General features: G+C 72.4%; 47 protein-coding genes, 1 tRNA gene and 2 pseudogenes (2 of these 50 running past the window's edge). 28 read left to right on the forward strand and 22 right to left on the reverse strand.

The genetic code is table 11. From position 1 onward, the window contains the following. A protein-coding gene (locus IE264_RS27975) for a LuxR C-terminal-related transcriptional regulator (RefSeq protein ID WP_015609064.1) crosses the window boundary here: on the forward strand, window positions 1-352 show its end. Its footprint begins 431 nt before the window's first position; only the last 352 of its 783 coding nucleotides appear in the window; its start codon lies off the left edge, out of view; its stop codon occupies window positions 350-352. Here IE264_RS27975 and IE264_RS27980 read toward each other — a convergent pair. After that, entirely contained in the window at window positions 311-808 is a 498-nt protein-coding gene (locus IE264_RS27980) for a MarR family winged helix-turn-helix transcriptional regulator (RefSeq protein ID WP_015609063.1), read from the reverse strand. The genes IE264_RS27975 and IE264_RS27980 overlap by 42 nt on opposite strands. Before the next feature lie 89 nt (window positions 809-897). Here IE264_RS27980 and IE264_RS27985 point away from each other — a divergent pair, with 89 nt between their 5' ends. Then, complete coding sequence (locus IE264_RS27985; protein WP_032757339.1) at window positions 898-1713, forward strand: trans-aconitate 2-methyltransferase; 816 nt, start codon at window positions 898-900, stop codon at window positions 1711-1713. Continuing rightward, window positions 1710-2087: a VOC family protein gene (locus IE264_RS27990; RefSeq protein ID WP_032757225.1), complete on the forward strand. Its 378-nt coding sequence runs from the start codon at window positions 1710-1712 to the stop codon at window positions 2085-2087. Before IE264_RS27985 ends, IE264_RS27990 begins: the two co-directional genes overlap by 4 nt. 21 nt (window positions 2088-2108) lie before the next feature. Here the strand turns inward: IE264_RS27990 and IE264_RS27995 are convergent. From IE264_RS27995 to IE264_RS28005, 3 genes and pseudogenes are all read right to left on the reverse strand, one after another. Then, window positions 2109-2719: pseudogene (locus IE264_RS27995) on the reverse strand (Uma2 family endonuclease). A gap of 91 nt (window positions 2720-2810) precedes the next feature. After that, on the reverse strand, window positions 2811-3491 hold the full coding sequence (locus IE264_RS28000; RefSeq protein WP_015609059.1) for a TetR/AcrR family transcriptional regulator: 681 nt from the start codon (window positions 3489-3491) through the stop codon (window positions 2811-2813). Beyond that, window positions 3488-4489: an acyl-CoA desaturase gene (locus IE264_RS28005; protein WP_015609058.1), complete on the reverse strand. Its 1002-nt coding sequence runs from the start codon at window positions 4487-4489 to the stop codon at window positions 3488-3490. Before IE264_RS28005 ends, IE264_RS28000 begins: the two co-directional genes overlap by 4 nt. Window positions 4490-4883: 394 nt before the next feature. Between IE264_RS28005 and ppc the strand changes: the two genes are divergently transcribed. Further along, window positions 4884-7613: a phosphoenolpyruvate carboxylase gene (ppc, locus tag IE264_RS28010; protein WP_032757226.1), complete on the forward strand. Its 2730-nt coding sequence runs from the start codon at window positions 4884-4886 to the stop codon at window positions 7611-7613. A 38-nt stretch (window positions 7614-7651) separates the two neighbouring features. On the opposite strand, the gene IE264_RS28015 is transcribed toward ppc, so the two are convergent. From IE264_RS28015 to IE264_RS28045, 7 genes are all read right to left on the reverse strand, one after another. Then, complete coding sequence (locus IE264_RS28015; protein ID WP_032757227.1) at window positions 7652-8122, reverse strand: hypothetical protein; 471 nt, start codon at window positions 8120-8122, stop codon at window positions 7652-7654. Window positions 8123-8238: 116 nt separating this feature from the next. Further along, the gene (gene pth, locus IE264_RS28020) at window positions 8239-8832 is read right to left on the reverse strand and encodes an aminoacyl-tRNA hydrolase (protein ID WP_015609055.1); all 594 of its coding nucleotides are present in this window, start codon (window positions 8830-8832) and stop codon (window positions 8239-8241) included. A 150-nt stretch (window positions 8833-8982) separates the two neighbouring features. Beyond that, complete coding sequence (locus IE264_RS28025; RefSeq protein ID WP_015609054.1) at window positions 8983-9567, reverse strand: 50S ribosomal protein L25/general stress protein Ctc; 585 nt, start codon at window positions 9565-9567, stop codon at window positions 8983-8985. A gap of 208 nt (window positions 9568-9775) precedes the next feature. After that, the gene (locus tag IE264_RS28030) at window positions 9776-10753 is read right to left on the reverse strand and encodes a ribose-phosphate diphosphokinase (RefSeq protein WP_015609053.1); all 978 of its coding nucleotides are present in this window, start codon (window positions 10751-10753) and stop codon (window positions 9776-9778) included. A gap of 119 nt (window positions 10754-10872) precedes the next feature. After that, entirely contained in the window at window positions 10873-12321 is a 1449-nt protein-coding gene (gene glmU / locus IE264_RS28035; protein ID WP_015609052.1) for a bifunctional UDP-N-acetylglucosamine diphosphorylase/glucosamine-1-phosphate N-acetyltransferase GlmU, read from the reverse strand. A 107-nt stretch (window positions 12322-12428) separates the two neighbouring features. Then, window positions 12429-12501: transfer RNA gene (locus IE264_RS28040), tRNA-Gln, on the reverse strand. A 7-nt stretch (window positions 12502-12508) separates the two neighbouring features. Next, window positions 12509-13381, reverse strand: coding sequence for a hypothetical protein (locus tag IE264_RS28045; protein WP_032757229.1), 873 nt, complete (start codon window positions 13379-13381; stop codon window positions 12509-12511). Between the two features lie 156 nt (window positions 13382-13537). On the opposite strand from IE264_RS28045, the gene IE264_RS28050 reads away from it, so the two are divergent. After that, window positions 13538-14890 carry a sensor histidine kinase gene (locus tag IE264_RS28050; RefSeq protein ID WP_015609050.1) on the forward strand — a complete coding sequence of 451 codons (1353 nt, stop codon included), beginning with the start codon at window positions 13538-13540 and terminating at the stop codon, window positions 14888-14890. A 239-nt stretch (window positions 14891-15129) separates the two neighbouring features. On the opposite strand, the gene IE264_RS28055 is transcribed toward IE264_RS28050, so the two are convergent. Both IE264_RS28055 and IE264_RS28060 read right to left on the reverse strand, forming a co-directional pair. Further along, complete coding sequence (locus IE264_RS28055) at window positions 15130-15624, reverse strand: SUKH-3 domain-containing protein (RefSeq protein ID WP_032757231.1); 495 nt, start codon at window positions 15622-15624, stop codon at window positions 15130-15132. Between the two features lie 10 nt (window positions 15625-15634). Next, window positions 15635-16204, reverse strand: coding sequence for a YwqJ-related putative deaminase (locus IE264_RS28060; protein WP_032757232.1), 570 nt, complete (start codon window positions 16202-16204; stop codon window positions 15635-15637). Window positions 16205-16440: 236 nt separating this feature from the next. Here IE264_RS28060 and IE264_RS28065 point away from each other — a divergent pair, with 236 nt between their 5' ends. From IE264_RS28065 to IE264_RS38145, 3 genes are all read left to right on the forward strand, one after another. After that, window positions 16441-17418, forward strand: a complete 978-nt coding sequence (locus IE264_RS28065; protein WP_031124212.1) for an SMI1/KNR4 family protein — start codon at window positions 16441-16443, stop codon at window positions 17416-17418. A 5-nt stretch (window positions 17419-17423) separates the two neighbouring features. After that, window positions 17424-20066, forward strand: a complete 2643-nt coding sequence (locus tag IE264_RS28070; protein WP_373301941.1) for an SUKH-4 family immunity protein — start codon at window positions 17424-17426, stop codon at window positions 20064-20066. Between the two features lie 258 nt (window positions 20067-20324). Next, on the forward strand, window positions 20325-21224 hold the full coding sequence (locus tag IE264_RS38145; RefSeq protein ID WP_078657466.1) for a cellulose-binding protein: 900 nt from the start codon (window positions 20325-20327) through the stop codon (window positions 21222-21224). Between the two features lie 311 nt (window positions 21225-21535). Here the strand turns inward: IE264_RS38145 and IE264_RS38150 are convergent. The 4 genes and pseudogenes from IE264_RS38150 to IE264_RS28085 form a co-directional block, all read right to left on the reverse strand. After that, window positions 21536-22303, reverse strand: a pseudogene (locus IE264_RS38150) (aminotransferase-like domain-containing protein); the annotation flags it as partial. Window positions 22304-22465: 162 nt separating this feature from the next. Next, entirely contained in the window at window positions 22466-23299 is an 834-nt protein-coding gene (locus IE264_RS28080; RefSeq protein WP_015609043.1) for a hypothetical protein, read from the reverse strand. Between the two features lie 127 nt (window positions 23300-23426). Then, entirely contained in the window at window positions 23427-23555 is a 129-nt protein-coding gene (locus IE264_RS38155; RefSeq protein ID WP_308428530.1) for a DUF397 domain-containing protein, read from the reverse strand. Next, window positions 23512-24426, reverse strand: coding sequence for a helix-turn-helix domain-containing protein (locus tag IE264_RS28085; RefSeq protein ID WP_032757240.1), 915 nt, complete (start codon window positions 24424-24426; stop codon window positions 23512-23514). Before IE264_RS28085 ends, IE264_RS38155 begins: the two co-directional genes overlap by 44 nt. Window positions 24427-24593: 167 nt before the next feature. Here IE264_RS28085 and IE264_RS28090 point away from each other — a divergent pair, with 167 nt between their 5' ends. From IE264_RS28090 to IE264_RS28100, 3 genes are read left to right on the forward strand one after another with little or no spacing between them, the layout of a single operon-like run. Then, window positions 24594-25145, forward strand: coding sequence for an ATP-binding protein (locus tag IE264_RS28090; RefSeq protein ID WP_032757243.1), 552 nt, complete (start codon window positions 24594-24596; stop codon window positions 25143-25145). Window positions 25146-25191: 46 nt separating this feature from the next. Next, window positions 25192-25566 (forward strand): PadR family transcriptional regulator, encoded by a 375-nt coding sequence (locus tag IE264_RS28095; protein ID WP_015609040.1) that lies wholly within the window; start codon window positions 25192-25194, stop codon window positions 25564-25566. Then, the gene (locus IE264_RS28100) at window positions 25563-26159 is read left to right on the forward strand and encodes an HAAS signaling domain-containing protein (RefSeq protein WP_032757244.1); all 597 of its coding nucleotides are present in this window, start codon (window positions 25563-25565) and stop codon (window positions 26157-26159) included. Before IE264_RS28095 ends, IE264_RS28100 begins: the two co-directional genes overlap by 4 nt. 30 nt (window positions 26160-26189) lie before the next feature. Here IE264_RS28100 and IE264_RS28105 read toward each other — a convergent pair whose 3' ends face one another. Both IE264_RS28105 and IE264_RS28110 read right to left on the reverse strand, forming a co-directional pair. Continuing rightward, complete coding sequence (locus tag IE264_RS28105; protein WP_032757246.1) at window positions 26190-27863, reverse strand: MFS transporter; 1674 nt, start codon at window positions 27861-27863, stop codon at window positions 26190-26192. Window positions 27864-28010: 147 nt separating this feature from the next. Continuing rightward, window positions 28011-28634, reverse strand: coding sequence for a histidine phosphatase family protein (locus tag IE264_RS28110; protein WP_032757344.1), 624 nt, complete (start codon window positions 28632-28634; stop codon window positions 28011-28013). Window positions 28635-29057: 423 nt separating this feature from the next. Here IE264_RS28110 and IE264_RS28115 point away from each other — a divergent pair, with 423 nt between their 5' ends. The 13 genes from IE264_RS28115 to IE264_RS28175 all read left to right on the forward strand — a co-directional run bounded on the left by IE264_RS28115 (window position 29058) and on the right by IE264_RS28175 (window position 49602). Next, on the forward strand, window positions 29058-29846 hold the full coding sequence (locus tag IE264_RS28115; protein WP_015609036.1) for an ABC transporter ATP-binding protein: 789 nt from the start codon (window positions 29058-29060) through the stop codon (window positions 29844-29846). Next, complete coding sequence (locus IE264_RS28120) at window positions 29843-32428, forward strand: ABC transporter permease (protein ID WP_032757247.1); 2586 nt, start codon at window positions 29843-29845, stop codon at window positions 32426-32428. The genes IE264_RS28115 and IE264_RS28120 overlap by 4 nt, the downstream gene beginning before the upstream one ends. Window positions 32429-32783: 355 nt before the next feature. Beyond that, complete coding sequence (locus IE264_RS28125; protein ID WP_032757248.1) at window positions 32784-33065, forward strand: hypothetical protein; 282 nt, start codon at window positions 32784-32786, stop codon at window positions 33063-33065. Window positions 33066-33080: 15 nt separating this feature from the next. After that, window positions 33081-34970: an AfsR/SARP family transcriptional regulator gene (locus IE264_RS28130; RefSeq protein WP_032757249.1), complete on the forward strand. Its 1890-nt coding sequence runs from the start codon at window positions 33081-33083 to the stop codon at window positions 34968-34970. Window positions 34971-34975: 5 nt separating this feature from the next. After that, window positions 34976-37246: a TOMM precursor leader peptide-binding protein gene (locus IE264_RS28135; RefSeq protein ID WP_032757250.1), complete on the forward strand. Its 2271-nt coding sequence runs from the start codon at window positions 34976-34978 to the stop codon at window positions 37244-37246. Next, a complete protein-coding gene (locus IE264_RS28140; RefSeq protein WP_032757252.1) occupies window positions 37236-39215 on the forward strand; it encodes a TOMM precursor leader peptide-binding protein in 1980 nt (659 codons plus the stop codon). The genes IE264_RS28135 and IE264_RS28140 overlap by 11 nt, the downstream gene beginning before the upstream one ends. Before the next feature lie 53 nt (window positions 39216-39268). Further along, on the forward strand, window positions 39269-40900 hold the full coding sequence (locus IE264_RS28145; RefSeq protein ID WP_032757254.1) for a nitroreductase family protein: 1632 nt from the start codon (window positions 39269-39271) through the stop codon (window positions 40898-40900). A gap of 15 nt (window positions 40901-40915) precedes the next feature. Continuing rightward, window positions 40916-43630, forward strand: coding sequence for a lantibiotic dehydratase (locus tag IE264_RS28150; RefSeq protein WP_032757256.1), 2715 nt, complete (start codon window positions 40916-40918; stop codon window positions 43628-43630). Then, the gene (locus IE264_RS28155) at window positions 43627-44676 is read left to right on the forward strand and encodes a lantibiotic dehydratase C-terminal domain-containing protein (RefSeq protein ID WP_032757258.1); all 1050 of its coding nucleotides are present in this window, start codon (window positions 43627-43629) and stop codon (window positions 44674-44676) included. Before IE264_RS28150 ends, IE264_RS28155 begins: the two co-directional genes overlap by 4 nt. Beyond that, window positions 44673-45782 carry a M50 family metallopeptidase gene (locus IE264_RS28160; protein ID WP_032757260.1) on the forward strand — a complete coding sequence of 370 codons (1110 nt, stop codon included), beginning with the start codon at window positions 44673-44675 and terminating at the stop codon, window positions 45780-45782. The genes IE264_RS28155 and IE264_RS28160 overlap by 4 nt, the downstream gene beginning before the upstream one ends. Window positions 45783-45830: 48 nt before the next feature. Next, complete coding sequence (locus tag IE264_RS28165) at window positions 45831-46787, forward strand: ABC transporter ATP-binding protein (protein WP_032757262.1); 957 nt, start codon at window positions 45831-45833, stop codon at window positions 46785-46787. A gap of 53 nt (window positions 46788-46840) precedes the next feature. Continuing rightward, window positions 46841-47596 carry an ABC transporter permease gene (locus IE264_RS28170; RefSeq protein ID WP_015609025.1) on the forward strand — a complete coding sequence of 252 codons (756 nt, stop codon included), beginning with the start codon at window positions 46841-46843 and terminating at the stop codon, window positions 47594-47596. Continuing rightward, the gene (locus IE264_RS28175; protein ID WP_032757264.1) at window positions 47593-49602 is read left to right on the forward strand and encodes a TOMM precursor leader peptide-binding protein; all 2010 of its coding nucleotides are present in this window, start codon (window positions 47593-47595) and stop codon (window positions 49600-49602) included. Before IE264_RS28170 ends, IE264_RS28175 begins: the two co-directional genes overlap by 4 nt. 77 nt (window positions 49603-49679) lie before the next feature. Here the strand turns inward: IE264_RS28175 and IE264_RS28180 are convergent, their stop codons facing one another. Then, window positions 49680-49856, reverse strand: a complete 177-nt coding sequence (locus IE264_RS28180) for a thiazolylpeptide-type bacteriocin (RefSeq protein ID WP_015609023.1) — start codon at window positions 49854-49856, stop codon at window positions 49680-49682. Between the two features lie 372 nt (window positions 49857-50228). Between IE264_RS28180 and IE264_RS28185 the strand changes: the two genes are divergently transcribed. Next, window positions 50229-51512: an amidohydrolase gene (locus tag IE264_RS28185; protein WP_051821830.1), complete on the forward strand. Its 1284-nt coding sequence runs from the start codon at window positions 50229-50231 to the stop codon at window positions 51510-51512. Then, a complete protein-coding gene (locus tag IE264_RS28190) occupies window positions 51509-51763 on the forward strand; it encodes a hypothetical protein (RefSeq protein ID WP_032757266.1) in 255 nt (84 codons plus the stop codon). Before IE264_RS28185 ends, IE264_RS28190 begins: the two co-directional genes overlap by 4 nt. An 83-nt stretch (window positions 51764-51846) precedes the next feature. Here the strand turns inward: IE264_RS28190 and IE264_RS28195 are convergent, their stop codons facing one another. After that, window positions 51847-52842, reverse strand: a complete 996-nt coding sequence (locus tag IE264_RS28195; RefSeq protein WP_078657463.1) for a helix-turn-helix transcriptional regulator — start codon at window positions 52840-52842, stop codon at window positions 51847-51849. A 531-nt stretch (window positions 52843-53373) separates the two neighbouring features. On the opposite strand from IE264_RS28195, the gene mfd reads away from it, so the two are divergent. Together mfd and IE264_RS28205 are read left to right on the forward strand one after the other, a co-directional pair. After that, on the forward strand, window positions 53374-56907 hold the full coding sequence (gene mfd, locus IE264_RS28200) for a transcription-repair coupling factor (protein WP_015609019.1): 3534 nt from the start codon (window positions 53374-53376) through the stop codon (window positions 56905-56907). Window positions 56908-56983: 76 nt separating this feature from the next. Beyond that, window positions 56984-57526, forward strand: a complete 543-nt coding sequence (locus tag IE264_RS28205) for a GntR family transcriptional regulator (protein WP_190167724.1) — start codon at window positions 56984-56986, stop codon at window positions 57524-57526. Here IE264_RS28205 and IE264_RS28210 read toward each other — a convergent pair. Beyond that, a protein-coding gene (locus IE264_RS28210; RefSeq protein WP_158706528.1) for a hypothetical protein crosses the window boundary here: on the reverse strand, window positions 57513-57671 show its 3' portion. 12 nt of this gene lie beyond the right edge of the window; 159 of the gene's 171 nt are visible here — the last part of the coding sequence; the start codon falls outside the window, past its right edge; the stop codon is at window positions 57513-57515. The two genes, IE264_RS28205 and IE264_RS28210, sit on opposite strands and share 14 nt — an antisense overlap.

Consider the following 57671-nt stretch of genomic DNA (forward strand, 5'->3'; position numbering starts at 1 on the left):
GCGCGACGAGACGCATCTGCCGCCCGCCCTGCTGACCGGGGTCCTGCGCGAGCTGACGGCGACCCGTAAGCACCGCACGGAGAGCGAGCAGCTGGTGGAGTCCCTGACGCCCCGCGAGCGCGAGGTGCTGCGCTGCATGGTGGCGGGGCTGGGGAGGAAGGCGGTCGCGGAGCGGCTCTTCCTCTCCCCGCACACGGTCCGCACGCACATGCAGAACGTGCTGGGCAAGCTCGGGGTGCACTCCACGCTCGCGGCGGTGGCGCTCGCCCGGCGTGCGGGGGTCGGCCCGGCGGAGCCCGTAACGGTCCGGCTAGCCGGGGACGTTGTCGAACGGGGCAGTCAACTGGCGTAGCAGCCCGGCCAGTTCGCCGCGCTGGCGGCGGGAGAGCTCGCCGAGGATGGCCCGCTCCTGGTCGAGCAGCCCGGCCAGTGACTGATCGGCCTTGTCGCGGCCCTCAGCGGTCAGCCGGACGAGGACACCGCGCCGGTCGCTGGGGTCGGGGAGCCGCTCCACCAAGTTCTTCTTGGTGAGCCGGTCGATACGGTTGGTCATCGTGCCCGAGGTGACCAGGGTCTGGGTCAGCAGCTGCCCGGGGGAGAGCTGGTACGGGGGGCCTGCCCGGCGCAGCGAGGTGAGCACGTCGAACTCCCACGGCTCCAGGTGGTGCTCGGCGAACGCTATGCGGCGGGCCCGGTCGAGGTGGCGTGCCAGGCGGGAGACGCGACTGAGCACCTCGAGTGGTTCCACGTCGAGGTCGGGGCGCTCTCGGCGCCATGCAGCGACCAGTCGGTCGACCTCGTCCTCCATGTGGATCAGTGTAGAGGGTCTGTCGACATGAAGTCTCTTGAATTCAAGTGTCTTGACATCAAGATATTGCGGGCGTGATCCTGTTTCCCATGACACCGTCCACGAACGACCCCACCTGGGATCCCCAGCAGTACCTGCGCCACGCGGACCACCGCACCCGCCCCTTCCAGGACCTCCTGGCCCGGATCGGCGACCTCCCCGGCCACCCCGCGCCCCGCATCGCCGACCTCGGCTGCGGCGCCGGAAACGTCACCGCCCTCCTCGCCGACCGTTGGCCGCAGGCGCGCATCACCGGCTACGACACCTCCCCGCAGATGCTCGCCGAAGCCGCCGCCCACGCCCGCCCGCCCCTCCTCGACTTCGCGGAGGCCGACGCCGCCACCTGGACGCCCACCGAGACGTACGGCCTGATCGTCTCCACCTCCGCGCTCCAGTGGATCCCCGGCCACACCGCGTACTTCCCCCGCTGGCTCGACGCCCTCGCCCCCGGCGGCACCCTCGCCTTCCAGGTCCCCGGCAACTTCACCGCCCCCAGCCACACCCTCCTCGCCCGGCTCCGCGAGTCCGACCGCTGGCGCCCCCGGCTCCACGGCACCGGCGATCGCACCGCCGCCGTCCTGGACCCCACCGACTACCTCACCCGCCTGCGGGACCTGGGCTGCACCGCGGACGTCTGGGAGACCACCTACCTCCAGACCCTCCAGGGCGAGGACGCCGTCCTCGACTGGGTCAAGGGCACCGCCCTGCGCCCCGTCCTCACCGCCCTGGCCGACGACCCCGAGGCCCGCGACGCGTTCCTCACCGAATACCGCGACCTGCTCCGCGAGGCGTACCCGCCCGGCCCGTACGGCACGGTCTTCCCGTTCCGCCGCATCTTCGCCGTAGCCCGAAAGGGGGAGCAGTGACCGCTTCCGTGGGCCTCGCCGCCGTCGACCACGTACAGCTGGCCGCCCCACCCGGCTCCGAGGACGCCCTGCGCGCCTTCTACACCGGTGCCCTGGGCATGACGGAGATCCCGAAACCCCCGGTACTGGCCGCCCGCGGCGGCTGCTGGTTCGCCGCCGGCCCCGTCCAGCTCCACCTGGGCATCGAGCAGGACTTCCGCCCCGCGAAGAAGGCCCACCCGGGCCTGCGCGTCACCGGGATCGTGGAGTACGCGGCCCGCCTGGAGGCCCACGGCGTGGAGATCACCTGGGACGGAGACCTCCCCGGCCACCGCCGCTTCTACGCCCACGACCCGGCGGGCAACCGACTGGAGTTCCTGGAGCCGGACGCGTAAGCCCGACCGGCCCCACAGCGCCTACAGCGCCTTCAGTGCCTCCGCCGAGATGTCGATGTCGACGGGGAACGGCACTCCCGTCTTCAGCCGGTCGTGGTGGATCCCGGTCAGCGCGTACGCCTTCGTCACCGGGTCCAGCTCGTAGACCCGCACGACGGGGTGCTGGTCGGTCCCGGTCATTTCCACCAGCCAGAAGTGCGGGATGCCGGCGGTCGCGTACCTGTGCGGCTTGGTCCCGTGATCGCGGGCCTCCGAGTCGGGGGAGACGACTTCCACGGCGAGGAGGATGTCTGCGGCCTGGTACCGGTTCACGTCCGGCCCGGTGACCGCCTCGGCCCGTACGACGGAGACATCGGGTTCCGACCCGTTCCGCCGGTCCAGCACCACGGTCATCTGGCGGCGGACCTTCATCTCCGCCGGTGCCGTACTGCGCAGTCCCGTCACCAGCAGATCGATCACCGTGCTGTGAAACAGCCGCTGCGGACTCACGAAAACCAGGCTCCCGTCGATCAGCTGCGCAGCTGCGTGTGCGGCGGGAGATCGGGCAGCGTGAACAGATCGTCCACGGTGTAGCCGTCCAGCGGGGGCCGCGGCCAGCGTGAGCTGAGCGCGGTGGTCATGGTTTCTCCCATGGACGGGATTCTGTGCCCTGCCGACCACACCACGGCGGGAAATCCGCAGCCGTCATCACAACGGGTCACGCGCCGGGGAAGGGTGACGGGATCAGCTCTTCCGGTGCCCTATCAGCCGCGGCTTCGACTCCAGGTTCTCCAGCCCGTGCCAGCACAGGTTCACCAGGTGGGCCGCGACCTCCGCCTTCTTCGGCTTGCGGACGTCCAGCCACCACTGGCCGGTCAGCGCCACCATCCCCACCAGCGCCTGGGCGTACAGCGGGGCCAGCTTCGGGTCGAAGCCGCGGGCCTTGAACTCCAGGCCCAGGATGTCCTCCACCTGCGTGGCGATATCGCTGATCAGCGACGCGAACGTGCCCGTCGACTGCGCCACCGGGGAGTCCCGCACCAGGATCCGGAAACCGTCCGTGTACGACTCGATGTAGTCCAGCAGCGCGAACGCCGCCTGCTCCAGCAGCTCCCGCGGATGCCCCGCCGTGAGCGCCCCCTGCACCATGTCCAGCAACCGGCGCATCTCGCGGTCGACGACCACCGCGTACAGGCCCTCCTTGCCGCCGAAGTGCTCGTACACCACCGGCTTCGAGACCCCGGCGCGGGCCGCGATCTCCTCCACCGACGTGCCCTCGAACCCCTTGTCGGCGAAGAGGGCCCGGCCGATGTCCAGCAGCTGCTCGCGGCGCTCCTTGCCCGTCATCCGGACCCGCCGGGCCCGCCGGGAGGCGGTGGGTCTGCTCTTCTCGCTGCTGCCGTCGGTCGCCACGTCGTCAATCATGCCGGGTCGGCCGGTACGGGCGTGCGCCGGGCATCGATACGGGCAGCGTCCGGCCACCGCACGTCGGACGCCCACCCCAGCTGCTCGAACCAGCGGATCAGCCGGGCACTGGAGTCGATCTGCCCCCGCATCACCCCGTGCCGCGCACTCGTCGGGTCCGCGTGGTGCAGGTTGTGCCACGACTCGCCGCACGACAGCACCGCCAGCCACCACACGTTCCCCGAACGGTCACGGGACTTGAAGGGACGCTTGCCGACCGCGTGGCAGATCGAGTTGATCGACCACGTCACGTGGTGCAGCAGCGCGACCCGCACCAGCGAACCCCAGAAGAAGGCCGTCGCCGCACCCCACCACGACATCGTCACCAGACCGCCCACCAGCGGCGGAATCGCCAGCGAGACGATCGTGAAGGAGAGGAAGTGGCGCGAGATACCCCGGATCGCCGGGTCCCTGATCAGATCGGGGGCGTACTTCTGCTGCGGAGTCTGCTCCTCGTCGAACATCCACGCGATGTGCGCCCACCACAGGCCCTTCATCAGCGCCGGCAGGGTCTCCCCGAACCGCCACGGCGAATGCGGGTCACCCTCCGCGTCCGAGAACCTGTGGTGCTTGCGGTGATCGGCCACCCACCGCACCAGGGGCCCCTCCACCGCCAGCGAACCCATCACGGCCAGCGCGATCCGCAGCGGACGCTTCGCCTTGAACGAACCGTGCGTGAAGTACCGGTGGAAGCCGATCGTGATGCCGTGGCAGCCGATGAAGTACATCGCCACCATCAGCCCCACGTCCAGCCAGCTCACCCCCCACCCCCACACCAGCGGCACCGCCGCCAGCAGGGCCACGAACGGCACCACGATGAACGCCAGCAGCGCGAACTGCTCGATCGACCTCTTCTTTTCCCCGCCGAGCGTCGCGGGCGGAAGAGTGGCGGTGGCGGTAGGGGTCGCGCCGGCGGCGGATGGGCCGGACTCGTCGATCACGTCGGGCGTGGACGGCATAGGGGAGTCCCCCGGAGGGTGAGGAAGCGGTACGCGGACGGCCCTGGCTACGGTTCCGTAACCTACGGCTTGGTAAGTATGGCAGTGACGGGCCCCACAACACGAGAACCCGGTCCAGCCCGTCACCCGCGGTACCCCACACCCTCCGCGGGGTAGGGCACCAGTGCCGACGGCAAACGTCCGCCCCCCCCCACCAGGGCTGCGGACACGCCGAAGGCGACGACACCTATCCTGGAAGGGTCGGACAGCGCGGTCCGCACCCGCTCGTCGGGGCGTGGCAACAGCACCGCTGCATGCCGCAGGGCCCCGGACCCCGCCCACGCGCCTCCCACCACCGTCAACGGGAGACGCCGAAGCGACGCACCTCCTCATTCACTGCAAGGAGCCGCACACTGTGAGCAGTGCCGACCAGACCCCCGCCGCCAGCCCCGAGCTGCGCGCCGACATCCGCCGCCTCGGTGACCTCCTCGGCGAGACCCTCGTACGCCAGGAAGGCCAGGAACTCCTCGACCTCGTCGAGCGGGTACGCGCCCTGACCCGCACCGACGGCGAAGCGGCGGCCGCACTCCTCGGCGACACGGACCTGGAGACCGCCGCACAGCTCGTGCGCGCCTTCTCCACCTACTTCCACCTCGCCAACGTCACCGAGCAGGTCCACCGCGCCCACGAGATGCGCGACCGCCGCGCCGCCGAGGGCGGCCTCCTGGCCCGCACCGCCGACCGGCTCAAGGACGCCGACCCCGAGCACCTGCGCGCCACCGTCAAGAACCTGAACGTCCGGCCCGTCTTCACCGCCCACCCCACCGAAGCCGCCCGCCGCTCGGTCCTCAACAAGCTCCGCCGCATCGCCGAGCTCCTGGAGACCCCGGTCATCGAGGCCGACCGCCGCCGCCACGACCTCCGGCTCGCCGAGAACATCGACCTCATCTGGCAGACCGACGAACTCCGCGTCGTCCGCCCGGAGCCCGCCGACGAGGCCCGCAACGCCATCTACTACCTGGACGAACTCCACGCCAACGCGGTCGGCGACGTCCTCGAAGACCTCGCCGCAGAGCTGGAGCGCGTCGGCGTCGAACTCCCCGCCGGCACCCGCCCCCTCACCTTCGGCACCTGGATCGGCGGCGACCGCGACGGCAACCCCAACGTGACCCCCGCCGTCACCTGGGACGTCCTGATCCTCCAGCACGAGCACGGCATCACCGACGCACTCGAACTCATCGACTACCTGCGCGGCCTGCTCTCCAACTCCATCCGCTACACCGGAGCCACCGACGAGCTCCTCACCTCCCTCCAGGCCGACCTGGAACGCCTCCCCGAGATCAGCCCCCGCTACAAGCGGCTGAACGCCGAGGAGCCCTACCGCCTCAAGGCCACCTGCATCCGGCAGAAGCTCGTCAACACCCGCGAGCGCCTCGCCAAGGGCACCCCGCACCGCCCCGGCTGCGACTACCTCGGCACCTCCCAGCTCATCGCCGACCTGGAGCTCATCCAGACCTCCCTGCGCGAGCACAAGGGCGGCCTCTTCGCCGACGGCCGCATGGACCGCACCATCCGCACGCTCGCCGCGTTCGGCCTCCAGCTCGCCACCATGGACGTACGCGAACACGCCGACGCCCACCACCACGCACTCGGCCAGCTCTTCGACCGCCTCGGCGAGGAGTCCTGGCGCTACGCCGACATGCCCCGCGACTACCGGCAGAAGCTCCTCGCCAAGGAGCTCCGCTCCCGCCGGCCGCTCGCCCCCACCCCCGCCCCGCTCGACGCGGCCGGCGAGAAGACCCTCGGCGTCTTCCACACCATCAAGGAAGCCTTCGAGCGCTTCGGCCCCGAAGTCATCGAGTCCTACATCATCTCGATGTGCCAGGGCGCCGACGACGTCTTCGCCGCCGCCGTCCTCGCCCGCGAGGCCGGACTCGTCGACCTCCACGCCGGCTGGGCCAAGATCGGCATCGTCCCGCTCCTGGAGACCACCGACGAGCTCAAGGCCGCCGACGTCATCCTCGACGAGATGCTCGCCGACCCCTCCTACCGACGCCTCGTCTCACTCCGCGGCGACGTCCAGGAGGTCATGCTCGGCTACAGCGACTCCTCCAAGTTCGGCGGCATCACCACCTCCCAGTGGGAGATCCACCGCGCCCAGCGCCGCCTCCGCGACGTCGCCCACCGCTACGGCGTACGCCTGCGCCTCTTCCACGGCCGCGGCGGCACCGTCGGCCGCGGCGGCGGCCCCTCCCACGACGCGATCCTCGCCCAGCCCTGGGGCACGCTGGAGGGCGAGATCAAGGTCACCGAGCAGGGCGAGGTCATCTCCGACAAGTACCTCATCCCCGCGCTCGCCCGCGAGAACCTGGAACTGACCGTCGCGGCCACCCTCCAGGCCTCCGCCCTGCACACCGCACCCCGCCAGTCCGACGAGGCCCTCGCCCGCTGGGACGCGGCCATGGACACCGTCTCCGACGCGGCCCACGGCGCCTACCGCAAGCTCGTCGAGGACCCCGACCTGCCCGCCTACTTCCTCGCCTCCACCCCGGTGGACCAGCTCGCCGACCTGCACCTGGGCTCACGGCCCTCCCGCCGCCCCGGCTCCGGAGTCTCGCTCGACGGCCTCCGCGCCATCCCGTGGGTCTTCGGCTGGACCCAGTCCCGCCAGATCGTCCCCGGCTGGTACGGAGTCGGCTCCGGCCTCAAGGCCCTGCGCGAAGCCGGACTCGACACCGTCCTCGACGAGATGCACGAGCAGTGGCACTTCTTCCGCAACTTCCTCTCCAACGTGGAGATGACGCTCGCCAAGACCGACCTGCGCATCGCCCGGCACTACGTCGACACACTCGTCCCCGACGAGCTGAAGCACGTCTTCGACGCCATCGAGGCCGAGCACGCGCTGACCGTCCAGGAAGTCCTCAAGGTCACCGGCTCCACCCAACTGCTCGGCACCAGCCCGGTGCTCCAGCAGACCTTCGCCATCCGTGACGCCTACCTGGACCCGATCTCCTACCTCCAGGTCTCGCTGCTGGCCCGCCAGCGCCAGGCCGTCGAGCGCGGCGAGGAAGCCGACCCGCTGCTCGCCCGCGCCCTGCTGCTCACCGTCAACGGTGTCGCGGCGGGCCTGCGCAACACCGGCTGACGCCCGTACGTACACCGCACGGAAAAGGGGCGGTCCTGCTACAGCGCGACGAACGTCGCCACCAGCAGGACCGCCCCCGCCGTTCCCACACCCCACGCCGTACGCGTCATCCGCAGCCCGCCGCCGATCACGAACCCGGCCAGCACCATCGCCCCGCCCAACGGCGTCCAGGCATGCAGAAAGCCCGGCATCCCCGTGCGGACCACCACATCGGAACCGGGCTTCACCACCACCGGGAAACGGTCTCCCTTCTCCGCGGCGACCGACCTCTCCACCACCACCCGCGGCCGTGCCGACGACGTCGCGTCCGGCTCGTACCGGCCCGTGCAGGTCTCCTCACCGCACTCCGTCACCGTCAGCGTGCCGTGCTCACGCCCCTGCGCCAGGACCACATGGTGCGCGGCATCCCACGACGACCACACCCCCGCGACCAGCAGCACCAGGGCGACCAGCCCCATGGCGGTCCGACGGCCCACGAGCGCCGCACGCTGGGAAGAGCTCCGCTTCATGGGGGCAGATCCTTGGCCAGAGCACAGCCCCCGGTCAACCTGCGGCCGGAAAACGCCCCAGCAGCGGCAGGAATGTCAGGAGTTGTACGCAGCGCTCCGTCACCGCGCGAAGGGCCTCAGGAGTTGTACGCGCTCTGCGCCCGCTCCAGCCCCTCCGCCAGCAGACACTCCACCGCATCCGCCGCCCGGTCCACCAGGAACGCCAGCTCCTTGCGCTCCACCGAACCGAAATCCTTCAGCACGAAATCCGCGACCTGCATCCGCCCCGGCGGCCGCCCGATCCCGAACCGCACCCGGTGATAATCCGGACCCATCGACTTCGTCATCGACTTCAGCCCGTTGTGCCCGTTGTCCCCGCCGCCCAGCTTCAGCCGCAGCATCCCGTAATCGATGTCCAACTCGTCATGGACCGCCACGACGTGGTCCAGCGGCACCTTGTAGAAGTCCCGCAGCGCCGTCACCGGACCGCCCGACAGATTCATGTACGACATCGGCTTCGCCAGCACCACCCGCCGGCTCCCCGGACCCGGCGGACCGATCCGCCCCTCCACCACCTGCGCCTGCGCCTTCTGCGCCCGCTTGAACTTCCCGCCGATCCGTGTCGCCAGCAGATCGGCCACCATGAACCCGACGTTGTGCCGGTTCGCCGCGTACTCGGGGCCGGGGTTGCCGAGGCCCACGATGAGCCAGGGGTCGGTGGCGTCGGACATCAGCGCTCGGTCTCCTCGTATGCGGGGTCACGGGTCGTACGCGGGGGCAGGGGTCACAGGAAACGGGGCGGCGGCTCCCCCGGAAGGGAACCACCACCCCGTCAGTCAAGCAGGCAAGCAGTCAAGCAGGTGGAACGGGAGCGGCGAGGATCAGGCCTCGACGGTCTCGGTCTCGGCGTCCGCGGACGGCTCCTCGGCCTGCGCGGCGACGACCTGGATCACGATGGCGTCCTCGTCACCGGCGAGCACGGAGCCCTTCGGCAGCGGGATGTCCTTCGCGACGATCGAGTCACCGGCGTCCAGACCCGCGACGGAGACCGTCACGGACTCGGGGATGTGGGTGGCCTCGGCCTCGACGAGCAGCGTGTTCAGCACGAACTCCAGCAGGTTGGCGCCCGGCGCCAGGTCGCCCTCGGCGTGCACCGCGATCTCGACGTTGACCTTCTCGCCGCGCTTCACGGTCAGCAGGTCGACGTGCTCGATGGTGCCCTTGAGGGGGTGACGCTGCACGGCCTTCGGGATGACCAGCGCGTCCTTGCCGTCGATCTCCAGACCGATCAGCACGTTCGCCGTACGGAGCGCCAGCTGCAGCTCGTGACCCGGCAGCGTGATGTGGACCGACTCGGCACCGTGGCCGTAGATGACCGCGGGGACCTGGTTGGCACGACGGGTACGGCGGGCAGCGCCCTTGCCGAACTCGGTACGGACCTCAGCGGCGAGCTTGATCTCAGCCATGGTTGCACTCCTCGTCAGGTGACGGAACCGTCGAAATACGGAACACGAACGGTCACCCGGCCCACGACAGGCCTGCTACGAAGAGCGCGTCGATAACGGACCGCCGTACACACAGGTACGGCCTCCCTCGCCGAGCAACTCGCTGAGTCTACCCGGCGGGGAGGCCGCACCCCAAAGTGGATCACCAACAGGGCCAGGGGCCCTGCTGTCAGCCCTGCTCCTCGAAGAGGCTCGTCACCGAACCGTCCTCGAACACCTCACGCACCGCACGCGCGATCGTCGGCGCGATCGACAGCACCGTGATCTTGTCCAGCTCCAGCTCACCCGGGGTCGGCAGCGTGTCCGTGAACACGAACTCACTCACCTTCGAGTTCTTCAGCCGGTCCGCCGCCGGACCCGACAGCACACCGTGCGTCGCCGTCACGATGACGTCCTCCGCACCGTGCGCGAACAGCGCGTCCGCAGCCGCACAGATCGTGCCGCCCGTGTCGATCATGTCGTCGACCAGCACACAGACCCGGCCCTCGACATTACCCACGACCTCGTGGACCGAGACCTGGTTCGGCACGTCCTTGTCACGGCGCTTGTGCACGATCGCCAGCGGCGCGTCCAGCCGGTCGCACCAGCGGTCGGCGACCCGCACCCGGCCCGCGTCCGGCGACACGATCGTCAGCTTGGAGCGGTCGACCTTGGCACCCACGTAGTCCGCCAGGATCGGCAGCGCGAACAGGTGGTCCACCGGGCCGTCGAAGAAGCCCTGGATCTGGTCCGTGTGCAGATCGACCGTGAGGATCCGGTCCGCACCCGCCGTCGCCATCAGGTCCGCCACCATGCGCGCCGAGATCGGCTCACGGCCACGGTGCTTCTTGTCCTGACGGGCGTACCCGTAGAACGGCACGATCACCGTGATCGAGCGGGCCGACGCGCGCTTCAGCGCGTCCAGCATGATCAGCTGCTCCATGATCCACTTGTTGATCGGAGCCGTGTGGCTCTGGATCAGGAAGCAGTCCGCGCCACGTGCCGACTCCTGGAACCGCACGTAGATCTCACCGTTGGCGAAATCGAAGGCCTTCGTCGGCACGAGACCGACACCCAGTTGATGTGCGACCTCCTCGGCCAGCTCGGGGTGGGCGCGGCCGGAGAAGAGCATCAGTTTCTTCTCGCCGGTCGTCTTGATCCCGGTCACAGCACAGTCTCCTCAGACGTGTATCTGGCGCTGCACGCATAGGTCCCGATGTGCAACGAGCCAGCCGAAATGGGTGAGCATCTATCACGGTACGCCGTCACCGGCGCACCCGTTTCCGGTCAGCTTTGCCCGTCATGCTCCTGCGACGACGCCTGAGCGGCCTGAGCGGCTGCGCTGCCCGGACGCTTCCGGGCCACCCAACCCTCGATATTCCGCTGCTGGCCCCGCGCCACGGCGAGCGAACCGGAGGGAACATCCTTCGTGATGACCGACCCGGCCGCCGTGTAGACCCCGTCCCCGACCGTGACGGGTGCCACAAACATATTGTCCGAACCGGTACGGCAATGGGAACCGATCGTCGTGTGGTGCTTGGCCACACCGTCGTAGTTCACGAAGACGCTCGCCGCACCGATGTTGGTGTGATCACCGATCGTCGCGTCGCCCACGTAACTCAGGTGCGGGACCTTCGTCCCCTCCCCGATCGTCGCGTTCTTCATCTCCACGTACGTACCGGCCTTGGACTTCGTCCCCAGCCGCGTCCCCGGCCGCAGATACGCGTACGGGCCGACCAGCGCCCCCGGCCCGACCTCGGCCGAGTCCGTCACGGAGTTGTCGACACGGGCACCGGCCCCGACGGAGGTGTCCGCGATCCGCGAGTTCGGCCCCACCTCGCTGTCCTCCGCGAGATGCGTCGTCCCCAGCAGCTGCGTCCCCGGGTGCACGACCGCGTCACGCTCGTACGTCACCGTCGCGTCGATCAGCGTGGACGCCGGGTCCACCACCGTCACGCCCGCGAGCATCGCCCGCTCCAGCAGCCGCTCGTTCAGCAGCCGGCGCGCCTGCGCCAACTGGAGCCGGTTGTTGATGCCGAGGATCTCCCGGTGGTCGCCCGCGACGGACGCCCCGACCCGGTGCCCCGCCTCGCGCAGGATGGAGAGCACATCGGTGAGGTACTCCTCGCCCTGGCTGTTGTCGGTGCGCACCTTGCCCAGCGCGTCGGCCAGGAGCGACCCGTCGAACGCGAACACCCCGGAGTTGATCTCCAGGATCGCCCGCTGCTCGTCGGTGGCGTCCTTGTGCTCGACGATCTCGGTGACCGCACCGGAGGCGGGGTCGCGCACGATGCGCCCGTAACCGGTGGAGTCCGGGACCTCGGCGGTCAGGACGGTGACCGCGTTGGCGTCGGCGGCGTGGGTGGCGGCGAGCGCGCCGAGCGTCTCGCCGGAGAGCAGCGGGGTGTCGCCGCAGACGACGATCACGGTGCCGTCGACAGCCCCGCCGAGCTCTTCGAGCCCCATGCGGACGGCGTGCCCGGTCCCGTTCTGCTCGGCCTGGAAGGCGGTGCGCACGGGGGCGTCGCCGGCGTTCAGGTGCGCGGTGACCTGCTCACTGGCGTGGCCGACGACCACGACGAGGTGCTGGGGGTCCAGCTCACGGGCGGCGGCGACGACATGTCCGACGAGCGAGCGCCCGGAGATCTCGTGCAGGACCTTGGGGGTCTTCGACTTCATGCGGGTGCCCTCACCCGCTGCGAGGACGACGACGGCTGCCGGGCTGGTTGCGCTCACGGATGTGCCCTTCGGCTTCGGGTGGTGGTCATCCGCAGGATACCGGGGGTGTTTCGGCGGGGAATGGGGGCGGGCCCCGACCGGTGTGGTCGGGGCCCGCGAAGTTGCTCCGCCGCTAGGACTCGAACCTAGACCGAACACCTCCAAAGGGTGCCGTGCTGCCAATTACACTACGGCGGAACACGCGTCAGCCGGGCAGAGATTGGCCATGCCCGAAAACGCTGCCCCCTACTATGCCGCACCACCAGCCTTCGATGCGACGGTAGAGGTCGGCACTCTGCTGCACATGGATCACGAGGCAGCCGCGGTAGCTCTCCCCGACGTTCTTCCGGTTCGTCCTGGGATTGTGCTTCTTGAGGGTCGTCTTCCCGAACGTCGAGAAGTCCGTACCGGTGAGACCGGCCCAGTAGCGCTCGGCCGAGCCGACGTCCGCCGATTCGTGGATCATCACGTGGAAGCGCAGCCGTGCGGGAGCGATGTCCAGCAGGCTGAGCCAGGCCAGAAAGATCTGGATCATGCTGGGATCGCTGTTCACGAAAGCAACGCGCTCGCGGCGGGCGTGGGGCTTGTCCTTGGTCCCCTCGGCCCAGTACAGCCCTACGCCCAGCAGAAACAGTTCGCGCTCACTCAAGGACCCGATCTCGTCCTGAGCGGAGCGCTTCACTTCCCGGCGTTCCTGCTCCCGTCGCTGAAGGATGACCTCCCAGCCTCGCTTGGCGATCGCCGATGCTTCCTCCCTCGTCCGAGGGGCGGGCTTCGGCAGGTCCCGTACCCAGAGCGAGATCGAACTCTTCGAGCACCCCAGCTCCACCTGGATCTGGTCGTAGGTCATGCCCTGGAGCCGGAGCTCGCGGGCCTTCTCCCGCAGGTCGTCCTTGGCGCGGGGCCGCTTCGTCCACTCCGGGGCGGGCTCGCCCTGGAGGAGGCGGTTGAGGAGGTCGTTGTTGTCGACGTGGAGGCGGTCGCGGATCTGGCGGCGGCTGAGCCCTTCCCGGCGCAGCGCCACCGCCTGGGCGCGCAGGCCCTCGAAGTCGGCGTACTTGCTTGTGGTTTCTGTCATACGGAGAGCGTCGTCCGGTATGCGGACGCCTGGGTCGAAAACACGGTCGATTCGCCATTTCAGGCGATCGGCGTGTGTTTCGTGCTCGTTCGAACGCGGAACGTGCTGTTGCCGGTCACCGGAAAATGGGATGCGTCCGCCCGTAGGCTGGATGCCATGACCGCAACGGGGGCAGACCGGGAGGCGGCGGGATCGACCACCCGCGGCTACTGGTGGTGGGAACGGCGGCGCAGTGTCGCCCTGGACGTGGGACTGGCGCTGGTATCGGCGCTGGAGTGTGGCCTGGAGGGGGTTGATTTCGCCGGGGACGCCGGGTTGCCGGCACCGGTGGGTGTGGTGTTCGGGCTGCTCGCGGGCTCCGTGCTGCTGGTGCGCCGGCGTTGGCCGATCGCCGTGGTGCTGGTGTCGATCGCGACGACGCCCGCCGAGATGGGCTTCCTGATGGCCCTGGTGGGCCTGTACACGCTGGCGGCGTCCGAGGTGCCGCGCCGGATCACCGTCGTACTGGCGGGGATGTCGTTGGTGGGGACGTTCATCGTCACCTATGTACGGCTGCGCCAGAGCGTCGCCGAGCAGGCCGACTTCGGGCCGGGGGACTGGTATGTGCCCGTGGTGTCCGTGTTCATGTCGGTGGGGCTGACGGCCCCTTCCGTGCTGTTCGGCCTCTACATAGGGGCGCGTCGCCGGTTGATGGAGAGCCTGCGGGAGCGGGCGGACTCGCTGGAGCGGGAGCTGTCGCTGCTGGCGGACCGGGCGGAGGAGCGGGCCGAGTGGGCGCGTACGGAGGAGCGGACCCGGATCGCGCGGGAGATGCATGACGTGGTGGCCCACCGGGTGAGCCTGATGGTGGTGCACGCCGCTGCCCTTCAGGCCGTCGCCCCGAAGGACCCGGCGAAGGCGGTGCGGAACGCGGCGCTGGTGGGGGACATGGGGCGGCAGGCGCTGACGGAGCTGCGGGAGATGCTCGGGGTGCTGCGGAGCGGTGACGCGTTGATCGCGCCCGCGGCGGCGGGCGGCGGTGCGGTTCCGCTGGCGGCGGTCGGGCAGGCGGCCGCGGCGGCTGCCGCCGCGGCGGCGTCGGAGGACGGTCCCCGGCTGAGTGAGCTGGAGGCGTTGGTGGCCCAGTCGCGGCAGGCGGGGATGGTGGTCGAGCTGTCGGTGGACGGTGAGCTGCGTCCGTACGCGCCCGAGGTCGAGCAGACGGCGTTCCGGGTGGTTCAGGAGGCGCTGACGAACGTGCACAAGCATGCGGCGGGGGCGAAGACGTGGGTGCGGCTGGCGCACCGGGGGGTCGAGGTCGCGATGCAGGTGGAGAACGGTCCTTCGGACGCGGCGGTGGCGGATGCGGGGCTGCCGAGCGGGGGGAACGGGTTGGTGGGGATGCGGGAGCGGGTGCTGGCGCTGGGGGGTGTGTTCGTGTCCGGTCCTACGGACGCGGGCGGGTTCCGGGTGTCGGCGGTCCTGCCGGACGCCTCCAGCGTTGCCATCCCCGGCGCGTCCGGCGTCTGAGGCGGGCCCCGAATTCCAGCCGCGCCACCCCAGCCCGTCCGGCGTTTGAGGACGGAACCGTCGCCCGGGACGAACCGACACCATCACATCCCCGGATGCGTAGGGGGCGCCGCTCCCCAAGGCAAGGGTTCCGTCCTCAAACGCCGGACGGGCTGGGGTGGGCAAGGCTTCCGTCCTCGAACGCCGGACGGGCTCAAGGGCCGGGAGGCCGGAGTGGGCGCGCCTGCGGGCTGAAAGGCTCAGGCTCCCGTCAGGCGTGTCGGCTGCGTCCCGGTGACCATCGTTGCCAGCGCCTCGTCGATGTCCTGGCCGAGGAACCAGTCCCCCGTGTGGTCGATGCTGTACACCCGCCCCTCGGTGTCGATCGCGAGGACCGCCTGTTCGTCGCCCTCCGCCCCCAGCGGGGCCACCTCCGTCTCCAGGGCCCGGCCGAGGTCGCCCAGGGTGCGGGCGAGGTGCAGGCCGTGGAGCGGGTCGATGCGGACGGCCGCGGGCGCGATGTGCCGGCCCGGTGCGGACGCGGTGATGTGGAGGGCCCCGAACTCCGCCCAGGCCTCGACCGCGGCCGGGAAGACCGCGTGCCGGTGTCCGGCGGGCGAGGTGTGGGCGCGCAGGGCGTCGGCCCACTCCTCGGCCTGGCGGATGTCCCAGCGCCCGGGCTGCCAGCCCGCTTCGCGCAGGGCCGCGTCGACGCCGACGGGGAAGCGGGTGGAGCTGTGCTGGTGGTCGTGCATCGGTGGGCGCTCAGCCCTTCTCGGCGGTGGTCGCGGCGCCGGTGGTGGTGAGGTCGACGGGGCGTACGCCGAAGTGGGCGAGGAGCGCCGAACAGGATCGGCACGGTGGTGCGTAGCTGCCGTGGAGCGGGTCGCCGTCCTCGCGGATGCGGCGGGCGGTGATGCGGGAGTGCTTGAGCGCGCGGCGGGCCTCCCCGTTGGTCAGGGGTTTTCGCTGGGCGCGTTTGGAGCGGCCGTTCTCGGCGGCGGTGAGTTGCCGGGAGAGCAGTATGGCTTCGGGGCAGCGGCCGGTGAACCGTTCGCGCTGGCCGCTGGTGAGGGTGTCCAGGAAGTCCTGGACGAGCGGGTGGAGTGCCGGCGGCTGGTCCCCCTTGCCGGCGGTGCAGGTGAGCGTCTCTCCGCGTACGGACAGCGCGGCGGCCACGGCGGGGAGGATCCCGTCGCGGCGGTGGAGCAGGTGAGGCGTGCGGCTGGTCTCGGTGCTGCTCCAGTTGAGTCGCGGGTCCCCCGATGTTCCTGGCGTACTGGATGTACCAGACGTGCTGGATGCGCTGGTTGTAACTGTTTGTGCCGAATGCATGGTGCGGTCGTCCCTCCCTGCAATCCCCCGAGTTGCGGGGACAGCCTGCCAAATGTGCAGGGTGGTGGGGAAGCTGGGGCGGGGAAACGTGTCTGCGTGTCGCCCGAAGGTGCTGGACTGTCGCCTCACCGTCACGTGAATGTGACCGTTCGTGACGGAACCGGCGGGGCGGGACCCCCTGTTGCCCCACCGCTTAGGCTGTGCGGAACCACCAGACGCAGCAGGGGGCAACCGCCATGACGACAGGTCGGCTCGGGCAGCAAGCCGCGCCACCGAACGCGGCCTACGCCGGGCAGGTCGTGCACTTCCCGGACCCGGTCCGGGCGTCCCGCCACCCCAGAGGTGTGCGCGTGGGCGAGAGCGGCCACCCGGATTTCTCGCCGTACGCGCGGGCCGCCGCCGAGATCGCCGATCCGCCGCAGGGCTTCGGCGTCGACGAGCTGCGGCTGACCGACTACGTGTCGGCGAACGCGGCGATGGCGGCGGCAGGTCATGAGCTGTGGGACACGATTCCCGCGGTGGCGACGCCGCACGGCTGGACCTGGCACCACGTGTCGGGCGGTCGGCGGATGGAGCTGGTGCCGGTCGAGGTGAAGGCGCTGCTGCGTCATCACGGCGGTCTGGCGACCACGGATGTGGACCAGGACCGGCGCGGTACGCGCCCTTTGCAGGAGACGCGTCCGGCGCACTTCCGGCTTCCCAAGGGTGCTGTCGCGGTGAGCGAGCAGCAGATCCAGGGGGTCGAGGAGGACCTCGGTTACCGGCTGCCCGGTGCCTACCGTTCCTTCCTGAAGGCGGCGGGCGGTTCGGCCCCCGTGGACGCGGCGCTCGACGCCGAGTTGGGGCTGCTGGTGGACCAGCCGTTCTTCACGGTGCGTGATGAGGCCGCGGTGAACGACCTGGTGTACGTGAACAAGTGTCTGCGGGACCATTTCACCAAGGACTATCTGGGCGTCGCATTCGTCCAGGGCGGGATTCTGGCCGTGAAGGTGCGCGGGCAGGACGTCGGTTCGGTGTGGTTCTGCCCGTACGACGATGCCCGGGACCAGGACGGCTGGAGCGTGCAGGAGCGCGTGGAGCGGCTGTTGCTGCCGTGCGGTGCGGACTTCGACGCCTTCCTCCAGCGGCTGGCGGGCAACCCGCCGGAGCTGGAGACGGTGGCGAACCTGATGGTGGACGGCGGCTTCGCGCGCGCCGTCCCGGTGGAGGGGTGAGCGCGGTGGTGACTTTCGCGCAGGCGCAGGAGCGGGCGGACGAGTGGGTCAACGGTGACGTGCCCGCGTACCAGCACCGTGAGGTCCGGGTCCGTGAGTTCGAGCTGGGGTTCGTGGTGTGGGCCGAGGACCGGGCCGAGGGTCCGGTGTCGGACGGCGGCCGTCAGCGGCTGGTGATCGCCCGGGACAGCGGTGAGGCGACGTTGTGGCCGGGGCTGCCGGTGGGTGAGGTGATCCGGCGGTACGAGGAGGAGTACGGGGTTCCGGCGGGTGCGCCGGCCGCCGCCCCGGAGCCGCCGCAGCGGGTGGACCTGAATCAGACGTCGTTCCTGTTGACGCCTCCGGAGTGGCTCCAGGAGGCGGCGGACAAGCTGGGCATTCCGGATCACCGCGCGGAGCGCCGGGCGGCGGAGGAGGCGGCGGACGCGGCATCGGCCGGGTCCGTGCCGGCGGGGTCCGTTCCCGCTGGGTCCGCAGCGGGCTCGGTGCCGGGTGGGACGCCTGTTCCCGCCCCCGCCGATGAGCCTGTGCCCACGCCCGCGCCTGCGGACGCCACTCCCGCACACGCCACCCCCGCACACGCCACACCCTCAGGCGCCACACCCTCAGACGCCACCCCGCCTCCGTCCGCTTCCCCGGCCGCCCCCTCTTCCGGCGGTTCCTCGGCCTCGTGGCCCGCCGCCGGTAGCAGTGCGGGCGGGGCCTACGAGCCCACCGCCAACGACGGCGTGCCCGCCGGGTCGACCCCGTGGGCGGGTACGGACACGAACTCCTTCGACTCCGACGACGCGGCGGTTCCGCTGCCCGCGACGGTGTTCGCGCCGCCGCTGTCGGGGACGGACGACGAGGAGGCCCCGCCGCCGGTGGTCTCGGCCGAGGCGCCCACGGCGCTGATGTCGGGGGGCAGCCAGTTGCCGCGTACGCAGGTGTCACCCGCGCTCAGGCCCGTCCAGGGCTCGCAGGACTCCCCGCCCTCGCAGGGCGGTACCGGGGACATCGCGGACGCGGCCACCAGCAAGGCCGTGGTGCCGCCGCGTGGTGCGCGCGGGGGCGGTTCGACAACCCCGCCGCCGCCCGGTGCGCCGGGGATCCCCGGCGTACGCCCCGGCGCGACGCCGCCGCCTTCGGGCCCGGGTGCGCCCGGTGCTCCGGCGGGCGGGTACATCCCGACGCAGCTCGTCTCCCAGCTCGGCCCGCCCGGCCCGCCCGGTGCGACGCCGCCGCCCGCTCCTCCCGGCCCGCCGCCGGGTTCGACGCCGCCTCCGGGCGGCGGGGTGCACCACGCGGCGACGATGCTCGCCGACGGGAGCAGCATCGGCGCGGGTGTCCCGGGCGCGCCCCGCCCGCCGGGCCCTCCCGGTGCCCCGGGTGCTCCGCTGCCCCCGGGCCCTCCCGGTGTGCCCGGGGCGCCGCAGCCTCCCGGCCCGCCCGGTCCTCCGCCGGGCGCCACGCCGCCTCCCGGTGGCGGGATGCACCACGCCGAGACGATGTTCGCGAACTCCGGCCCGATCCCGGTCCCCGGTCCGCCCAACCCTCCGGGTCCCCCCGGCCCTCCGGGCCCGCCCGGGGCTCCGCTGAGCGGTGCCCCCGCCCCCGTACCGCAGGCGCCTCAGGCCGGCGGCCCGCACACCCCGCCGCCCCCGGCGTACGGCTATCCGCAGCAGCCCACCGGTCTGCCGACCGTGGGCCCGGGCTACCAGGCCGTGCTGCGGTTCCGGGCGCCGGACGGCAGCGAGCAGCAGCTGATCCGCCGTTCGGCGCCGGGCACCCCGCACCCCGAGTGGCAGATGCTGCACGAGCTGCGGGCGATGAACGTGCCGCCGCAGCAGGTGATCGAGCTGCACACCGAGCTGGAGTCCTGCGAGCTGCCGGGCGGGTACTGCGCGCGGATGATCCGGGAGACCTGGCCGCAGGTGCGGATCACGAGCGTGGCGCCGTACGGCACCGATCACGCGAGCCGTCAGCAGGGCATGCAGCATCTGCTGACGCACCAGGGTGAGCTGCACCAGGTGGCGGACGGCCCGGCGCGGCCGGCCCCGGTGCGGGCGCCGCTGCCGCAGATGCCGCCCGCTCCGGTGCTGCCGCCGGAGGCGGTGGCCGAGGAGTTGCTGCAGGCGTTCGGTCCGCAGGGGATCCTCCGGTTCGACCAGCGTGCGGTGTCCCGTCAGGGGGTGCCGGAGATCGTCGCCCGTACGTTGGTGTGGGCGGGGCTGCCCGCCGATTTCGGGCCGTTCTTCTGGGCGCAGCCGGGGCAGCCGGTGGTGCCTACGCTGGGTGAGGTGGCGGCGCAGCGGCAGGTGCAGGCGGCGCCGGACGCGGGGGCGTACCTGGTGATGGGTACGGACTTCGGGCGGGCGATCTGTGTTCAGTACGGGACGGCGAACATCGTGGCCGTGCCGGTGGAGGCGGGTCCTGGCGGTCAGTCGGTGGCGCCGCAGTTCGTGAACACGGGGCTGCCGGAGTTCGTGCGGTCGATGGCGCTGCTGGGCCGGATGTGGCGGCTCCGGTTCGGGCTGACTCCGGAGCAGGCGGGGCGTTGGACCGTCGATTTCCAGGCACAGCTGGTGGCGCTGGATCCGGCGGCGCTGGCGTCGCCGGAGAGCTGGTGGTCGGTGCTGCTGGAGCAGATGTGGGACGGTCTGCTCTGATCCGTACCCCTGGCTGACCACGGTCTGCCAGGGCTGAGAAGCGTTGTACGAGGCACCCGGTCCGGGGACGGATCGGGTGCCTCGTGGCGTACCGGGCGTGTGACGCCGGTCGCTTTCCGTCCTGAAAGCGCCTGATCGATTCCGACTTCCGGCCCCAATTGCCGCATCCTTGACGTATCGCGGGGGGACCCGTGTGTGTCCGCGTGTCCATATGTCCGTGTGTCCGTATGGCGGCATGTCGTAGAAGGGCTTCAGGCGATGAGTGCTGGACCGGTGTCTGCGTTCGACGTGGTCGGCGTGCGGGGGCGTGGTTACCGACCGGACCAGGTGGACCGTGCGGTGGCGGCCCGGACGGCCGAGCGGGCCACGGCGCTCGCGGAGGCCGAGCGGCTGGAGCGGCTGGCGCAGGAGCTGGCGGCGGAGGCGGCCCGGCTGGCGGAGACCGTGGCGGGGCTGCCCGAGCAGGACTACGCGGAGCTGGGGGAGCGGGCCCAGCGGATTCTGGGGCTGGCGCGGGAGCAGGCCGAGTCGCTGCGGGCGGACGCGGAGGCGGCGGGCCAGGAGCTGCGGGACGAGGCCGAGGCGGCGGGCCGGGCGGCCGGGGACGCGGCACGGGAGGCGTCGGACGCGGTGCGGGCCGCCGCTGTGGCCGCGGCGGAGGAGCGGGTCGCCGAGGCGGTCCGGGAGGCCGAGGGTGTGCTCGCCGCGGCCCGCAAGGAGGCCGAGGAGGTGCGCGGGGCGGCCGAGGCCGCGATGGCGCAGACCCGGAGCCGTACGGCGAGTGTGCTGGCCCACCAGGAGCAGGAGCACGCCGATCGCCACAAGGCGGCGGAGGCCGAGATCGCCGCTGCGGAAGCGGAGTTGGAGGCGCGCCACGCGGAGCTGACCGAGCGGGCGGAGGCCCTGCTCGCGGAGGCGGCGCGCGGCCTGGCGGAGGCCCAGGAGGCGGCCCGCCACGGCCAGGAGGACGCGGAGGCGCGGGCGGCCGAGGTGCTCTCGGAGGCCCGGGTGCGCGAGGAGCGGATCGTCCGGGAGACGGAGCGGGTGCTGCGGGAGCACGAGGAGGGCCGCGAGGAGGCCCAGGCGCACATGGCGCACGTCCGCAGCTCGCTGGCGGCGCTGACGGGTCGGGTGACGGCGGGGCCGGCGGAGGACTGAGGGCCGCTGCGGGCCCCACCCAGGGCGAGCGGTCTGACCTGCGCGCCGTGTTCTCCGGCCCGTACGCGTTCGATGGCGTGGGTCAGGCGCTGGACGGCGCCCGGCACGGCCTGGTCGGTGAGGTTCCCGTAGCCGAAGACGAGGGTGGAGGCATCTGCCTCGGTCGGGGTCAGGCGGTAGTCGTCCAGGCTCGCCAGGCGTACGTCCGCCCGCGCCGCCTCCTCCACCACCGCGCCCGCCGGGCAGTCCGTCAGGGGCAGGAGCAGGTGGAATCCGGCGGTCGCCCCGCCGACGGCCTGTCCGGGCAGCCTGGCCGCGAGTTCGCGCAGGAGGTGGTCGCGGCCGCGTTTGTAGCGCAGGCGGGAGGCCCGCAGATGGCGGTCGTACGAGCCGGAGGCGACGAAGCGGGTGAAGGCGTCCTGGTCGATGACGGGCGGCGGGGTGCCTCCGGTGTCCCTCGCGGTGAGGGCGTCGGTCCACCGTTCGGGAGCGGCGATCCAGCCCAGCCGTACGGCCGGGGAGAGGGTCTTGCTCAGCGAACCGAGCAGGGCGACATGGTCCGGCGCGGCCCCCTGCAAGTCGCCCACGGGATGGCGGTCGTAGCGGAACTCGGCGTCGTAGTCGTCCTCCATGACCAGGCCGTCCACCTCCCGTGCCCAGTCGGCGAGTTCGGCGCGGCGGGCGGGGGCGAGGACGACGCCGGTGGGGAACTGGTGGGCCGGGGCCACGATCACGGCCCGGGCGGCAGTGGCCTGATGCAGGAGGTCGACGCGCAGGCCGTCCTCGTCCACGGGTATCGCGACGGGGGTCAGCCCTGCGGCGGCCACGGTGAGGTGGAGCTGCGTCCAGCCGGGGTCCTCGACCGCCACGTGGGTGTGCCCGGCGGTCCGTAGGCCCCGGCGCAGCCGCATGACCGCGTCCAACGTGCCTGCGCAGACGACGAGTTGTCCGGGCTCCACCTGGGCGCCGCGCCCGCGCGCGAGGTAGGCGGCGAGCTGCCGGCGCAGCCGTGGCAGCCCCGCCGCGTCGGGGTAGCCCAGCTCGTCCCAGGTCAGCTCGGTGGTCGCCGCGCGCGCCATGTCGGCCCAGCGCTTGCGCGGGAACGCGCGGAGGTCGGGGACGCCCGGCAGCAGGTCGTACCGGGGCGTCCAGCGGTCCCCGCCCTCCCGCGCACCACCGCGTACGGAGCCGCCGGGGCGGGCCCGTACGCGGGTGGCCGAGCCAGTTCCGGGTTCTCCGGATCAGCGCACGTCGACGAAGTCGGCGGTGGACGTGGCGGGGCCCGTGGTGGAGGAGCCGTTGTGCGTCCAGCGCCAGTAGCCGTCCACCGACGCGGTGACGGTGGTCTTCAGAGCACCCGCGGAGTTCGACTTCACCGTCTTCACGGTGGTGTAGGCCGAGCTGCCCTTCTTGCGGAACTGGAGCTTGGCGCTGCCCGCGACGCCGGTGTACGTGTGCTTCACCCAGTCGGCCCGGGTCAGCTTCCCGGTGACGGTGAGCTTCTTGCCCTTCTTCACCGGCTCGGGGGAGGCGTTGACGGTGGCCTTGCCCCAGCGCTTGAGCTGTACGGAGCCGGGGGCCTTCTTGTACTCCTCGGCCTTGAGCCGCCCGTCGGGCTTCCAGAGGCGCAGGGTGAGGCCCACCTTCCAGGTGGTGGCGTCACCGTTCGAGTCGAGGTCGTAGGGCGGGTCGATGAAGAGCGTGCCCTCGCAGCGCTCGTTCCAGTCGTTGACCGGGTAACAGGTGTACATGCCCATGCGCAGGCTGTCGTTGTCCGGAATCTTCGGAAGCTTGGCGCCCCGGTAGAGGAACGGTTTGGCCGTGTACGCGGACGGCTTGGAGGTGGAGAGCCCCGGCGGCAGGGAGACCTGGAAGGTGACCGGCGGCTCCTTCTCCTCCTTGGTGCCCACCACGATGGGTTTGCCGTTGTTGACGACGACGTTCGAGACGACGAGCCCTGTGGGAGCGGCCTGCGCCGGAGGGGCGGTCAGCGTGGTGAGGACCACGGCTCCCGCGACGGCGGCGACGACGCCGGATCTTCGGCTCCTGGGATTTCTGCTGCGACCTGCGTTCACTGCGCACCTCTTGGCTGTACGGGCGGTGACGGGCCGGCTGCCCGGACCTCACGGGCAGCCGGCGGTGCGTCAGCGTACCAACGCGGCGATCATGGTCGATCGCCGCGTTGGGAGGGGCGCGCGAGGTCTATTCGGCGGCTGTTACGGCGTCGATGAACGCGGTCCAGGCCGTGGCCGGGAGGACGAGTGCGGGGCCGCCCGGGTTCTTGCTGTCACGGACCGGGACGACGCCGGGGAATCCGTCCGCCACCTGCACGCAGTTGCCGCCCTCCTCGTTGCTGTAGCTGCTGCTGCGCCAGGCGGCGGCGGTCAGATCGGGACGGGACGCGGCTTCCACGGTAATCAACCTCCAGCACGGATCGGATCAGTTCGAGCGACATCAGGGGTGGCAGTGCCATCGCCCTGAGGTGATCGTAGGTCAGAACGAACCGTTCGACCTCCTCCGGTTCCTCGGTCAACTGGCCGTGGTGCGCGCCTTCCGTGTAGGCGACCTGGATGCCGTCCGGCAGCACCAGCACGGTGAGGGAGCCGGCCAGCGCACCGTGCGCGCCCTGGTCGAACGGCAGCACCTGAACGGTGATGTTGGGCTCCTCCGCCATCCTCAGCAGCTTCTTCAACTGGCCGCGCATCACGGCGGATCCGCCGACCGGTCGGCGTAGCACGGCTTCATCGAGGATGATCCACAGCTCCGGCCGGTCCGGGCCGGTGAGCCGCACCTGGCGGTCGAGCCGGGCCGCGACACGCTCCTCCAGGTGTTCGGCGTCCCGCAGTGAGTGGCCCATGCTCAGCAGGGCCCGCGCGTACTCGGGGGTCTGCAGCAGGCCCGGCACGGCGTGCGAGGAGTACTCGCGGATCACCGCCGCGCGGGCGGAGTACGCGATGAACGCCTGCGACCAGTCCGGGTACGCCTCCCGGTACACGTACGGCCACAGGTCGATCAGCAGGTCGTCCGCGACCAGCTCCCGGTCGAGGGCCCGGGTCAGCTCCAGCGTCGGTTTCGCTCCGGTCGCGCGTTCGATCTGGGTGATGCGGCTGCCGACCACGTGGGTGCGGGCACCCACTTCGGTCTGGGTGAGCCCGGCCGCCTCGCGGAGCTTGCGCACCCGGGTGCCGAAGAGGGCGGCCATGGAGGCCTGCGGGTCAATTGCTTTGGCCACGGCGTTACTTCCGTTCCTTACGGCCTGCGAGGTAAGGCGCTGTCACCTTCCGAGGCTAGGGCGGACGGCCGACTCTTGAGTACGGAACGTTACGGAGCCCGCACGTGTGGGTGACGTGAGAGGAGTCGAGCGAGTGGATGGTCCCCATGACCGGCAAGAGGATGAGCGCAGCGGAGCAGGCCGACGGGCTGGAGGAGGCTCCTTCCGTCCGGCGCGGCTTCGGGCTGAGCGGCAACGGGTACGGCTCGCTGTCCCGGCAGTTCCCCTCCACGCCGCAGGGCGCGCAGGAGGCGCGGCATGCCGTGGTGCGGCAGTTGGGGCAGTGGGGGTTCGGGCCGATGGCGGACGTGTCGTGCGCCGTAGCGCTGGTGGTGGCGGAGCTGGCTGCCAACGCGGTGCGGCACGGGAGTCTGCCGGGGACGGAGTTCGCGGTGCGGGTGGACCACGAGGGGGCCGCGAGCCGGTTCCGTATCGAGGTCTCGGACGCCCGGCTGGGCCGGACGCCCGAGGAGCCGGTGCTGCCGCCGGATGACCGGGAGTCGGGGCGCGGGCTGTTCCTGGTGGAGTGCCTGGCGACGCGGTGGGGATGGGAGCCCCGCCATCCGATCGGGAAGACGGTGTGGGCGGAGGTGGCGGCCGGGCGGCCCCAGGAGGCTTCCGTGCGAACCCGGGAGGCTTCGGTGGATTGAGGGGCCCCCTTCCTCCCTGCTTGTTCGACCAGGTATCTTGCATCGCATGGAACCAGGTGATTCGACCAAGCAGGCCCGGGCGGCCGCCCAGCTGCGCAAGGGCGTCCTGGAGTACTGCGTACTCGCTCTGATGCGGGACCGGCCCCGCTACGGCGTTGAGCTCCTCCAGGCGCTGGAGGAATCCGGTGCCCTGGCCACCAGCCAGGGCACGGTCTACCCGCTGCTCTCCCGGCTCCGCCGTGACGACCTGGTCACCACCACCTGGCAGGAGTCCGCCTCCGGGCCGCCCCGTCGCTACTACGCGCTCACCGACAGCGGCCGGGCCGCGCTCGACGAGTTCACCCGTGTCTGGCCCGGCTTCCGCGATGCCGTCGACACCTTCCTGGCCACCCCGCACCCTTCCACCGGAGACCTCGCATGAAGACCTCTCAGGACCCCGTACGCGACTATCTCTCCGCCGTGGAGCGCGAGGCCTCCGCCCTTCCCGCCGACCGCCGCCAAGAACTCGTCGCCGACCTCGCCGAGCACATCGAGGTGGCGCGCGCCGAGCGTCCCGACGCCGTGATCGGCGAGATCCTCGCGGAGCTGGGCGACCCCCGGGCCATCGCGGCGACGGCGCTGGCCGAGTCGGGGACCGGGCCCGCCGCGTCCCCGGCCTGGGGCGGATCGGGCGCACCCGCCCGGCGCGGGAAGGTCCACCCCCTGGTCCCCGTCCTGCTGCTCGCGCTCGCGCAGCCCGTCGGGATGGTCTTCCCCGACGAGGGCGGCTCGTTGATCGGCGGCCTGGTCCGGATCACCGGCGCGGTCCTTCTCTGCACCTCGGTGCACTGGACCGCCCGCAGGAAGATCATCGGCGTCCTGCTCGCCGTCGTCCTGCCGGGTGTCGCCATGGGTGTCTGGAACCTGTCCGACGGTGCCCCGGAGGGTTCCGGCCCCGCTCTCGTCGCCAACCTGGCGGCGTCCGCGCTGATGGCCGGTACGGCGGCGTGGCTCTGGAGGGTCCGCCGCGCCTGAGGCGGCGTCGCCGGGCCGGGGGTCCGGCTCCTACCTCGCGTCGGGCGAGTCGCCCGTCTCGGTGATGGCCGCCTCGGTGATGACCGCCTCGCTGATGACCGGGAAGCGGCGCGGGGCGAGGACGACGAGGGCGAGCAGCGCCAGGGCCGCTGCCCCGGCCGCGCCGATGTAGACGTAGTCCACCGCCGCGTCGACCGCCCGCCGCAGGTGGTCCGTGGCCGCCGCCGAGAGCGCGCCCGGGTCCTCCAGGGCGCGGGCGACCGCGTCCAGGTCGTCGGGGAGGCCGGGGGCGGGGGCGTCGAGGAGGCGGGCGGCCAGCACGCTGTTGGCGACGGCGCCGAAGACTGCCGCGCCGATGCTCTGGCCGACCTGGCGGCAGAAGAGCACGGACGCCGTCGTCGTACCGCGCTCCGCCCACCCCACAGTCGACTGCACGCCCACGATCAGGGGGAGTTGGAAGAGGCCGAGGGCCGCTCCGAGCAGCAGCATGATCAGGGCGGGCTGCCAGGGTTCGCCGGGGTAGGGGAGCAGCGGGAAGGCCAGCAGGATCAGCAGGGCGGCGCTCATGCCGATGATGGCCGTGAGCCGGAAGCCGATGCGGTTGTAGACCCGGTCGGAGAGGGCCGCCGAGACCGGCCAGCTCAGGGTCATGACCGAGAGCACGAAACCGGCGGCGATCGGGCCGAGGCCCAGGACCGACTGCGCGTACGTGGGCAGGAAGACGGTCGGCGCGACCATCAGCAGGCCCATCGCGCCCAGCGCCAGGTTGACCGAGGCGATGGTGCGGCGGCGCCAGACCCAGCCCGGGATGATCGGCTCCGCCGCCCGCCGTTCGATGGCGACGGTCAGGGCGGCCAGCGCCGCGCTCGCCGCGAACAGGCCGAGCGAGGGCGCCGAGAGCCAGGGCCAGGCGACCCCGCCCTGGACGAGCGCGGTGAGCAGCAGGGTGCCCGTGGCGAAGACGGCCAGGGCGCCCGCCCAGTCGATACGGGGACGGGTCTTCGGGCGGGGACGCGCGGGTTCGTGGAGGTGGCGGACGACCAGCCAGAGGGCGACCGCGCCGACCGGAAGGTTGATGAGGAAGATCCACCGCCAGTCGGCGTACCCGGCGAGCAGCCCGCCGACCACGGGTCCCGCGACCGCAGAGGTGGCCCAGACGGTGGACAACTTCGCCTGGATGCGGGGTCGTTCCTTCAGGGGGTAGAGGTCGGCGGCGATGGTCTGGACGGTGCCCTGGAGGGCGCCGCCGCCGAGCCCCTGGATGACGCGGAAGGCGATGAGCGCGGCCATGTTCCAGGCGGCGGCGCAGAGCAGCGAGCCGGCCAGGAAGAGGATGATCCCGGCGATCAGGACCGGCTTGCGGCCGAAGGTGTCGGAGAGCTTCCCGTACACCGGGAGCGTGACGGTGACGGCGAGGAGGTAGCCGGAGAAGAGCCAGGAGAAGACGGTGAAGCCGCCGAGGTCGCCGACGATCTGGGGTACGGCGGTGGAGACGATGGTGCCGTCGATGGCGGCCAGCGCCATGCCGAGCATGAGGGCCGCGACGACGGGGCGGCGGCCGCGGGGGGTGGTGAGGGCGGCGGGGATTTTCGTGCCGTCCGCTGTGCCGCCCGGGGCGGGCGGGCCGCCGGGGCCGTCCGCGTCACCTGCGCCGCCCGCGCTTGCCGCAGCCCCCTTGCCGTCCCTGGCTTCCGTGCCGCCCACCGGTTTTCCTTCCCTATGCACGTATCTCCCGGGGCACTGTCTCATCCCGGGCGGCGGCGTGGGGGCGTTCGGGTGAGGTCGGTCCTGGGGCAGCGGCGGGGGCGTGCTTTCGGGAGGGGCGGGGGCGTGCCTGCCGAAGCGGCGGGGTCAGAGGTGCTGTTCGGGCGGGAAGCCGGTCCAGCGCAGGTCCGCGGGGAGGTGGCGCATGTCGTTGGCCAGGAGGATGGAGGCGGGGCGGTCGGGCGGGTAACGGATGACGGTCAGGGCCGCGTTGGCGTGATTGAGGCCGAGCCAGCGCCACTTGGGCGCGAACATGGCGTCCCGGACGAGCCAGGCGACCAGGAAGTTGTGGGTGACGACCAGTTCGTGGCGGTCTTCCTCGCCGTCGACCGGGCCGGTGAACCGGTCCAGCGCCCGGCGGGCCAGTGCGGGGCCGTGCGCCCGTTCCTCGTCGGAGGCCCCTTCGAGGAAGCGGAGGAAGAAGTCGGCGGAGTCCGGCGGGAGTTCATCCCTGCGCGGGAGGTGGGGGACGTAGTCGCCGGCGAGTGGCGAGCGGTGCAGGGGTACGTCCTCCAGCTCGTCGGCGATCAGGCGCGCGGTCTCCTCCGCCCGGGGGAGCGGGCCGTGGTGGACCGCTGCGAAGGGGATGTCCCGGAGGCGCCGGCCGAGCAGGGTGGCCTGGCGGCGGCCGTTCTCCGTCAGGCCGCTCTCGTCCGGTGTCGCCTCGCCGTGCCGGACGAGGTGGAGGTAGCGGGTGGCTGTGGCGGGCATTCCCAACCCCTTCGGGCCGTTGGTGATCATGTCCATCGGTGGACGCCACGCTTCCGTTCCCCGGTTCCCCGGGGGCGACCCCGACCCCGTGGCCAGGGGGACCCTGACCCCGTCTCCCCCCGGAGGACGACTCCCCCTAGGGGGCACCCCCTCATAGTGGCCAGGGCCCCTTCCTCCCGGCGGAGGACGTGGAGAGCGAGGGCGTTTCCTTAACCTGTTCCTACGTCGCGCCTGGGGCCGGCAGCAGGGGGGAGGGTGGGGAAAACCCCACCTCAAGACTGCGCTGGGCACCATCGCGCCGGACAGCTTGCTCAACCCAGACTTGGACCGTACTCAACGGCGTCCGTCATTCATCGACATGGCCCGGCCAACAGCCGGGTCCTCGTCGACCGGCACGTCATCAAGCGATATAGGAGACATACCGTGACAACGGCTGTAACCATTCCCAGGCACGGGGGCACTGGAGGGCGTACGGCCGTCGCGGCGCGAGCGCGGCAGGTCGTCAAGGCCTACGGCAGCGGGGAGACCCGGGTCGTCGCGCTCGACCATGTCGACGTGGACATCGCCCGCGGGCAGTTCACGGCGATCATGGGCCCGTCCGGCTCCGGCAAGTCGACGCTGATGCACTGCCTGGCCGGTCTCGACACGGTGACGTCGGGCGAGATCTTCCTCGACGAGACCGAGATCACCAAGCTCAAGGACAAGAAGCTCACCCAGCTCCGGCGCGACCGGATCGGCTTCATCTTCCAGGCGTTCAACCTGCTCCCCACGCTCAACGCGCTGGAGAACATCACGCTGCCGATGGACATCGCGGGCCGCAAGCCCGACGCCGACTGGCTCCGCCAGGTCGTGGAGACCGTCGGACTCGCCGAGCGCCTCAAGCACCGCCCCACCCAGCTCTCCGGCGGCCAGCAGCAGCGCGTCGCCGTCGCCCGGGCGCTCGCCGCCCGGCCGGAGATCATCTTCGGTGACGAGCCGACGGGGAACCTGGACTCCCGGGCCGGGGCCGAAGTCCTCTCCTTCCTCCGCAGGTCGGTCGACGAGCTGGGCCAGACCATCGTCATGGTCACCCACGACCCCGTCGCCGCCTCCTACGCGGACCGGGTGCTCTACCTCGCCGACGGCTCCATCGTCGACGAGATGTACAACCCGACCGCGGACCAGGTCCTCGACCGCATGAAGCACTTCGACGCACGTGGGCGGACGTCATGACTGTCTGGAAGACCTCGATGCGCAACTTCTTCGCGCACAAGGGCCGGATGGCTCTCTCCGCGGTGGCGGTGCTGCTCTCCGTGGCGTTCGTCTGCGGCACGCTCGTCTTCACCGACACGATGAACACCACCTTCGACAAGCTCTTCGCCGTGTCCTCCCCGGACGTCACGGTCAGCCCGAAGGGTGCCGAGGAGAACGACGAGCAGCCCGACAACGGTAAGCCCGCGTCCCTGCCCGCCTCGCTCGTCCAGCAGGTCGAGAAGGCCGAGGGCGTGAAGAAGGCGGAGGGCGCCGCCTTCTCCATGGCGGTCACCGTCGTCAACAGCGAGAACAAGAACATGGGCTCCGAGACCGGCGCCCCCACCATCGCGAGCAACTGGACCGACAACGACCTGCGTTCGATGGAGATCACCTCCGGACACGCACCCCGCGGCCCCACCGAGGTGATGGTCGACGGCGACACCGCGAAGAAGCACAAGCTGAAGATCGGCGACGAGCTGCGCACCATAGCCGTCACCGGTGACATCAGGGCGAAGATCAGCGGCATCGCGTCCTTCACCGTCACCAACCCGGGCGCGGCCGTCGTCTACCTCGACACCGCCACCGCCCAGAAGCACCTGCTGGGCGCCCCCGACGTCTTCACCCAGGTCCTGGTGACCGCCGAGAGCGGCGTCAGCGACACCCAGCTCAAGAAGAACGTGGCCGCGGCCCTCGACGGCTCCGCCGCGTACAGGCTGCAGACCCAGCAGGAGGCCGCCGACGCCAACAAGGACTCCATGGGCGCTTTCCTGGACGTCATGAAGTACGCGATGCTCGGCTTCGCCGGGATCGCCTTCCTCGTCGGCATCTTCCTCATCGTCAACACCTTCTCGATGCTGGTCGCCCAGCGGACCCGTGAGATCGGCCTGATGCGGGCCATCGGCTCCAGCCGCAAGCAGGTCAACCGGTCCGTGCTGCTGGAGGCGGTCCTCCTCGGCATCGTCGGCTCCGTCCTCGGTGTCGCCGCCGGCATCGGACTCGCCGTCGGGCTGATGAAGCTGATGGGCGCCGTGGGCATGGAGCTGTCCACCAGGGACCTCACCGTCGCCTGGACGACGCCCGTGATCGGCCTGGTGCTCGGTGTCGTCGTCACCGTCCTCGCCGCGTACATCCCGGCCCGCCGGGCCGGCAAGGTCTCCCCGATGGCCGCGCTCCGCGACGCGGGGACCCCGGCCGACGCCAAGTCCGGCTGGGTCAGGGCCGGTATCGGTCTGGTCCTCACGGGGGCCGGCGGCGCCGCCCTGTGGGCGACGACGCAGGCCGACAAGGCCACCGAGGGCTCGGGGTTCCTCGCTGTCGGTGTGCTGCTGACCCTGATCGGCTTCATCGTGATCGGCCCACTGCTGGCCGGTGTCGTCGTCCGGGCCCTCAGCGTGGTCGTCCTGCGGCTCTTCGGCCCGGTCGGCCGGCTGGCCGAGCGCAACGCGCTGCGCAACCCCCGGCGTACGGGAGCGACCGGCGCGGCCCTGATGATCGGGCTCGCCCTGGTGGCCTGCCTCTCCGTCGTCGGGTCCTCCATGGTGGCCTCGGCCACCGAGGAGCTCGACAAGTCGGTCGGCGCGGACTTCATCGTCCAGGACAGCGGTGCGGGACGGCCGATCGTGCCCCAGGCCGCCGAGGCCCTGCACGCCGTGCCCGGCCTGGAGCACCTGACCGACTACACGTACATCAAGGCGAAGATCACCGCCCCCGACGGCAGGACGGTCGACGAGGGCATCACCGCCACCGACCCGACGTACCAGCAGGACGTCCGCCGCACCGCCCTCTCCGGCGACCTGGCGAAGGCCTACGACAAGAACGCCATGTCCGTCGGCGAGGACTACGCGGAGAAGCACGGGGTCAAGGTCGGGGACACCCTCAGCATCGCGTTCAAGACGGGGGAGAGCGCGAAGCTGAAGGTCGCCGCCATCACCTCCGACGACACCAACATCGACCGCGGCGCGATGTACACCAACCTCACCACGGCCACCGCGTACATAGCCGCCGACAAGATGCCGCAGAACGTGGCGATGTTCGGCAAGGCCGAGGAGGGCAAGGAGAAGGAGGCGTACGCGGCCCTCAAGAGCGCGCTCGCCGAGTACCCGGTCTACAAGGTGCAGAACCAGGCCGACTTCAAGGAGGACCTGAAGGACCAGATCGGTCAGTTGCTGAACATCGTCTACGGTCTGCTCGCCCTCGCGATCATCGTCGCGGTGCTCGGCGTGGTGAACACCCTCGCCCTCTCCGTGGTCGAGCGGACCCGTGAGATCGGCCTGATGCGGGCCATCGGACTCTCCCGCCGCCAGCTCCGCCGCATGATCCGGCTGGAGTCCGTGGTCATCGCCCTCTTCGGAGCGCTCCTCGGACTGGGTTTGGGCATGGGCTGGGGAACGGCGGCGCAGAAGCTGCTGGCTCTGGAGGGCCTGGAGGTCCTGGAGATCCCCTGGCCGACGATCCTCACGGTCTTCGCCTGCTCGGCGCTGGTCGGACTCTTCGCCGCACTCGTCCCGGCCTTCCGGGCGGGCCGGATGAACGTCCTCAACGCCATCGCGACGGACGGCTGAGGCGCCGGGGGACAGAGGCCGAGCCCCCTCGGGCCCTCGGGGCGGGGGCCGGGTCCTCCGCGCAGCAGAGGTCGCGACCACCTCTGAACCGGACTCTGAACCGACCGTTGAACAGACGGTGTTCACCGTAGGATGACCGGTAGGTCCCGGGGCGTTCCTCCAAATGCCCCGGGGCCGATCCGCTTCCCTGACAGCGCCCGCCGGTCACGGCGGGCGCTGTCAGCTTGTTGCACGGGCGGGCGTAGCCGCGTGCAGCAAGCTGACACGGCTACGCCTCTGCGTCTTCCTCCGGCGCTGGCATCGTCGTCCGTACCGGGACTCCCCGGCACGGACGTCACCGCCGAAAGGGGACAACGTGTACAGGACTTCGCCCCACCCGAAGCCGCGCCGCTCGCCCCGCACCGCCGCCGCCCTCGCCACCGGAATCGCCCTCGCCGCCGTCACCCTCCTCGCCGGCCCCGCGGCGGCCGCCGCCCCCCAGCGCACCTCCCCGGCACCCGCGACGCATTCCGCGTCGGCCGGTGCCCACGACCACGTCACCCGGCTGATCTGTACGGAGCTGGCAGAGGTCATCGGCCAACTGCCCCCGGACTCCCCGCCCGTCCGGGTGTGCAAGCTGGTCAACGGCTGGGACTAGGGCCGGCCGATCGTGATGCGGTTTCAGCTTCTGGGTCCGCTGGCCCTCGCGGACGGCCCCGATGTCGTCGTGCTCCAGCCCTCCAAGCCCGTCATCCTGCTCGCCGCGCTCCTCCTGCACGCCAACTCCACGGTCTCCGCCGAGTACTTGCAGCGTGCGGTGTGGGGCGAGGACCAGCCCGCCACCGCCAAGGCCGCCCTCCAGACCTGCGTCCTGCGGCTGCGCCGGCTCTTCACCAAGCACGGGGTCACCGGTACGTCCATCGAGGCGGTCCCCGGCGGCTACCGGATCACCGCCGGGCCTCCCACCCTGGACCTCCTCGGCTTCCGCGACCAGGTGCGCCGGGCCACGGCCCTCGCAGGTGACCCGGAGGCGGAGCTCTACACGCTCAAGGATGCCCTCTCGCTCTGGCAGGGCTCGCTGCTCGCCAACGTACGGTCCGACGTTCTGCACCGGGACGAGGTGCCCCGGCTCTCGGAGGAGCGGCTCCGTGCGGTCGAGCGGGTCTGCGACCTGCTGCTGGGGCTCGGGCGCTGCGGCGAGGCACTGGTCGACCTGTGGACCGCTACGCGCGTATACCCGGGGCACGAAAGGTTCCACGAGCAGCTCATCGAGGCCCTCTACCGCACCGGACGCCAGTCCCAGGCACTCGCCGAGTACCGCAGGGTGAAGGGCTTCCTCCTGGACGAGCTGGGGGTGGATCCTTCGCCGTCCTTACGGCAGTTGGAGCTGTCCATCCTGCGCGGCGAGGATCTGGGGGCCGGCGGGGGCAGTGGGGCCGGTGGGATCAGAGGGGCTGTGGGGATCAGAGGGGCTGTGGGCGCCCTTGAACCCGCGCCCGCCGCCCTGGACCCGGGCTCCACGCCTCGGGTCGTCAGGGGCGAGGCCGTCCCCCTCCCGGCCCCGGCCCCCGGTGTCGGCCCCGTCCCCGCCGTCCCCCACTTCACCGGCCGCGAGGCGGAGGCCGCCGCCATGGCCGCCCGGCTCACCGCACCACCGCCCCCGGACGCCGGCGGACAGCGGCCCCTCACCGTCCTGGTCTCCGGCGCCCCCGGCATCGGCAAGTCCGCCCTCGCCCAGCACGTCGCCCACCTCGTACGGGACAGCTTCCCGGCCGGCCGGCTGCTCGTCCGGATGACCCGGGCGGACGGCCACCCCCGTACGGCGGACGAGGTCGCCGCCGAGGTGGCCGCCGCGCTGGGTTCCGGACCCCCGGGTGAGCGGGCCCTGCTGGTCCTGGACGACGTGGTCGACGCCGGCCAGGTCCGCCCGCTGCTCACGTCGCCGGACCTGGCCGTCGTCGTCACCAGCCGGATGGGGCTCGGCGGCCTCATCGCCACCCACGGCGGCTGGGTGCACCGGCTCACCGCCTTCACGGAGGCCGAGTCGTACGCGCTGCTGCTCGCCGCCCTCGGTACGGAACGGGTGGAGGCCGAACCCCGCGCCGCCCGTCAACTCGCCGCGCTCTGCGGCCACTTCCCGGCCGCCCTGCGCATCCTCACCGCCCGCCTGCTGACCCGCCCCGGCCTCCGGCTCGGTGACGCCGTCGACTGGCTGGGCGACGACCCGCTCGCCCGCCTCACCCTGACCGACTCCCCGGACCACTCGGTGAGCGGCCTCTTCGACCGCGCGCTGGGCCGCCTCGACCCCCGGCTGTCCGAGGCCTTCCTCCGCATCGGTTCCGGCCCACCGGAGCTGCTGGGCGGGACCGGGAGCACCGGAGGCCCGGAAGGCGCGGGACGTACGGGAAGCCACCCGCCCGTCCCCGAAGACGTACTGGAACAGCTCGCCGACGCCGGGCTTCTGGAGGACGGGCCGCCCGGCCCGTACCGCATCCACGACCTGCTCCGCGCCCATCTGCGAAGAACCGTCCGGATCCGCAACCGCCGCACAGAGAAGGTGTGATCCCCATGGCCGAGAGCGCCGCACCCTCCGCACCCGCACCCGCCGCGCCCGCCCCCACCGGGGCGTTCGACGCGCTCGCCGGGACCCGGCCGCGCATCCGCCGGGACGTCCTGTTCACCGAGACCCCCGGCGGGGTGCTCTTCCACAATGCCGACGGCGGTTTCCACCTCACCGGCCGCACCGCCTACCGCTTCGCCTCCCTCGTCGTCCCCCATCTGACGGGACAGCACCGGCTGGACGAGCTGTGCGCCGGATTCGGACCGGCCCAGCGGGCGATGGCCGCCGAGCTGGTCAAGACGCTGTACGCGCGCGGCTTCGCCCGCGACATCCCGGCCACCGGGAGCGGCACGGACACCACCGGGGACGGGGGCCTCCCCGAGGAGATCGCCGAGCGCTTCGCCGCCCAGATCGCCTACGTCGACCACTACACCGACGACGCCCCCGCCCGCTTCGCCCGCTACCGCACCACCAGCGTCGCGATCCTCGGCGACGACGAGACCGCCCGCTGGTGCGCGCTGAGCCTGCTGCGCAACGGCTGCGCCCGGATCGGGACCACCACCCCCCACGACGACGTCACCGCCGAGGCCGCCGGGGTCGGCGCCCAGGTTGATACGGTCACCGCCCAGGCCGGCACGGTCACCGCCCAGGCCGGGACCCTCCCCGCCGGGCCGGGTGCGAGCTGGGCCGATCTGGACGGGTACGACGTCGTCGTGGTCACCGGTCCCGGGGCTGGGGCCCGTACCCACCGGCTGCTGGCTGCCGGGGTCCCCGAGGGCGTGACGCTCATCCCCGCCTGGCTGTTCGGCCGCCGGCTCGTCGTCGGCCCGCTCTCCACCGCCGCCTCCACCGGCTGCTGGTCCTGCGCCCTGCTGCGCCTCGGCGCCAACGTCGACCCCGGCACCGCCGCCGAACTGTGGAGCGAGGCGGCGGGAGCCGTACCGCCCTCCGGCGACGCCCTCTCCGGGCCGGTCGCGGCGATGGTCGGCAACCTCGTCGGCTACGAGATCTTCCGCCTCACCACCGGGGCGCTGCCCGCCGAGACGGACGGCCAGGTCCTCGTCCAGGACCTCGAATCGCTCGACGTGATGGCCGAGCCGGTCCAGCCCCACCCCCGGTGCGCCCGCTGCGCCTCCCTGGACGCGCGCGAGCCCGCCGCCGCGCTGCCCGACAGCCTCGCGCTCCCCGTCGCCCCGACCGTGGAGACCGCCCGGGACGCGGAGGCGCTGGTCGAGGAGTTGAACCGGGTCAGCACGGCGCTGGTGCGCCCGTACACCGGGACCTTCCGCCGGTACGACGACGAGGAGCTGACCCAGACCCCGCTGAAGCTCAGCCGGGTCGAGGTGGCGCTCGGGGGCGGGGTGCGCCGCCGGATCGCCGCGTTCGACGTGCACCACCTGGCGGGGGCACGGATGCGGGCGCTGTACGCGGCGGCGGAGGTGTACGTCGAGCACGTGGTGCCCCTCCCGGTGCGGGACGTTCCGCAGCAGGCCCTGCGCACCCTCGGCCCCGCCGCCCTCACCACCGGCGGCGGCACCGGAGCCGAGCCCACCGCCTGGGCCACCGCGACCTCGCTGATCACCAAGGAGCCCGTACGGGTCCCCGCAGCGGCCCTGCGCCCCTTCGGCCCCCACAACCGCGACCGGGCGCACCTCGCGAGCCGGGCCGGTTCCGGGGCGGGCGGCAGTGCGGCGGAGGCAGCCGGGCTCGGGCTGCTCTCGGCGCTGGCGCACGACGCGCTGGTACGGGCGGTGCGGGGCACCACGCGGGTGAGCCCGGTCGCGGCCGACGGGAGCGACCCGGAGCTGGTGTTCCTGCTGAAGTCCGCCGCCAACCTGGACATCGCCGTGGAGCTGCTCGACCTGGGCGAGGCGGACCGCACCTCCGCCCATGTGGTGCTGGCCCGCGAGGCCGAAGGGCTTTCCGGGCAGGGCCGTTGGGCCGTCGGGGCCGGGCTCTCCCGCCGCACGGCGACCGCCTCCGCCCTGCGCGACCTCCTCGGCCGGGCGCAGCTCGCCGCCGAGGACCCGGGCGCGGCGGTCGACCTCGGCGACCCGCTGCTGGGGGACCTGGCTGCGGCGGCGATCGCTGTGGGCGGGGAGTCCGTCGCGGTGGAGGGGGCGGAGACCACGTTCGATGCCGTGCTGGACCGGCTGCGGTCCGCCGGGCGCGACGCGCTGTACGCGGCGACGACCCCGGCGGACCTCCCGTCGGGCTCCGTCGCCACGGCCCGGGTGCTGCTGACGGTGGACGGCGAGGGCGGCCCCGATGCCCGTTGAGACCCCGCAGCGCGAACTGCCCGCACTGCTGCCCGTACTGGAGGAGTCCACCCGGCTGCTCACGGAGCTGGTGACGGCGGGGCTCACCCGGAACGGCGGGGCGGCGGCGGCCGCACCTCTCGACGTCCAGCCCCTCGGCGTACGGGACGCGTTCCGGGAGGAGCGGCGGCCGGCCGCCTCCGCAGTCCCCGTCCGCTACTACGGGCGCCACGCCGTCGTCGGCCCCTTCCCGGCCTCCCCCGGCACCCGGCAGCTCCCCTGCGCCCGCTGCCTGGAGCGCCGCTGGCAGGCCGTGCGCTCGGTCGCGCTGCGCGAGGCGCTGGAGCTGGGTTCGGGGACCCGGGCGGCGGGCCCGTCCCCGTACATCACGCCGTTCGCCGCCGAAGCGCTCGCCGGGGTCGTCGCCGCCAGGCTGGACGGCGGCGGGCCGGAGACCGGGGCCTTCCCGGCCGTCCACCTCGTCGACCTCCAGACCCTGGCCGTCCGCCACTACCCGCTCGTCCCGGACCCCGAGTGCCCGGTCTGCTCCACCCCCGAGCCCGACACCGACGAGACCGCCACGATCACCCTGAAGTCCGCGCCCAAGCTGCGGCCCGGCAGCTTCCGGGTCCGGGACATCGGCTCGTACGAGCTCCCCGTCGAGCCGTACGCCAACCCGGTCTGCGGCTCGCTGGGCCCGTCCGTCGTCCAGGACATCTCGTCCACCTCGACCTCGGCCACCATCGGCTGCTTCTCGATGCGCTCGGGGCCGTATTTGCGCGAGACGTTCTGGGGCGGGCACGCCGACACCTTCGCCGAGAGCGTGCGGATCGGGGTGCTGGAAGGGCTTGAGCGGTACGCGGGCATGCGGTCGCGGGCCAAGCGCGCCCAGGTGCACGCGAGCCTGGACGCGCTGCGGGCGGACGGCCGGGCAGCCGTCGACCCCCGGGTCGTCGGCCTCTACTCGGACGCCTTCCACCGCGCCAACCCCCGTGTACTGCCGTTCACTTCGGACCGGGAGATCCCCTGGGTGCGGGGCTGGTCGCTGCGGGACCAGCAGACGGTTCTCGTGCCGGAGGTGCTCACCTACTACCACGCACCCGGCCTGGAGAACCGGTTCGTGCAGGAGAGCTCCAACGGCTGTGCCTCGGGCGGTGCGTTGGAGGAGGCCGTCTACTTCGGGCTGATGGAGGTCGTGGAGCGGGACGCGTTCCTTCTCTCCTGGTACGGGCAGGCCGCGCTGCCCGAGATCGACCCGCGCACCAGCCGCCGCCCGGCCACCCGCCAGATGGTGGACCGGCTGGAGATGTACGGCTACGAGGCCCGGTTCTTCGACACCCGGATCTCCTTCCCGATCCCCGTCGTCACCGGCGTCGCCGTCCGCCCCGACGGCGGCAGGGGCCGGATGTGCTTCGGCGCGGGCGCCGGGCTCGACCCGGAGGCAGCACTCGCCGGGGCGCTCTGCGAGATCGCCACGGACGCCGTCAACCTCCAGGGCCGCACCGAGCGGGACGAGGAGCGGCTGCGGGCGATGGCGTACGACTTCGACAAGGTGGCGGCGCTCCACGACCACCCGCTGGCGTACGGGATCCCGGAGATGGGCGACCACGCGGACTTCCTGCTCGGCGCACCGGGGGAGGTGCGCCGCCCGCCGCGTTCCTTCGACGAGCTGTACGGGGACGGGCCCGGCGGCCGGCCGGCCCTCCCCGCCTCCGACGATCTGCGCGAGGACCTGCGGCGGTGCGTGGACACCGTCACGGCCGCCGGGTTCGACGTGGTCGTGGTCGACCAGACCATGCCCGAGCAGCGGGCCCTGGGGCTGACCACGGTGAGCGTCCTCGTGCCCGGCCTGCTGCCGATCGACTTCGGGTGGAGCAGACAGCGCGCCCTGCACATGCCCCGGCTGCGGACCGCGCTGCGCGAGGCGGGGCTCCGCACGGCCGATCTCACCGACGCCGATCTCAACCCGGCCCCGCACCCGTTCCCATGACCGCGCCCCCCACCCCCGCTCCCTTCTCCTCTGCCGTGACCAAGGAGCTCGCCATGGGATACGCCCATGAATACGCCGCCGCGATCATGCACCGCGGCCGGGTCCCGATGGACCCCGCCGACTACGTGCCGAACTGGCAGGACGGCCCCCGCAAGGCCAAGTTCTACCCGGGTGCCGACAGCTTCCCGCTGCCCGACGCCGCGTACCCCTCCGACGCCACGCTCGACCGGGGCCTGTGCCCCGAAGGGGCGCCCGGGGACGGTGAGTTCGACCTCGCCACCCTCTCCGGCATGCTGCGGGACTCCTACGGGCTGACCGGCCGCCGGCTGGGCGTGCAGGCCAACACCGACCTGAGCGCCCTGCCCTTCTACCCGCTGGCGAACTGGTCGCGCGGCTCGGCCTCCGGGGGCGGCCTCTACCCGGTCGGCGTCCACTGGGTCTCCGGGCCGAGCGGCCCCGTACCGCCCGGTGTGCACTACTACTCCACCCGCCACCACGCCATGCAGCGACTGCTCACCGGCGATGTCTCCGGCCAGGTGCGCGCCGCGCTCGGGGAGGGTGCGCCGGGCCCCGCGACCGATCAGTACCTGGTGCTCTCCATCAAGTACTGGCAGAACTCCTTCAAGTACAACAGCTTCTCCTTCCACGCCGTCTCCATGGACCTCGGTGCCTGTGTCCAGACCTGGCGGATGTGGGCCGCGGCCCGGGGTCTTGCGGTCGAGCCCGCGCTCTGGTTCGACGAGGAGCGGCTCGCCGCCCTGCTCGGGGCCGACCCGCGGGAGGAGGGGATCTTCGCGGTCGTCCCGCTGAAGTGGGGTGGATACAAGCCGAGTTCGGATGACGAGGTGTCGGCGGCCGCTCCCGTCTCGGTAAGCAGCGAGGACGTCTCCGAACGCCCCAAGGACGTCTCCGTCCGCCGCAAGGACGTCGAGCGCTCCCGTACGGTCCTCACCTTCGACGCCCTGCTGCGCATGCAGGAGGCCACCTCCGCCGGTGCCACCGCCCGCCCCGCCCCCGGCGCGCTGGCCCCGGCCGCCGCGCACCCCGTCGACCCGGCGGCGGCGGAGGTCGAGCTGCCGCCCGCCCGGCCGCTGGAGACCGACGTCCGCACTGCCCTGCGCGACCGCCGCTCCAGCTTCGGCCGCTTCGAGGGCCAGCAGCCCGTCACCCGACCGCAGTTGGCGGCCTGCCTCGGTGCGGCGGTGGCCGGATCGCGCCTAGGCGGGGACGCCGGCGAGGTCCCGCTCGCGAAGCTGTACGCGTTCGTCAGCCATGTGGAGGGGCTGGAGCCGGGCAGTTACGCGTACGACCCCGAGCGGCGGAGCCTGCGGCGGGTGAAGGAGGGGCGGCCGGGTGAGTTCCTCCAGAAGAACTACTTCCTGGCCAACTACAACCTGGAGCAGGCCGGGGCCGTCCTGGTGCCGACCGTCAGGACCACCGCCGTCCTGGACGCGGTCGGAGACCGGGGATACCGCCTGGTCAACGCCACGATCGGGGCCGTCGCCCAATCCGTCTACACCGCCGCCTCCGCCGTCGACCTCGGCTGCGGAGTGGCGCTCGGCTTCGACAACATCTCCTACATCGAGGAGCTGGGTCTCGAAGGGACGGGCGAGGCGCCGCTGCTGATCATGATGATCGGCAATGAACGGCCCGCCCCGGCCGACTTCCGCTACGAGATCGCCTGAGCGGGGGAGCCGACGATGAACCATGACAACCATGACCTCAATACCGCCGGGATCCGGCCCGCGTTCATGGTCCGGGTCGCCGGGCTGCCGGTCGAGAGCGTGCAGGAGCTGCGCTGCCCGCAGAGCCGCCGATGGGCCGACGAAGTCCTTGACGAGTCCGCCCAGTTGCGACTGCTCGCGGAGAAGGCCGGGGACCAGCTCCACGACCTGATCGGCGGCAGCGACGACGAACCGCTGCGCCGGGCCCTGCTGAAACTGCGCCGGGACATCTTCAACAACCGTCTGCCCGCGACGGAGTCCGCCGACCGGACCCTCGACCGGGTGCACTCCCTCGACCCGGCCGCCGCCTCGACCCTCGCCGACTGGCTGACCGGCCGCCGGGCGCTGGACGGGCGGCTCGGTGCGGGGGCCGGTCTGCTGGCCGCCGAGACCGGGCGCAGCCGCGAGGCCCTGCGCGCGCTCGCCGGCCACGAACGGCTCCGCCGGGGCCTGTTGCTCGCCTCACCGGCCCTGGACGCCCAGCTCGACGCGTACCGGAAGCAGACCCCGGCGGCAGGCGCCCGGCCCGACAAGAAGCAGCGCAAGATCGAACGGTCGCTGCTGAGTTACGTGTACCGGACGGCGTGCAAGACGAGCCCGTTCTCCACCTTCACCGGGGTCGCGCTGGGTTCGCTCGGCGGCTCCGGCGGGCTGCGGCTGCGGGTCGAGGAGGAGTGGCGGACGCAGGCCCGGCTCAACGTCGTCGCGCTCGGCCGTCTCGCCGACGCCGTCATCGCCGACCCGGCCCGCCGCGCGGACCTGCCGGTCGCCCCCGCCTCCGGGTGGGGCCGCGACGACGACCGGGTGCGGTACGTCCGGCGGTGGGTCACGGCGGGCGACGACGACACCGCCGTCACGTTCGACGCGGTGAAGGACCGGCTGTTCTTCCTGCGCCGCAGCGGCACCCTGGACCGGCTGCTCACCCTCTTCGAGGAGCGGAGCGGGACCGTGCTGCGGTACGGGGACCTGGTGGAGTGGCTGGCCGGGGACCAGGGGGCCGCGCGCGAGGAGTGCGAGCAGTACCTCGGCGCGCTGCTGGACGTCGGCATGGTCCAGGTGCCGTGTCTGCGGACCGAGGTCCACGACACGGACCCGCTGCGCGCGTTCCAGGGAGCGCTGCGGGGCCTGGAGCGCCCGTGGGCCGACCGGCTGGCGGACCGGCTGGAGGAGCCCGCCCGGTGCGTCGAGCGGTTCGCGGATGCGTCTGCGGACGAGCGGCGCGCGCTGCTGGACGCGTTGCGGGCGGGGCTGCGGGCGGTCCAGGAGGAGGAGCTGGGGGCGGACCGGGCGAAGGTGCCGCAGACGCTGCTGTACGAGGACGCGGCGGCGGGTGCGCACACGGAGTTCGACCCCGACGCCTGGCAGGAGCTGGCCGCCCGGCCGCTGGCCGCCGTCGAGCGGGTGCTGCCCGCCTTCGATCTCACGCTCCCGCAGCGGATCACCTTCGAGGGCTTCTTCCTTGCGCGGTACGGGCGCGGGGGCCGGTGCGACGACCTCCTGAAGCTGGTCCACGACTTCCACGAGGACTTCTTCGACCAGTACATGACGTTCACCGCCACCCGCACCGCGTACGACGCCGACGGCACCTACGTACCGGAGGTGAACTGGCTCGGCCTGGACCGCCTCCGCGCCCTCGACACCGCCCGCCGCACCTTCACCGCCAGGATGGCCGCGCTCCGGGAGGCGGCGGGGCCCGGGGCGGCCGAGGTGCGGGTGGACGACGCGTTCCTGGCCGAGGTGGCCGACGAACTGGACGGGCTCGCGGCGGACTTCGCCCCGATGAGCCACCACCTCCAGATCGCCGACCGCCCCGGCGACCCGCTCGTCGTCCTCAACCGGTCCTACGGCGGGGTCTCGTTCCCCTTCAGCCGGTTCACCGAGCTCTTCGACGGGCTCGACGAGCGGCTCTTCGCGGGGACGGAGGCCATCGTGCCCGAGGGGGCGGTCCTGGCCGAGGTCACCGGCGGGCCGGTCACCAGCAACCTCAACCTGCACGGCCGGCTGACCCCGTACGAGATCGTCTGCCCGGGTGAACGCGGCACGCTGGACGAGGAGTTCAGGATCTCCCTGGACGACCTCCACCTCGTCCACGACCCGGAGGCCGGTCGGCTGGTCCTGCGCTCGGACCGCCTCGACCGCGAGGTGATCCCCGTCTACCTCGGCTACCTCGTCCCCCTCGCCCTCCCCGAACTGCCCCGCACCCTGCTCCTCCTCTCCCCGACCTCGATGGCCCCGCTCAACGTCTGGGCCGGGGTCCCCGAAGGCGCCCCGGACGAGGGCGGGGTCACCTCCCGGCCCCGGGTGCGGCACGGTTCGCTCGTCCTGAGCCGGCGCAGCTGGAGCGCCCCGGCCGCCGCCCTGCCGCTGCACAGGGCCGGGGCGCCGGAGGACGGCTGGTTCCTGGGCTGGCACGCGTTCCGGCGTCACCACGGTTTGCCCGACCGGGTCTTCGTGACCGTGTCGGACTCCGGGGCGCGCGGCGCGACCGGGGCCAAGCCGCAGTACCTGGACTTCGACAGCCCGCTCTCCCTGTCGGCCTTCGAGGCCCTGATCAAGACCCCGCAGGCCCGCGTGGTGATCCGGGAGGCGCTGCCGGACGAGGACGCCCTGCACACCGTCTCCGGCCACGGCCGCCATGTCGCCGAGCTGGCCGTGGAGACGGCCGTACCCGTCCGCAGGAGGACCGTATGACACCGCTCGCGACAGAGACGACCGGCGCCTGGCAGGCCACCCACGTCTTCTACGCCGCCAACCCCCGCCCCTTCCTCCTGCACTGCGTGCGGCCGCTGGTCGCGGAGCTGGAGGCGGACGGGCTGCTCGCCGGGTACTTCTTCATCAACTACTGGCTGGAAGGACCCCACGTACGGCTCCGCCTGAAGCCGTCGTCCCCCGCCGCCGAACCCGAGGTGGCCCGCCGCACCGAGCAGGCCGTGGACGCGTTCCTGGCGGAGCGGCCCGCGCTCTACGAGGTCGACTCCGGGTTCCTCAACGACTTCTACAACACGCTCTTCGAGATCGAGTTCCCCGGCAGCGAGCGCGGCCACTACATGGACGAGCAGGGCCGGATGAACCTGCGCCCCAACAACTCCCGCCACCGGGAGGCGTACGACCCGGAGTTCGGGAAGTACGGCGGCCCGGCCGGGATCGAGCTGGCCGAGTGGCACTTCCGGCACTCCAGCGACCTCGTCATCGACGCGCTCGCCACCAAGAACCTCCACCTGCGCACGGTCCTCCTCGGGACCTCGGCCCAGCTGATGATGGTGATGTCGTCGACGTTCCTGCCGGAGCGGGCGGAGCTGACCGAATACCTGGCCAGCTACTACGAGTTCTGGCACCGCGCATTCCCCGGCACCGGCTTCATCGGTACGGATGAGTACGACCGGAACTACGCCCGTACGGCGGACGGGCTGCGGGACCGCTTCACCCGTATCCGGGCCGCCACCGCCCCGCCCGGGAGCGCGCGTTCGCTCCCCGGGTCCCTGGCCGGCTGGGCCGAGCACTGCGCCGAACTCCGGGACCGCGCACGGAAGCTGGCCGTCGACGGGGACCTGGTCTTCCGGTCCTGGGACGGTGAGCGGGACGAGCGGGTCACCGACCCGGCGGTGGCGCTGCCGCTGCTGCTCTCCCCGTACATGCATATGACCAACAACCGGCTGCACGTCACCATCCGGGACGAGGCGTATCTCAGCCATGTTCTGGGCCGGGTGCTCAAGGAGTCCGCCGAGGAGTCCGTATGAGTGCGTCCGGGGCATCCGGGGCGCTCGCCGACTACCGCCCCGAGCTGCGCCCCCGCGTCCTGCTCAGCGACCCGCTGCTCGACGGAGCCGCGACCGTACACCTGATCAAGGACACCGGCAGCGGCAACTCCTTCAAGGTCGGTCCCAAGGAGCACTTCCTCATCGCCCGCATGGACGGCGGGCGGAGCCTCGCGGAGATCGGCGAGGAGTACGCGGGGGAGTACGGGCGGCGGCTGGCGGACGCCCACTGGCAGCAGATCCTGACCATGCTGGGGACGAAGGGGCTGCTGGCCGGAGTGCCCGCGCAGCCGCCCCCCGCTCCCACGGCCGAACGCCCCACCCTCCTGCGCGGCACGCTCCCCCTGGTCGCCGACGCCGATGCCACCACCGCCCGCCTCCACCGGATCTTCGGCTTCCTGCTCACCCCCTGGGCGATGGGGCCGCTGCTGGTGCTGATGGTGGCCATGGAGGCGCTCGTCATCGCCCATTCCGGCGACATGCTCATCGCCGTAAGGGAGTTGTTCACCAACCCCGTCCTGCTGACCGGCGCCGCGATCCTGCTCTGGGTGAGCACCGCCCTCCACGAACTGGCCCACGGAGTGGTGGCCCGGCACTACGGCGGCCGGGTCGCGGAGATCGGGCTGCGATGGCGGCTGCCGGCCGTCATCATGTACTGCACGGTCGACAACTACCTTTATCTGGGCGGTCGTCGGCCCCGCATCGCGACTGCCGTGGCGGGCGCCGTGATGAACCTCCTCTTCCTGCTCCCCTTCTGCGCGCTGTGGATCTTCGCCCCGCTCGACGACGCCACGCACGAGGCGATCTCCGCGCTGCTGCTCCTCGGCAGCTTCCAGGCGTTCGCGATGCTCGTCCCGCTGCCGCCGCTCGACGGCTACAAGATCGCGAGCCAGCTCGCCGGGGCCACCGGACTCGCCGCCTCCACCGGCCCCTACCTGCGGCTCGCCCTGCGCCGCTCCCCGGAGGCGGCCGCCTACCCCCGCCGTGCCCGAATCGCCTACCCCGCCTATGCGTTGGGCACGGTGCTGGTTCTCGCCGCCCTGGTCGCGGCGGCCGTCGCGGGCGTCCATCATCTGCTGACGGCCTGATCCCCCTCCGGGCCCCGAAGCCCCGTGTTCCACCCCAAGGAGAGTTCCATGACGTCCACCGCCCCCCGCACCCCGCAGGACCCCCCGGCGGAACCGGCCGCCGGGCCCGCCGTCGCCCTGACCGGCGTCCACAAGACGTACGGCGCCACCCGGGCCGTCGACGGGGTGTCGCTGACCGTCGCACGCGGGGAGTTCTTCGGCCTGCTCGGGCCCAACGGGGCGGGCAAGACCACGCTCGTCGAGATCATGGAGGGCCAGCGCCGCGCCGACTCCGGGACGGTGGCGGTCCTGGGGGAGAGCCCCTGGCCGCGCAACACCGCCCTGCTGCCCCGGCTCGGCGTGCAGACCCAGAGCTCGGCGTTCTTCGTCCGGCTGACCGCCCGCGAGCACCTGGTCACCATGGCCGCCCTCTACCGGTGCGACGCGGCCGCCGCCGAACGGGCCCTGGCCTCCGTCGGCCTCACCGAGCAGGGCGACACCCGGGTCGACGACCTCTCCGGCGGGCAGCGGCAGCGGCTCGCCATCGCCTCCGCCCTGGTCCACGACCCCGAGCTGATCTTCCTGGACGAGCCGACCGCCGCCCTCGACCCGCAGGCCCGCCGCTCCCTGTGGAAGGTCCTGCGCGACCTCAAGGGCGCGGGCCGCACCATCGTGTACACCACGCACCACCTGGACGAGGCCGAGGCGCTCTGCGACCGGGTCGCGATCATGGTCGAGGGCAGGGTCGCCGCGCTCGACAGCCCCGGCCGGCTCATCGCCGCCTCCAGCCCGACCACCCGCCTGCTGGTCCCGGCCGACCGCCTCACGCCCGACCAGGCCCGCGCCATCCCGGGCGTGGACCGGGTCACCGAGGAGGGCGGCTCGATCGTGCTGGAGACCCTCGCCTCGGGCCGGGTCCTGGCCGCCGTCGACGAGATCGCGGGGCTCCAGGGCGTACAGACCAGGACGGCGAGCCTGGAGGACGTCTACCTGGCGCTGACCGGGACCGGAGCCCCCCAGCCGTAACTCCCGGTGCGACGCGCCCTTCCACCTCGAACCAGCGATACGGAGACACCCCCATGAGCGCCTACACCGCGCTGAGCCAGGCCGGGTACCGGGCCTACACCCGCGACCGCACGACCCTCTTCTTCACCTTCGCCTTCCCGCTGATCTTCCTGGTGGTCTTCGGGCTGATCTTCCACGGCCAGACGGTCGAGGAGAGCGGCAAGCCCTACATCAACTACATCGCGCCCGGCGTGCTCTCCTGGGGCGTCGGCAACGCCGCCGTCTTCGGCGTCGGGTTCGTCCTCATGCAGTGGCGGCGCGACGACATCCTCCGGCTGATCCGGATGACTCCCACGCCCGTCTCCGCCGTCCTCGCCTCCCGCTATGTGCTGGCGCTCGGCATCGGCGCCGTACAGGCGGTCCTGTTCGTCGCCGTGGCCCTCCTGCCCTCGTTCGGGCTCCAGTTGGACGGGCGCTGGCCGCTGGCGCTGCCGGTGCTGGTGCTCGGCATCACCGCGTTCCTCGCGCTGGGCGTCATCGTCGGGAGCTACGCGAGGACCCCGGAGGCGGTCGCCGCCGTCGCCAACTGCCTGATGATCCCCATGGCGTTCCTGTCCGGGTCGTTCTTCCCGCTGGACGCGATGCCCGCGTGGATGCAGAGCCTCTCCCGCGTCCTGCCGCTGCGCTATCTCAACGACGGGGTCTCCGGCGCGCTGACCGGCGGCGGCTCCCTGACGGACATCGGCGTCGCCTGCGCGGTGCTCGCCGGATTCGCCCTCGTCCTCGGCGCGGTGGCGCTGAAGACCTTCCGCTGGAGCGACAAGTCATGACGACGGCGACGGCAGCCACCTCCCTCGACGCCTCCCGGGACGCCCCCCTCGACGCGGCGCGCGCCGGGCTCCAGTCGGCACTGACCGCCCGCCACGCCGCCACTCCCGGCGGCGGCCTGCCGGCCCCCTACGTCGTCCCGCTCGGGGCCGCCGACACCCTCGGTTTCGGCCACCGGGACCCGTACGCCGACGCCCGCCCCGCCGCCAACGTCCAGCTCACCGCCCGGGCCGTCCTGATCGGCCCCTGGGGCGGCGGTCCCGACGCCACCGCCTGCGGCCAGTGCCTCGCGATGCGGTGGCAGCGGCTGCGCAGCCGGTCCGAGCGGGAGGCGCTGGAGCTGGGCCACGAGCCGCGGGGGGCGGTGCACTGGCCGGTGCTCACCGCGTACGTGGTGGACGCGGTGTGGGCCGCGTACAGCGCGGTCCTGGCCGGTCACGGTGCCGGCCCCGACGCGACTCCGGCCGACCGGGGGAGGCCCGCCAACCCCGACGCCACCCCCGCCGACCGCGCGCTGCCCCAGGTCACCCGCATCGACCTGGCCACCCTCGCCACGGCCACCTTCCCGGTCCTCCCCGAACCCCTCTGCCCCGCCTGCGTGTCCGAGGTCCCCGACACGGCGGAAGCCGCCCGTATGGACCTGGCCCCCGCCCCCAAACCGGACCCCGACGGCTACCGCCTCCGTACCCTCGACTCCTACCCCCTGCCGACCGCCGCCCTCGCCAACCCCGTGTGCGGGGCGCTCGGTTCGGACACCTGGATCAACCCCGCCTCCACCACCACCGCCCCGGTCGCCGGGACCCACTTCGTCCGCGGCTACGCCGGCCTCAACGACGTCACCTGGAGCGGCCAGGCCAACCGGTACGCCACCAGCCGCACCCTCGCCTACCTGGAAGGCCTGGAGCGGTACGCGGGCACCCACCGCCGACGCGGCACATCGCCGGTCGTCGACAGCTACGCCAACCTGGCGGGCCAGGCCCTGAACCCCGCGGACTGCGGCTTCTACGCCCCCGAGACGTACGCCTCCGACCCCCTGGTCAGCCCCTTCGACCCGGACCGCGCGATCCCCTGGGTCTGGGGCCACTCGCTCCGCGACGACCGCCCGGTCCTCGTTCCGGCCCGGCTCGCCCACTACAGCGCCGGGGTCGACGCCGACAACTTCGTCTTCGAATGCTCCAACGGCTGTGCGACGGGGGGAAGTCTGGAGGAGGCGATCCTCTTCGGCCTCCTCGAACTGGTCGAGCGGGACGCCTTCCTGCTCGCCTGGTACGGCCGCGCCCGCCTCACCGCGATCGACCTCACCACCGCGACCACCCCCGCCGTCCGCTCCATGCTCGACCGGGCCGCCCTGCACGGCTACGACGTCCACGCCTTCGATACGCGGATGGATCTGGCCGTCCCCGTCGTCACCGCCCTCGCGGTCCGGCGCGACGGCGGCCACGGCACGCTCTCCTTCAGCGCGGCGGCCGGCTTCGACCCGGCGGACACGGTGGAGGCCGCCCTGTCGGAGGTCCTCACCTACATCCCGCACCTGCCCTACCAGGTGGCCGAGCGGCGCACCGAACTGGAGGCGATGGAGCGGGACTTCACCAAGGTCCTGCACCTCAAGGACCACGCCCAGCTCTACGGGCTGCCGTCCATGACCCGGCACGCGGCCGAGTACCTGGAACCGGTCGCCGTCCTGCCGCTGGAGGAGGCGTTCGCCGACTGGCAGCCGCTGCGCCCGCGCACGGGCGACCTGCTCGACGATCTGCGGTGCCTGCGCGACCAGTTGACGGCCGCCGGGTACGACGTCATCGCCGTCGACCAGACGACCCCCGAGCAGCACCGGATGGGCCTGCACACCGTCTCGACCACCGTCCCGGGTCTGCTGCCGCTGGACTTCGGCTGGACCCGGCAGCGGGCGCTGCACATGCCCCGGCTGCGGACCGCGCTGCGGGCGGCCGGGCGGCGGGCGGACGACCTGCCGGAGGCGGAGATCAAGGCCGTCCCGCACCCGTTCCCGTGACCGGCCCCGCGCACGACGTACGTCAGCCCCCTCCGACCGACGGAGGGGGCTGGCGTACGAGCGGCGCGAGAACGGTGTCAGGCGCTGCAGGAGGTGGTGCTGGTGGTGCTGGAGCAGGTGGAGGTCGAGGAGGAGGACGTGCAACCGGCGAGGACGACCTCCACCGCGTCGGAGTAGTCCGAGATCTCGAAGGTCTCCGACTCCAGCTCCAGGATCTCGTCGGCGAGGGTGGCGAGCTCGGTCTTGGGGGCCATGGTGTTCTCCCTGGTCTCGTGGGGACCGGCCGGCTGCTCCGGCCCGCTGTCCCCGGTCCTGGATCCATTGGAGGGGTGGCCGCTGTCAGATCGGCCGCGCTTTCGCTGTCACTTCGCTGGCACCCGATGACAGCGCGGCGGCAGGGCCCCTGACAGCCGTACGGATCAGGCTCGTTGAGAGAGATGAGGTGCGAAGTGGTCACAGCGGCGAGAACGGCGAGGGACTCGGACGACGCGGACGGCGCGGACCGCGCGGACCGCACGAAGGGCGAGCACGGCTCGGACGGCGAGCACAGCGCGGACGGCGACGGGCGCGCGGGGGCGGGTGGCGAGAGGGCCCCGGGGCCCCCCGGGGCCCCGGGCGGAGACGCAGTGGCAGGCGCGCCCCTGCCGCGCCCGCTGCTGCGCGCCGCCCTCGCGCTCTACCTCGACCTGCACGCCCACCCCGAACTCTCCGGCCACGAGCACCGCACCGCGGGCCTCCTCGCCGCCTGGCTGACGGAGCACGGCTGTACGGTCACCCGCGCGGTCGGCGGCGGCCACGGACTCGTCGGCGTCCTGCGCAACGGCCCGGGCCCCACCGTGCTCCTGCGCACCGAACTCGACGCGCTGCCCGTCACCGAGGCGACCGGCCTGCCGTACGCGAGCACCACCCCCGGCGTCATGCACGCCTGCGGCCACGACCTCCACATCGCGGCGGCGGCCGGGGCGGTGGCCCTCCTGGCAGCGGACCGGGACAGCTGGCGCGGCACCGTGCTCGTCGTGGGCCAGCCGGCCGAGGAGACGCTGAGCGGAGCCCGGTCGATGCTGGAGGACGGCCGCCTGTACGAGCGGTTCGGCACCCCGGACGCGGCCCTCGCCCAGCACGCCGCCCCGCTCCCCGCGGGGACCGTCGCCCACGCGCCGGGCGGGGCGCCCCTGATGGCGGGGAGCATCGCGGCCGACGTCACCCTGTACGGCCGGGGCGGCCACGCGGCCACCCCGCACCTGACCGTCGACCCGGTCCTGATGGCGGCCGCCACCGTGCTCGGGCTCCAGTCGGTGGTCGCGAGGGAGACCGCCCCCGCCGAACAGGCCGTGCTCACCGTGGGCTCGGTGCGGGCGGGCGAGCGCGGCAACATCACCCCTGACACCGCCGAACTCTCCCTCACCGCAAGGGCGTTCACCGACTCCGTGCTCGACCGCCTGCTGGCCGCCGCGGCACGTGTCGTACGGGCCCAGGCCGCCGCCTCGGGCGCCCCGCGCGAACCGGAGCTCACGGTGACCGCCCGTTCGCCCGCCCTGCTCCCCGGTCCGGCGCTGACGGCGGCGGTCCGCCGGGCCCACGAGGCCTCGCTCGGCGCGGGCCGGGTGCTGGACGCCGCCCCCGCGACGGCCACCGAGGACTTCCCGCACTTCGGGGCGGGCGGGGTGGCGACGGCGTACTGGCTGCTCGGCACCACCGGCGTACGGCAGTGGCGGGCGGCACGGGCCGGGGGAGGGCCCGTACCGCCGAACCACGCACCCGGCTTCGCGCCCGACGTCCGTACGGCCCTGCCGGCCGGCGTCACGGCGATGGCCGCGGCGGCCCGCCAGGTGCTGGACCCCGGACCGGGTGGCGGCGGGTCGGTGAGACGGGACACCGGACCCGGCGGCGGCGGGGAGGCGGGGTCATGACGCCCGGGCGGTGCGGGGTCGCCGATGTCGTCCTCGTACGCCGCGACCGCGCCGCCCCGACCGGGTGGACCACCGTCGTACGGCTCCTGGGACTGCTCCCCGGCCATTGGTCCTGCCACCCGGAGGTGGACCAGGACCGGGTGGTGCTGCGGGTCGAGCTGGCCGGGTCGACGGACGCCCCGGCGGTGCGGCGGGCGGTCTCCTGCGTCCTGGCGGACACGGCGCTGCGGGGGTGGACGGAGGAGAGCTGACCCTGCGGGGGTGGACGGAGGAGGCCTGACCCTGCGGGGGTGGACGGACGGAGGGGGCTGACCCGGCCCCGTACGCCCGTGGGTCAGATCCAGCCCCGCTCGCGGGCCAGCAGCGCGGCCTGGGCGCGGCTGGCGGCGCCCAGGGTCTGCATCAGCTCGGCGACGTGCCGCCGGTAGGTCCGTACCGAAACCCCCAGCTCCCTGGCCCCGGCCTCGTCCTTGCCGACCGTGCACATCGCCACCAGCACCCGCCGCTCCATGGCGGAGAGGTCGCCGCGGGAGGTGCCGTTCCCGCCGTCGGCCGGGGGCAGCTCCTCGGCCTGGTCCCAGATCCTCTCGAACAGCGCGATGATGTTGGAGACCAGACCGCTGCGGTGGGCGAGCAGCGCGCCCCGGGAGGTGTCACGGGGGTCCAGCGGTACGAGGGCGGCCCGGCGGTCGTAGACCAGGAGCCGTTCGGTGGTGTCCGTCGTGACCCGGATCGACGCCCCGTGCTCGGACAGCTCCCGCAGATAGGCGGCGGTCGGCGGGTCCTGGAGGGCGACGCTGGAGACGACGTTGCGGATCCGTACCCCGCGTCTGAGGCAGCGCAGGTCCAGCGGTCTGGAGCGGGCGATGTTCTCCGGGGAGAGCCGGGTGTACGGCTCCACGGAGAGGATCTCGTCCCGGGCGAAGAAGGCGAGGTCGTCGATCCGGTTGCGGATCTGGGCGAGCCCCTCCAGCTGCTCGATGCCCTGCGGAGGGGGCGTACGGGCCCCCTGCTCCGCGCGTAGACCATCAATGACGTGCCGCGACCGGGTGACGCGCTGCAGCTCCTGGTGGAGCGTGTGGAGCCGCAGATCGACCAGGCGGGAGAGGGCGGTCTCCGGGTCGACGGGCACGATACGGCGGCCGTCGCCGTCCGCACGCAGGAGGCCCAGCTCTTCGAGCCGGCCTATCCGGGCACGGGCCTGCCCGGGTTCGTTGTGGAGCAGGAGGTGGAGGTCGTCGGCGGCGGTGCCGGGGTTGCGCAGGAAGTGGCGGTAGATCTCTTCCTCGGCCTCGGAGACCCCGAAAACCGCCATCTCGTTCTCGCCCACGTACGCCCCCGATACCCGATACCTGGTGTCCGCTTGAGTCCGTGCCCCGCGGGGGATCGCCCTGCGGTGCCGTTCGCCGCCCGCTGTCGTGGCCGGTGGAACTGGTGGAACCGTGTCTGCGCCGGTGATCCGTCGGAAACCGTTCGTGCCATGGTCGGCCACAGACTAGACGGTGGGATCACTCCTGTGAGGACCCCGGACAGAACTGTGTGCCCTACGGAGATGAACGGTGGGCGACCGGCGACGAGCGGTGGTGGCGGCGCGACGGACGGCCCCGGACGGGTACCGCCGGTACCCGCGAGGGTGCCCGAACGGGCACCCCGTGGAGACCCCGGCGCCGTCCACGTAGAGACTCCCCACACGGCCCGCCCGGTACACCGCCGCCGCCCCGGTTGCGGGAGCGGCTGTCACTGCCGGGTCGTAGTCTGGGAACCCCCGGCTCGTCCCACGTGTCGGGCCTTTCGCGTTGCCCCTGGTAGCAGCCGGCTGCCGGCAACACCTGAACACCTCATGACCCGGACGGATGCCCCTATGAGCCTGCACGGTCTGCTGGATGTCGTCGTAACGGACCCGGCGATCGCCGAGGCGGTGAAAGCCGCCGCCGACGGCCACCGTATGCATGTCGACCTGGTGGGTCCGCCCGGCGCCCGGCCGTTCGCCGTGGCCGCGCTGGCCCGGCAGACCGGCAGGACCGTGCTGGCCGTCACCGCGACCGGCCGGGAGGCCGAGGACCTGGCCGCCGCGCTGCGCACCCTGCTGCCGCCGGACACGGTGGCGGAGTTCCCGTCCTGGGAGACCCTGCCGCACGAGCGCCTCTCGCCCCGCTCGGACACCGTGGGCCGCCGCCTCGCCGTGCTGCGGCGCCTCGCCCACCCGCGCGAGGACGACCCGGAGACGGGCCCGGTCTCGGTGGTCGTCGCGCCGGTCCGTTCCGTGCTCCAGCCGCAGGTCAAGGGGCTCGGCGAGCTGGAGCCCGTGGCGCTGACGAGCGGGCAGAACGCGGACCTGGGGGAGGTGGTGGAGGCGCTGGCCGCCGCCGCGTACTCCCGGGTGGAGCTGGTCGAGAAGCGCGGCGAGTTCGCCGTACGCGGAGGGATCCTGGACGTCTTCCCGCCGACCGAGGAGCACCCCCTTCGGGTGGAGTTCTGGGGCGACGACGTGGAGGAGATCCGGTACTTCAAGATCGCCGACCAGCGGTCCCTGGAGGTCGCGGACCACGGGCTGTGGGCGCCGCCCTGCCGTGAGCTGCTGCTGACCGACGAGGTACGGGGACGGGCCGCCGCCCTCGCCGAGGCGCACCCGGAGCTGGGCGAGCTGCTCGGCAAGATCGCGGAGGGCATCGCGGTCGAGGGCATGGAGTCGCTGGCCCCGGTCCTGGTCGACGACATGGAGCTGCTGATCGACGTCCTGCCCGAGGGGTCGATGGCGCTGGTCTGCGACCCGGAGCGGGTCCGTACCCGGGCGTCCGACCTGGTCGCCACCAGCCAGGAGTTCCTCCAGGCCTCGTGGGCGGCGACGGCGGGCGGCGGCGAGGCCCCGATCGACGTGGGCGCGGCCTCGCTGCGGAGCATCGCGGACGTCCGGGACCGGGCCCGTGAGCTGGGGATGATGTGGTGGTCGACCTCCCCGTTCGCGGCCGACGACGCCGACCTGGACGAGGACACCCTCAAGCTCTCGATGCACGCCCCGGAGGCGTACCGGGGTGACACCGCCCGCGCGCTCGCCGACACCAAGGGGTGGCTGGCCGACGGATGGCGCACGGTGTACGTGACGGAGGGCCAGGGGCTCGCCACCCGTACGGTCGAGGTGCTGGGCGGCGAGGGCATCGCGGCCCGCTTCGTGCCGGACCTCGCCGAGATCGCGCCTTCCGTCGTCCACGTCTCCTGCGGGGCCATCGACCAGGGCTTCGTCGACCCGGCGCTGAAGCTGGCGGTGCTCACCGAGACCGACCTGACGGGCCAGCGCAGCGCCACCAAGGACCTGGGCCGGATGCCGGCCCGCCGCAGGAAGACGATCGACCCGCTGACGCTGGAGGCGGGCGACTACATCGTCCACGAGCAGCACGGTGTCGGCCGGTACGTGGAGATGGTGCAGCGCACGGTCCAGGGCGCGACCCGTGAGTACCTGCTCGTGGAGTACGCCCCCGCCAAGCGCGGCCAGCCCGGGGACCGCCTCTACATCCCGACCGACCAGCTGGAGCAGGTCACCAAGTACGTCGGCGGCGAGGCCCCGACCCTGCACCGGCTCGGCGGCGCCGACTGGACGAAGACGAAGCAGCGGGCGAAGAAGGCGGTCAAGGAGATCGCCGCCGACCTCATCAAGCTGTACTCGGCCCGGATGGCGGCCCCCGGCCACTCCTTCGGCCCCGACACCCCCTGGCAGCGGGAGCTGGAGGACGCGTTCCCGTACGCGGAGACGCCCGACCAGCTCTCCACGATCGCCGAGGTCAAGGAGGACATGGAGAAGACGGTCCCGATGGACCGGCTGGTCTGCGGCGACGTCGGCTACGGCAAGACGGAGATCGCGGTCCGTGCGGCGTTCAAGGCGGTGCAGGACGGCAAGCAGGTGGCGGTCCTGGTCCCCACGACGCTCCTGGTCCAGCAGCACTACGGCACGTTCACCGAGCGCTACTCCCAATTCCCGGTCAACGTAAGGGCGTTGAGCCGCTTCCAGTCGGAATCCGAATCCAAGGCAACCCTCGCGGGCCTGAAGGACGGCTCGGTCGACCTGGTCATCGGCACCCACCGCCTCTTCTCGGCCGACACGAAGTTCAAGGACCTGGGCCTGGTCATCGTGGACGAGGAGCAGCGGTTCGGCGTCGAGCACAAGGAGCAGCTCAAGAAGCTCCGCGCCAACGTGGACGTCCTGACGATGTCCGCGACCCCCATCCCCCGTACGCTCGAAATGGCGGTCACCGGCATCCGCGAGATGTCCACGATCACCACCCCGCCGGAGGAGCGCCACCCGGTGCTCACCTTCGTCGGCCCGTACGAGGAGAAGCAGATCGGCGCGGCCGTACGGCGTGAACTCCTGCGCGAGGGCCAGGTCTTCTACATCCACAACCGGGTCGAGTCCATCGACCGGGCCGCCGCCCGCCTCCGCGAGATCATCCCCGAGGCCCGGATCGCCACGGCCCACGGCCAGATGTCCGAACAGGCCCTGGAGCAGGTGGTGGTGGACTTCTGGGAGAAGAAGTTCGACGTCCTGGTCTCCACGACGATCGTCGAGTCCGGCATCGACATCTCCAACGCCAACACCCTGATCGTGGAGCGCGGCGACAACTTCGGCCTCTCCCAACTGCACCAGCTGCGAGGCCGGGTGGGCCGAGGCCGCGACCGGGGCTACGCCTACTTCCTCTACCCCCCGGAGAAGCCCCTGACGGAAACGGCCCACGAGCGCCTGGCCACGATCGCCCAGCACACGGAGATGGGCGCGGGCATGTACGTGGCGATGAAGGACCTGGAGATCCGTGGCGCGGGCAACCTGCTGGGCGGCGAGCAGTCCGGCCACATCGCGGGCGTCGGCTTCGACCTGTACATCCGCATGGTCGGCGAGGCGGTCGCCGACTACCGGGCCCAGATGGACGGCAGCGTGGAGGAGGAGCCCCCGCTGGAGGTCAAGATCGAGCTCCCCGTCGACGCGCACGTCCCGCACGACTACGCCCCCGGCGAGCGGCTGCGCCTCCAGGCGTACCGCGCGATCGCCCAGGCCAACTCGGAGGACGACATCCGCGCGGTCCGCGAGGAGCTGACCGACCGCTACGGCCCCCTGCCCGAACCGGTCGAGAACCTCCTCCTGGTGGCCGGCCTGCGCATGCTGGCCCGCGCCTGCGGAGTCGGCGAGATCGTCCTCCAGGGCTCCAACATCCGCTTCGCCCCGGTGGAGCTCCGCGAGTCCCAGGAACTCCGCCTGAAGCGCCTGCACCCCAAGACGGTCATCAAGCCGACCGCCCACCAGATCCTGGTGCCGCGCCCGACGACGGGCAGGATCGGCGGCAAGCCGGTGGTGGGACGCGAACTGCTGTCGTGGACTGGGGAGTTCCTCACGACGATCCTGGGTTCGTAGCCCCGGGTTCGCTGTACGTCGGCCCCGCCGGGCTTCCGGCGGGGCCGACGTGTCCGTACTGAAGGAGGAGGAGGCCATGGGCGAAGGCGAGATGATCAGCGAGTCCGCTCGTTACCTGGCGCCCTCCGTCCAGGGCGGCGGTGACGCCTGGGGAGCCGAGACGGCGGCGGCAGGGCGACGAGGCACGCAGAAGATCGTCCGAGCCGGTGAAGTGGTCGCCCCCGGCCGGGTGGCCGACCTGCTCGCTGTGGAGCGGGGCGGGCAGGTCGTCGAGCGGCGTCGGATCATGTATCTCGACGGTGAGCCCTGTGAGTTGACCGACACCTACTACCCCGTGGAGATCGCCCGGGGCACCGGGCTGGCCGCTACGGCGAGGATCCGGGGAGGAGCCGTCCGGCTGCTCGCCGAACTCGGGCATGTCGGTGTCCGGGCGCAGGAGGACGTGGTGGCCCGCATGCCGTCCGGGAGCGAGCGGGCGGCCCTGTCGCTGAAGGACGCGGAGCCGGTCCTGGAGCTGACCCGGCTCACTCTGGACGCGGAGGGCCGGCCGGTCCAGGTCGACGTCATGATCATGCCTCCCCGGGGCCAGAAGCTGCGGTACGAGATCAGGATCGGATGACGGCGCAGGGACCGGAGACGGGCGAGGCCGACGGCCGCCCCTGCACGAGCGGATCGCGGCCGACCTGCATGGCGACATCATGTCCGGGGATCTCGCGCCGGGCGGGCGGCCTGCCCTCCACCGCACGGCTGAAGGAGCGCGCGGT

This window comes from Streptomyces microflavus, from assembly GCF_014650075.1.
Classification (GTDB): domain Bacteria; phylum Actinomycetota; class Actinomycetes; order Streptomycetales; family Streptomycetaceae; genus Streptomyces; species Streptomyces microflavus.

What these genes read in the sequence shown, in the direction of transcription:
- IE264_RS28095 (WP_015609040.1), top strand. Translation starts at nt 25,192, where the DNA reads ATGGAACCAGGTGATTCGACCAAGCAGGCCCGGGCGGCCGCCCAGCTG.
- IE264_RS28110 (WP_032757344.1), bottom strand. Translation starts at nt 28,634, where the DNA reads ATGCCCGCCACAGCCACCCGCTACCTCCACCTCGTCCGGCACGGCGAG.
- IE264_RS28085 (WP_032757240.1), bottom strand. Translation starts at nt 24,426, where the DNA reads ATGGCCGCCCTCTTCGGCACCCGGGTGCGCAAGCTCCGCGAGGCGGCC.
- IE264_RS28050 (WP_015609050.1), top strand. Translation starts at nt 13,538, where the DNA reads ATGACCGCAACGGGGGCAGACCGGGAGGCGGCGGGATCGACCACCCGC.
- IE264_RS28140 (WP_032757252.1), top strand. Translation starts at nt 37,236, where the DNA reads ATGCCCGTTGAGACCCCGCAGCGCGAACTGCCCGCACTGCTGCCCGTA.
- IE264_RS27980 (WP_015609063.1), bottom strand. Translation starts at nt 808, where the DNA reads ATGGAGGACGAGGTCGACCGACTGGTCGCTGCATGGCGCCGAGAGCGC.
- IE264_RS28145 (WP_032757254.1), top strand. Translation starts at nt 39,269, where the DNA reads ATGGGATACGCCCATGAATACGCCGCCGCGATCATGCACCGCGGCCGG.
- IE264_RS28155 (WP_032757258.1), top strand. Translation starts at nt 43,627, where the DNA reads ATGACACCGCTCGCGACAGAGACGACCGGCGCCTGGCAGGCCACCCAC.
- IE264_RS27985 (WP_032757339.1), top strand. Translation starts at nt 898, where the DNA reads ATGACACCGTCCACGAACGACCCCACCTGGGATCCCCAGCAGTACCTG.
- pth (WP_015609055.1), bottom strand. Translation starts at nt 8,832, where the DNA reads ATGTCCGACGCCACCGACCCCTGGCTCATCGTGGGCCTCGGCAACCCC.
- IE264_RS28065 (WP_031124212.1), top strand. Translation starts at nt 16,441, where the DNA reads ATGACGACAGGTCGGCTCGGGCAGCAAGCCGCGCCACCGAACGCGGCC.
- IE264_RS28150 (WP_032757256.1), top strand. Translation starts at nt 40,916, where the DNA reads ATGAACCATGACAACCATGACCTCAATACCGCCGGGATCCGGCCCGCG.
- IE264_RS28190 (WP_032757266.1), top strand. Translation starts at nt 51,509, where the DNA reads ATGACGCCCGGGCGGTGCGGGGTCGCCGATGTCGTCCTCGTACGCCGC.
- IE264_RS28045 (WP_032757229.1), bottom strand. Translation starts at nt 13,381, where the DNA reads ATGACAGAAACCACAAGCAAGTACGCCGACTTCGAGGGCCTGCGCGCC.
- IE264_RS28205 (WP_190167724.1), top strand. Translation starts at nt 56,984, where the DNA reads ATGGGCGAAGGCGAGATGATCAGCGAGTCCGCTCGTTACCTGGCGCCC.
- IE264_RS28120 (WP_032757247.1), top strand. Translation starts at nt 29,843, where the DNA reads ATGACTGTCTGGAAGACCTCGATGCGCAACTTCTTCGCGCACAAGGGC.
- IE264_RS28160 (WP_032757260.1), top strand. Translation starts at nt 44,673, where the DNA reads ATGAGTGCGTCCGGGGCATCCGGGGCGCTCGCCGACTACCGCCCCGAG.
- mfd (WP_015609019.1), top strand. Translation starts at nt 53,374, where the DNA reads ATGAGCCTGCACGGTCTGCTGGATGTCGTCGTAACGGACCCGGCGATC.
- IE264_RS28100 (WP_032757244.1), top strand. Translation starts at nt 25,563, where the DNA reads ATGAAGACCTCTCAGGACCCCGTACGCGACTATCTCTCCGCCGTGGAG.
- IE264_RS28180 (WP_015609023.1), bottom strand. Translation starts at nt 49,856, where the DNA reads ATGGCCCCCAAGACCGAGCTCGCCACCCTCGCCGACGAGATCCTGGAG.
- IE264_RS28055 (WP_032757231.1), bottom strand. Translation starts at nt 15,624, where the DNA reads ATGCACGACCACCAGCACAGCTCCACCCGCTTCCCCGTCGGCGTCGAC.
- IE264_RS28015 (WP_032757227.1), bottom strand. Translation starts at nt 8,122, where the DNA reads ATGAAGCGGAGCTCTTCCCAGCGTGCGGCGCTCGTGGGCCGTCGGACC.
- IE264_RS28025 (WP_015609054.1), bottom strand. Translation starts at nt 9,567, where the DNA reads ATGGCTGAGATCAAGCTCGCCGCTGAGGTCCGTACCGAGTTCGGCAAG.
- IE264_RS28175 (WP_032757264.1), top strand. Translation starts at nt 47,593, where the DNA reads ATGACGACGGCGACGGCAGCCACCTCCCTCGACGCCTCCCGGGACGCC.
- IE264_RS28090 (WP_032757243.1), top strand. Translation starts at nt 24,594, where the DNA reads ATGGTCCCCATGACCGGCAAGAGGATGAGCGCAGCGGAGCAGGCCGAC.
- IE264_RS28130 (WP_032757249.1), top strand. Translation starts at nt 33,081, where the DNA reads ATGCGGTTTCAGCTTCTGGGTCCGCTGGCCCTCGCGGACGGCCCCGAT.
- IE264_RS28005 (WP_015609058.1), bottom strand. Translation starts at nt 4,489, where the DNA reads ATGCCGTCCACGCCCGACGTGATCGACGAGTCCGGCCCATCCGCCGCC.
- IE264_RS38145 (WP_078657466.1), top strand. Translation starts at nt 20,325, where the DNA reads ATGAGTGCTGGACCGGTGTCTGCGTTCGACGTGGTCGGCGTGCGGGGG.
- IE264_RS28165 (WP_032757262.1), top strand. Translation starts at nt 45,831, where the DNA reads ATGACGTCCACCGCCCCCCGCACCCCGCAGGACCCCCCGGCGGAACCG.
- IE264_RS28135 (WP_032757250.1), top strand. Translation starts at nt 34,976, where the DNA reads ATGGCCGAGAGCGCCGCACCCTCCGCACCCGCACCCGCCGCGCCCGCC.
- IE264_RS28060 (WP_032757232.1), bottom strand. Translation starts at nt 16,204, where the DNA reads ATGCATTCGGCACAAACAGTTACAACCAGCGCATCCAGCACGTCTGGT.
- IE264_RS28000 (WP_015609059.1), bottom strand. Translation starts at nt 3,491, where the DNA reads ATGATTGACGACGTGGCGACCGACGGCAGCAGCGAGAAGAGCAGACCC.
- IE264_RS28170 (WP_015609025.1), top strand. Translation starts at nt 46,841, where the DNA reads ATGAGCGCCTACACCGCGCTGAGCCAGGCCGGGTACCGGGCCTACACC.